At 43.5% G+C, this 48,576-nt stretch carries 50 protein-coding genes and 1 other annotated feature (1 of these 51 cut by a window edge); of the genes, 41 read left to right on the top strand and 9 right to left on the bottom strand.

Annotated features, from left to right (window positions below; translation table 11 throughout):
- Nucleotides 1-150 precede the first annotated feature (150 nt).
- Nucleotides 151-801: a DsbA family protein gene (locus tag GVJ38_RS05355; RefSeq protein WP_159722149.1), complete on the bottom strand. Its 651-nt coding sequence runs from the start codon at nucleotides 799-801 to the stop codon at nucleotides 151-153.
- Nucleotides 802-826: 25 nt separating this feature from the next.
- Entirely contained in the window at nucleotides 827-1,417 is a 591-nt protein-coding gene (locus tag GVJ38_RS05350) for a CYTH domain-containing protein (RefSeq protein ID WP_159722148.1), read from the bottom strand.
- A gap of 191 nt (nucleotides 1,418-1,608) precedes the next feature.
- On the opposite strand from GVJ38_RS05350, the gene GVJ38_RS05345 reads away from it, so the two are divergent.
- The 10 genes from GVJ38_RS05345 (at nucleotide 1,609) to GVJ38_RS05300 (ending at nucleotide 16,342) form a co-directional block, all read left to right on the top strand.
- A complete protein-coding gene (locus GVJ38_RS05345; protein ID WP_159722147.1) occupies nucleotides 1,609-2,250 on the top strand; it encodes a GTP pyrophosphokinase in 642 nt (213 codons plus the stop codon).
- Nucleotides 2,251-2,252: 2 nt separating this feature from the next.
- Nucleotides 2,253-3,050, top strand: a complete 798-nt coding sequence (locus GVJ38_RS05340; protein ID WP_159722152.1) for an NAD kinase — start codon at nucleotides 2,253-2,255, stop codon at nucleotides 3,048-3,050.
- 6 nt (nucleotides 3,051-3,056) lie between these two features.
- Nucleotides 3,057-3,950 carry an RluA family pseudouridine synthase gene (locus GVJ38_RS05335; protein WP_159722146.1) on the top strand — a complete coding sequence of 298 codons (894 nt, stop codon included), beginning with the start codon at nucleotides 3,057-3,059 and terminating at the stop codon, nucleotides 3,948-3,950.
- Nucleotides 3,951-3,960: 10 nt separating this feature from the next.
- Nucleotides 3,961-5,331, top strand: coding sequence for a magnesium transporter (gene mgtE, locus GVJ38_RS05330; RefSeq protein WP_159722145.1), 1,371 nt, complete (start codon nucleotides 3,961-3,963; stop codon nucleotides 5,329-5,331).
- 76 nt (nucleotides 5,332-5,407) lie between these two features.
- Nucleotides 5,408-5,851: an NUDIX hydrolase gene (locus GVJ38_RS05325; protein WP_159722144.1), complete on the top strand. Its 444-nt coding sequence runs from the start codon at nucleotides 5,408-5,410 to the stop codon at nucleotides 5,849-5,851.
- A 477-nt stretch (nucleotides 5,852-6,328) separates the two neighbouring features.
- Entirely contained in the window at nucleotides 6,329-7,984 is a 1,656-nt protein-coding gene (locus GVJ38_RS05320; protein WP_159722143.1) for a SpaH/EbpB family LPXTG-anchored major pilin, read from the top strand.
- A gap of 79 nt (nucleotides 7,985-8,063) precedes the next feature.
- Entirely contained in the window at nucleotides 8,064-8,888 is an 825-nt protein-coding gene (locus GVJ38_RS05315) for a class C sortase (protein WP_159722142.1), read from the top strand.
- Nucleotides 8,889-8,906: 18 nt separating this feature from the next.
- Entirely contained in the window at nucleotides 8,907-10,832 is a 1,926-nt protein-coding gene (locus GVJ38_RS05310) for a SpaH/EbpB family LPXTG-anchored major pilin (RefSeq protein WP_159722141.1), read from the top strand.
- Nucleotides 10,833-10,844: 12 nt separating this feature from the next.
- Nucleotides 10,845-11,684, top strand: coding sequence for a class C sortase (locus GVJ38_RS05305; RefSeq protein ID WP_159722140.1), 840 nt, complete (start codon nucleotides 10,845-10,847; stop codon nucleotides 11,682-11,684).
- A 41-nt stretch (nucleotides 11,685-11,725) separates the two neighbouring features.
- On the top strand, nucleotides 11,726-16,342 hold the full coding sequence (locus tag GVJ38_RS05300) for a SpaA isopeptide-forming pilin-related protein (protein ID WP_159722139.1): 4,617 nt from the start codon (nucleotides 11,726-11,728) through the stop codon (nucleotides 16,340-16,342).
- A gap of 47 nt (nucleotides 16,343-16,389) precedes the next feature.
- Here the strand turns inward: GVJ38_RS05300 and GVJ38_RS05295 are convergent, their stop codons facing one another.
- Nucleotides 16,390-17,025, bottom strand: coding sequence for a copper homeostasis protein CutC (locus tag GVJ38_RS05295; protein ID WP_159722138.1), 636 nt, complete (start codon nucleotides 17,023-17,025; stop codon nucleotides 16,390-16,392).
- 85 nt (nucleotides 17,026-17,110) lie between these two features.
- Between GVJ38_RS05295 and GVJ38_RS05290 the strand changes: the two genes are divergently transcribed.
- From GVJ38_RS05290 to GVJ38_RS05270, 5 genes are all read left to right on the top strand, one after another.
- On the top strand, nucleotides 17,111-17,935 hold the full coding sequence (locus GVJ38_RS05290; protein WP_159722137.1) for a methyltransferase domain-containing protein: 825 nt from the start codon (nucleotides 17,111-17,113) through the stop codon (nucleotides 17,933-17,935).
- A gap of 318 nt (nucleotides 17,936-18,253) precedes the next feature.
- The gene (trmL, locus tag GVJ38_RS05285; protein WP_159722136.1) at nucleotides 18,254-18,760 is read left to right on the top strand and encodes a tRNA (uridine(34)/cytosine(34)/5-carboxymethylaminomethyluridine(34)-2'-O)-methyltransferase TrmL; all 507 of its coding nucleotides are present in this window, start codon (nucleotides 18,254-18,256) and stop codon (nucleotides 18,758-18,760) included.
- A 15-nt stretch (nucleotides 18,761-18,775) separates the two neighbouring features.
- Complete coding sequence (locus tag GVJ38_RS05280; RefSeq protein ID WP_159722135.1) at nucleotides 18,776-19,432, top strand: histidine phosphatase family protein; 657 nt, start codon at nucleotides 18,776-18,778, stop codon at nucleotides 19,430-19,432.
- Between the two features lie 15 nt (nucleotides 19,433-19,447).
- Entirely contained in the window at nucleotides 19,448-21,979 is a 2,532-nt protein-coding gene (gene recD2 / locus GVJ38_RS05275) for an SF1B family DNA helicase RecD2 (protein WP_159722134.1), read from the top strand.
- A gap of 149 nt (nucleotides 21,980-22,128) precedes the next feature.
- A complete protein-coding gene (locus tag GVJ38_RS05270) occupies nucleotides 22,129-23,082 on the top strand; it encodes a zinc-binding dehydrogenase (protein WP_159722133.1) in 954 nt (317 codons plus the stop codon).
- A 47-nt stretch (nucleotides 23,083-23,129) separates the two neighbouring features.
- Here GVJ38_RS05270 and GVJ38_RS05265 read toward each other — a convergent pair whose 3' ends face one another.
- Entirely contained in the window at nucleotides 23,130-24,092 is a 963-nt protein-coding gene (locus GVJ38_RS05265; RefSeq protein ID WP_159722132.1) for a diacylglycerol/lipid kinase family protein, read from the bottom strand.
- Nucleotides 24,093-24,260: 168 nt separating this feature from the next.
- On the opposite strand from GVJ38_RS05265, the gene GVJ38_RS05260 reads away from it, so the two are divergent.
- Nucleotides 24,261-24,761 carry a QueT transporter family protein gene (locus GVJ38_RS05260; protein WP_159722131.1) on the top strand — a complete coding sequence of 167 codons (501 nt, stop codon included), beginning with the start codon at nucleotides 24,261-24,263 and terminating at the stop codon, nucleotides 24,759-24,761.
- 145 nt (nucleotides 24,762-24,906) lie between these two features.
- Here the strand turns inward: GVJ38_RS05260 and cbpA are convergent, their stop codons facing one another.
- Complete coding sequence (gene cbpA / locus GVJ38_RS05255) at nucleotides 24,907-25,545, bottom strand: cyclic di-AMP binding protein CbpA (protein ID WP_159722130.1); 639 nt, start codon at nucleotides 25,543-25,545, stop codon at nucleotides 24,907-24,909.
- A 178-nt stretch (nucleotides 25,546-25,723) separates the two neighbouring features.
- On the opposite strand from cbpA, the gene rpmG reads away from it, so the two are divergent.
- The 6 genes from rpmG to GVJ38_RS05225 all read left to right on the top strand — a co-directional run bounded on the left by rpmG (nucleotide 25,724) and on the right by GVJ38_RS05225 (nucleotide 29,415).
- Nucleotides 25,724-25,876 carry a 50S ribosomal protein L33 gene (rpmG, locus tag GVJ38_RS05250; RefSeq protein WP_159722129.1) on the top strand — a complete coding sequence of 51 codons (153 nt, stop codon included), beginning with the start codon at nucleotides 25,724-25,726 and terminating at the stop codon, nucleotides 25,874-25,876.
- 11 nt (nucleotides 25,877-25,887) lie between these two features.
- Entirely contained in the window at nucleotides 25,888-26,058 is a 171-nt protein-coding gene (secE, locus tag GVJ38_RS05245) for a preprotein translocase subunit SecE (RefSeq protein ID WP_159722128.1), read from the top strand.
- 106 nt (nucleotides 26,059-26,164) lie between these two features.
- Nucleotides 26,165-26,707, top strand: coding sequence for a transcription termination/antitermination protein NusG (nusG, locus tag GVJ38_RS05240; protein WP_159722127.1), 543 nt, complete (start codon nucleotides 26,165-26,167; stop codon nucleotides 26,705-26,707).
- Nucleotides 26,708-26,789: 82 nt separating this feature from the next.
- Complete coding sequence (locus tag GVJ38_RS05235; RefSeq protein ID WP_159722126.1) at nucleotides 26,790-27,659, top strand: alpha/beta fold hydrolase; 870 nt, start codon at nucleotides 26,790-26,792, stop codon at nucleotides 27,657-27,659.
- The gene (locus tag GVJ38_RS05230) at nucleotides 27,656-28,252 is read left to right on the top strand and encodes a hypothetical protein (RefSeq protein WP_159722125.1); all 597 of its coding nucleotides are present in this window, start codon (nucleotides 27,656-27,658) and stop codon (nucleotides 28,250-28,252) included. The genes GVJ38_RS05235 and GVJ38_RS05230 overlap by 4 nt, the downstream gene beginning before the upstream one ends.
- Before the next feature lie 65 nt (nucleotides 28,253-28,317).
- Nucleotides 28,318-29,415, top strand: a complete 1,098-nt coding sequence (locus GVJ38_RS05225) for a lactate oxidase (protein WP_159722124.1) — start codon at nucleotides 28,318-28,320, stop codon at nucleotides 29,413-29,415.
- A gap of 64 nt (nucleotides 29,416-29,479) precedes the next feature.
- On the opposite strand, the gene sdaAA is transcribed toward GVJ38_RS05225, so the two are convergent.
- Nucleotides 29,480-30,367, bottom strand: coding sequence for an L-serine ammonia-lyase, iron-sulfur-dependent, subunit alpha (gene sdaAA, locus GVJ38_RS05220; RefSeq protein ID WP_159722123.1), 888 nt, complete (start codon nucleotides 30,365-30,367; stop codon nucleotides 29,480-29,482).
- Between the two features lie 15 nt (nucleotides 30,368-30,382).
- Entirely contained in the window at nucleotides 30,383-31,057 is a 675-nt protein-coding gene (sdaAB, locus tag GVJ38_RS05215; protein ID WP_159722122.1) for an L-serine ammonia-lyase, iron-sulfur-dependent subunit beta, read from the bottom strand.
- A 301-nt stretch (nucleotides 31,058-31,358) separates the two neighbouring features.
- On the opposite strand from sdaAB, the gene rplK reads away from it, so the two are divergent.
- The 7 genes from rplK (at nucleotide 31,359) to GVJ38_RS05180 (ending at nucleotide 36,928) form a co-directional block, all read left to right on the top strand.
- A complete protein-coding gene (rplK, locus tag GVJ38_RS05210; RefSeq protein WP_159722121.1) occupies nucleotides 31,359-31,781 on the top strand; it encodes a 50S ribosomal protein L11 in 423 nt (140 codons plus the stop codon).
- Between the two features lie 96 nt (nucleotides 31,782-31,877).
- Nucleotides 31,878-32,567, top strand: coding sequence for a 50S ribosomal protein L1 (gene rplA, locus GVJ38_RS05205; protein ID WP_159722120.1), 690 nt, complete (start codon nucleotides 31,878-31,880; stop codon nucleotides 32,565-32,567).
- Nucleotides 32,568-32,788: 221 nt separating this feature from the next.
- Nucleotides 32,789-32,915, top strand: a sequence feature (ribosomal protein L10 leader region).
- A gap of 135 nt (nucleotides 32,916-33,050) precedes the next feature.
- Nucleotides 33,051-33,551 carry a 50S ribosomal protein L10 gene (gene rplJ, locus GVJ38_RS05200; protein ID WP_159722119.1) on the top strand — a complete coding sequence of 167 codons (501 nt, stop codon included), beginning with the start codon at nucleotides 33,051-33,053 and terminating at the stop codon, nucleotides 33,549-33,551.
- Between the two features lie 43 nt (nucleotides 33,552-33,594).
- Nucleotides 33,595-33,963, top strand: a complete 369-nt coding sequence (rplL, locus tag GVJ38_RS05195; protein ID WP_159722118.1) for a 50S ribosomal protein L7/L12 — start codon at nucleotides 33,595-33,597, stop codon at nucleotides 33,961-33,963.
- Between the two features lie 226 nt (nucleotides 33,964-34,189).
- Complete coding sequence (locus tag GVJ38_RS05190; RefSeq protein WP_159722117.1) at nucleotides 34,190-34,729, top strand: hypothetical protein; 540 nt, start codon at nucleotides 34,190-34,192, stop codon at nucleotides 34,727-34,729.
- Between the two features lie 320 nt (nucleotides 34,730-35,049).
- The gene (locus GVJ38_RS05185) at nucleotides 35,050-36,237 is read left to right on the top strand and encodes a class C sortase (RefSeq protein ID WP_159722116.1); all 1,188 of its coding nucleotides are present in this window, start codon (nucleotides 35,050-35,052) and stop codon (nucleotides 36,235-36,237) included.
- Nucleotides 36,238-36,682: 445 nt separating this feature from the next.
- Nucleotides 36,683-36,928: a GlsB/YeaQ/YmgE family stress response membrane protein gene (locus GVJ38_RS05180; RefSeq protein ID WP_159722115.1), complete on the top strand. Its 246-nt coding sequence runs from the start codon at nucleotides 36,683-36,685 to the stop codon at nucleotides 36,926-36,928.
- Nucleotides 36,929-37,027: 99 nt separating this feature from the next.
- Here GVJ38_RS05180 and GVJ38_RS05175 read toward each other — a convergent pair whose 3' ends face one another.
- Nucleotides 37,028-37,894 (bottom strand): GH25 family lysozyme, encoded by an 867-nt coding sequence (locus tag GVJ38_RS05175; RefSeq protein WP_235032818.1) that lies wholly within the window; start codon nucleotides 37,892-37,894, stop codon nucleotides 37,028-37,030.
- 21 nt (nucleotides 37,895-37,915) lie between these two features.
- Entirely contained in the window at nucleotides 37,916-38,668 is a 753-nt protein-coding gene (locus tag GVJ38_RS05170) for a hypothetical protein (protein ID WP_159722114.1), read from the bottom strand.
- 172 nt (nucleotides 38,669-38,840) lie between these two features.
- Between GVJ38_RS05170 and GVJ38_RS05165 the strand changes: the two genes are divergently transcribed.
- From GVJ38_RS05165 to recN, 12 genes are all read left to right on the top strand, one after another.
- Entirely contained in the window at nucleotides 38,841-39,341 is a 501-nt protein-coding gene (locus GVJ38_RS05165; RefSeq protein ID WP_159722113.1) for a hypothetical protein, read from the top strand.
- A 78-nt stretch (nucleotides 39,342-39,419) separates the two neighbouring features.
- Nucleotides 39,420-40,484 (top strand): M24 family metallopeptidase, encoded by a 1,065-nt coding sequence (locus tag GVJ38_RS05160; protein WP_159722112.1) that lies wholly within the window; start codon nucleotides 39,420-39,422, stop codon nucleotides 40,482-40,484.
- Nucleotides 40,485-40,566: 82 nt separating this feature from the next.
- Nucleotides 40,567-41,124 carry an elongation factor P gene (gene efp, locus GVJ38_RS05155; RefSeq protein ID WP_159722111.1) on the top strand — a complete coding sequence of 186 codons (558 nt, stop codon included), beginning with the start codon at nucleotides 40,567-40,569 and terminating at the stop codon, nucleotides 41,122-41,124.
- Nucleotides 41,125-41,276: 152 nt separating this feature from the next.
- Nucleotides 41,277-41,702 (top strand): Asp23/Gls24 family envelope stress response protein, encoded by a 426-nt coding sequence (locus GVJ38_RS05150; RefSeq protein ID WP_159722110.1) that lies wholly within the window; start codon nucleotides 41,277-41,279, stop codon nucleotides 41,700-41,702.
- Nucleotides 41,695-42,153 (top strand): transcription antitermination factor NusB, encoded by a 459-nt coding sequence (gene nusB / locus GVJ38_RS05145; protein WP_159722109.1) that lies wholly within the window; start codon nucleotides 41,695-41,697, stop codon nucleotides 42,151-42,153. Before GVJ38_RS05150 ends, nusB begins: the two co-directional genes overlap by 8 nt.
- Nucleotides 42,154-42,407: 254 nt before the next feature.
- A complete protein-coding gene (locus GVJ38_RS05140) occupies nucleotides 42,408-43,262 on the top strand; it encodes a bifunctional methylenetetrahydrofolate dehydrogenase/methenyltetrahydrofolate cyclohydrolase (protein ID WP_159722108.1) in 855 nt (284 codons plus the stop codon).
- Nucleotides 43,263-44,597 carry an exodeoxyribonuclease VII large subunit gene (xseA, locus tag GVJ38_RS05135; RefSeq protein WP_159722107.1) on the top strand — a complete coding sequence of 445 codons (1,335 nt, stop codon included), beginning with the start codon at nucleotides 43,263-43,265 and terminating at the stop codon, nucleotides 44,595-44,597. It begins immediately after the preceding gene.
- Nucleotides 44,598-44,831 (top strand): exodeoxyribonuclease VII small subunit, encoded by a 234-nt coding sequence (locus GVJ38_RS05130; protein ID WP_159722106.1) that lies wholly within the window; start codon nucleotides 44,598-44,600, stop codon nucleotides 44,829-44,831.
- Complete coding sequence (locus GVJ38_RS05125; protein WP_159722105.1) at nucleotides 44,821-45,684, top strand: polyprenyl synthetase family protein; 864 nt, start codon at nucleotides 44,821-44,823, stop codon at nucleotides 45,682-45,684. The genes GVJ38_RS05130 and GVJ38_RS05125 overlap by 11 nt, the downstream gene beginning before the upstream one ends.
- 56 nt (nucleotides 45,685-45,740) lie before the next feature.
- Nucleotides 45,741-46,562 carry a TlyA family RNA methyltransferase gene (locus GVJ38_RS05120; protein WP_159722104.1) on the top strand — a complete coding sequence of 274 codons (822 nt, stop codon included), beginning with the start codon at nucleotides 45,741-45,743 and terminating at the stop codon, nucleotides 46,560-46,562.
- 51 nt (nucleotides 46,563-46,613) lie between these two features.
- Nucleotides 46,614-47,063, top strand: coding sequence for an arginine repressor (locus tag GVJ38_RS05115; protein WP_159722103.1), 450 nt, complete (start codon nucleotides 46,614-46,616; stop codon nucleotides 47,061-47,063).
- A gap of 63 nt (nucleotides 47,064-47,126) precedes the next feature.
- A protein-coding gene (gene recN, locus GVJ38_RS05110; RefSeq protein WP_159722102.1) for a DNA repair protein RecN crosses the window boundary here: on the top strand, nucleotides 47,127-48,576 show its 5' portion. 233 nt of this gene lie beyond the right edge of the window; 1,450 of the gene's 1,683 nt are visible here — the first part of the coding sequence; its start codon is at nucleotides 47,127-47,129; its stop codon lies off the right edge, out of view.

Here is a 48,576-nt window from a genome sequence, read left to right as displayed (position 1 = left end):
TCTTTTAGAATCAGCGAGTAGAAGTGGTGCGGAAGGGAGACCTTTCAGAGGGCCTTTTAGGCCGTGGCCGGTAATAGAGGCTTTCAGCCGAAGAGCAAACCACCCGTTCACACGGGTGGTTTTGATTTGAAATAATGTAAGATAAGTTCATTAAACTAAATAGAGATGTCGCTTCGTCGCTTTTTGTTCATTGAGAGTTGCTTGCGCTTTATGATCATTGAAAAATTGCAACGTGGCTTCTTTTGTTTGACAAAGCTCAGCGATGTGTTCGATGGATTCGCAGCCTTCAACTAACACGCCAAAGTCAAGGTCACACGCATAATTGTAGATCACAGCGGAAGGATGGCATTTGATCTTCATCTCATGGGCGATCTGCTGGTCAGATAAAAAAGCTTCACTGACAAATTCAGATTCGCGGTCTTCAATGAACATCTCCAAATCGCCACCGACTTCTTGGATCAAGTCTTGTGCTAATTGTTTTGAATAACGCTGGCCATTCACACCGACTTCTTCTTGCAGGCGGATCAGAAAATCCCGACCACGTTTTTTACCTTGTAGTTGAGCGGCTTTAAAATCCAATGAAGCCGAGTAAATATCTTTTGATAATTGATTACGAGCTTTGATATTTTTAGTGCAAGTACCTTGGTGTTTCATCACATCTGAGATCGTGTACAGATTCATCAGCGGGATCAACCGCAGCTGAACCTTTAACTCTTGCTGCTCGATTAGATCCAATACTTTTTTTTCAACGGACAAACAACGTTCTCCAATGGGGTTAACAAACAAATAAATCTCAATCAACGGACATTCCTCCCTAAGACCCTGATCATTTATCATGAAATCGTTGCGCTTCTACTGCGCGGACGATCTTATTTTTAGTTGGTTGATAGTCAAGTGCAAAACGATCCAAAAAAGCGAAAAACTCAGCTTGGCTCGTACCGCTGTCTTGAACTTCTAATTCAAGTTCATAATCGTGACGATCCGCATACCAGTTTTCGTCTAATGCTAATTTACCTTCTGGAATCGTAAATTCTGCTCGCCGCGTTTTTAATTGGGCGATCAATTGTAATTCGTTGGCTTTGATCTGGTGTGTTGCTAAAGCTTTTAAGACATGCGTGGCACTTTGCGGAAAACGCTTAGTGGCTAAAATCTCTTTGACCGCATCAGATGAAAGTGAGTCAGTCGTCTCTAACAGACCGACTTTTGCTGGCGTCTTCAAGGTTGCTTCACCACCTGTTTCAAAATAGCGGACGCGTAACCCGAAACGTTTTGCTTTTAATTGCTCGCTTGGTGTATCAAAATAGAGATTAGTCTGAGTGATAAAATCACGAGCCGTCAAGTTGAACTGTTGGCTCAAACGCTCATATGCAGTTGCGTCTAGCAACGTTTTGTATTCAACTTCCAATGATTGGCTCATCAAAACACCTACTTACCGACTTATTCATATCTATATTGGCATATAAAATGACACAAGGCAAATGATAAGCCGTGTCATTTTTCAGCTGTAAAATGATTGTAATAATTGGTAAAACTCGTATCACAGTAGTTTCTTTAAAAAGAAAAATTATGATAAGATAAAACCGATGAAAAAGAAGTGAGGGACAATAGATGGAAAGAGATTGGGAAGCATTTTTAGCGCCGTATGATTTAGCGGTGGCAGAGTTGAAAATCAAATTACGCGGTCTGCGCAAACAGTACCGTGATCGCGATGACCATGTGCCGATCGAATTCGTGACCGGACGTGTCAAACCAGTAGAAAGTATTTTAAATAAAGCAAAATTACGCGGGATCCCGCTAGATCGGTTAGAAACTGAAATGTCGGATATGGCTGGCATGCGGATCATGTGTCAGTTTGTAGAAGATATCCATCAAGTCGTCGAGATCTTACGCAGTCGCAAAGATATGACGATTATCCAAGAGCGGGATTATATCACCAATCGCAAAGCGAGCGGGTATCGGTCGTATCATTTAGTGATCGAGTATCCGGTCCAAATGTTAGAAGGCGAAAAAAAGTTACTAGCGGAGATTCAGATCCGAACACTGGCGATGAATTTTTGGGCGACGATCGAACATTCCTTGAATTATAAATACCAAGGAGAGATTCCCGATGACATCAGCGAACGCTTGTTGCGCGCCGCAGAAGCCGCGTATCAATTAGATGGTGAGATGTCGAGTATCCGCGATGAGATCCAAGAAGCGCAACATCTCTTTTCGTATGGTCGGGGAAATAAAGGACGTGAACTCAAATGACGATGCGTGTAGCGATCATCCATAATAATGAAGAGAAGTCGCAAAATGTGACCGCTCAATTGCGGGAATTGTTGAAACAAAATTCAGGCATTGAAGTGGTCGAACGTGATCCTGAACTTGTGATCACAGTCGGTGGCGATGGGACATTGCTGTCTGCTTTTCATCGCTACAGCCACCGCTTAGATTCGGTTCGTTTCTTAGGCGTGCATACCGGTCACTTAGGTTTTTATACCGATTGGCGGGATTATGAATTGCAAGAATTAGTCGATGGGCTTTGCAGTGACCGAGATAAAAGCGTGAGCTATCCGCTGTTAGATGTGCAGCTCAGTTACGCAGATGGACGCAAGAAACATTTTTTAGCCATGAATGAATCCACGATCCGGCGGGGAAGCCGGACGATGGTGGGGGATGTTTACATTAAAGATGAATTGTTTGAAACTTTTCGTGGAGATGGCTTGTCGATCTCGACGCCGACTGGTTCGACAGCCTACAACAAAAGTGTCGGTGGTGCGGTCGTCCATCCGAGTTTCAATGCGATCCAGCTAACGGAGATCGCTTCGTTGAACAATCGCGTCTTTCGAACACTGGGCTCACCAATCATTATCGGGGCAGAAGAATGGGTAGAGATCCGTTTGCGAAGTGATGGCCATCATTTAGTGACGATCGATCAGTTGGATTTGTCAGATGAAAAGATCGCGTCAGTCAGTTATAAAGTCGCTAAAGAACGCATCCATTTTGCGTCATTGCGGCATATGCATTTTTGGCATCGCGTAAAAGATGCCTTTATTAGAGAGGATTAAACGATTTTGGAATTTAACTGGATGTATCCATATGACGAGCCGTTACTCGTCCGAACTTTTTTAAAACAGCAAGGGATCTCCAAAAAATTATTAGCGAAAATCAAGTTTCAAGGCGGTCAAATCTTTGTCAACGGGAAAGAAGAGAACGTCTTGTTTTCTTTACGTGCACATGATATGGTAACTGTTGTGATTCCTGATGAGGCAGCTCATGAGACCTTGTTAGCTGATGATGAACCGATTACGATCGTCTATGAAGATGATCATCTTTTGATCGTCAATAAGCCAGCTGGCATCGCTTCGATTCCGGCGCAATATCATCCGCGTGGGACGATGGCGAATCGTGTCAAAGGCTATTATGTGCGGCAAGACTATAAAAATCAAGTCATCCATGTAGTGACCCGACTGGATCGAGATACATCTGGTCTGATGCTTTTTGCCAAACATGGTTTTGCACACGCAAAGTTTGATCAAGAGCTGCGTAAACGGCAAGTAACAAAAAAATACCGCGCGCTGGTTTCCGGCCGGATTGAAGCATTGAAAACCCATGACTTGATCGACCTTCCTATCGGGCGGGATTATACGTCACTTTTGAAACGTCAAGTGACGCCAGATGGACAAAGCGCTCAGACAGAATACTGGCTTGAAAAAAGAAACACGGCCTTAGCGCTAGTCGATATCAAATTACATAGTGGGCGGACGCATCAGATTCGCGTTCATTTTGCTGCGCTGGGTTGCCCATTGCTAGGCGATGAACTTTATGGTGGGGCATTAGATCGTGGTATCACCCGCCAAGCACTGCACTGTTATCAGCTGGCATTTATCCATCCGTTTACCAATGAAGCGCTACATTTTGAATTACCATTAGCGGCTGATATGGAAAAAATCGCAAAAGAGATATGAGGTGAAAATGATGGATGAGACCCAAGAAGAACTAGAAGAACATTTCCAACAATTGCTGACGGAACTGCGCAACAATGATCTGCAGGAGTTTCGCGAGCATTTTTTGGAGATGCATATTTATGATCAAGGACAATTTTATCAGTCGTTAGAAAAAAAAGATCGTCAGCAGGTCTATTCTTATCTGTCACCTAAAGAGCTTGCCGATATGTTTGACGTGATTGAAGAAGACGATGAACATATGGAAGAATATCTTGCGGAGATGCGTCCTCAATACGCGGCGGCCATGCTATCTGAAATGTATACCGATAATGCGGTCGATCTTTTAAACGAACTAGACAAAAAGCAAGTCGCTAAATTTTTAGCGTTGATGAAGCCTGACCATGCCAATGAAGTCAAAGATCTACTGCATTACGAGGATGATACGGCCGGCTCTTTGATGACCACGGAATATGTTTCCATCGTAGCCAATCAAACGGTACGCTCGGCGATGTACGTCTTAAAAGGTGAAGCTCAGATCGCGGAAACGATTTATTATACGTATGTTGTCAATACCGAAAATCAATTGGTCGGAGTAATTTCACTGCGGGATCTGATCATCAATGACGATGATACGATGGTCTCTGATGTCATGAGTGAGCGGGTGATCTCGGTGCATGTCGGTGATGACCAAGAAGATGTCGCCCAAACATTTCGGGATTATGATTTCTTAGCACTGCCAGTCACTGATTACGAAGATCACTTGCTGGGGATCGTGACGGTCGATGATATCATCGACGTTATCGATGACGAAGCTGCCAGCGATTACTCCGGACTAGCCGGGGTCAATGTCGAAGAAGTCGACGAAAATCCAGTCAAAGCCGCTTCTCGGCGATTGCCGTGGTTGATCACTTTATTATTTTTAGGGATGGCAACAGCTACTTTGATCAATCATTATGAAGAACTTGTCAGTAAAGCGAGTATTCTCGCGGTATTCATCTCGCTGATCACCGGGACTGCGGGAAATGCGGGAACCCAATCACTTGCCGTAGCGGTGCGCCGACTAGCGATCAATGACGATAAAGATAATAATTTTGTGAAATTGATCATCGGTGAGATTTTGACAGGACTGGTGACGGGACTAGTCACTGGAATCACGATTTTTTTGATCGTCGGGATCTGGAAGCATAACTTTACTTTAGGGTTTGTGATCGGTTCGGCGATGATGGCGGCAATCACAGTCGCGACTTTAGCCGGCAGTCTGATTCCGATGGTGATGGAAAAAATCGGATTTGATCCAGCAGTTGCCAGCGGCCCGTTCATCACTACGCTGAGTGATCTGACCAGTGTCTTGATTTATTTTAATATCGCCAGCATGTTCATGGAACGATTTATCGGAAGCTGAGGTAGCCGCGCACTTGCAGTGAACGATATTTCCGTGTAAAGTACTCCTAAGACATAAGCCGAAAGTAGTGTGAAAAATGAAAAAAGCCTATGCCATGATCGTACGCAATGGATTGGTCTTGCTCGTTAGAAAACCAGGTGTTCCATTTTGGGATCTACCCGGCGGACCACTACGACCTGACGAGTCTGAGCGTGAAGGAATCAAACGGATCGTGCGGGAAGAATTGGGATTTGAAAGTGAGATCAAGGAATTGATCGGCATCTACACGAAAGAATTTCATGAAGATGTGACGTACATCTACCACGGTCAAGAAAAAAAATCGCAAAGCGCGATGTATGCGCCTTATTATGCGGCGTTTGATTTTTTTGATCTTGAGAATCCGCCTTTGAATCTTTTGCCAGAGCGACGCAAACAGATTAATGATTACTTATCTGGCCGTTATCCGGTTCGGATTCGTTTTAAAGAAAATAAATATAGGTTTCGCATCGAGAAATTTATCAAGCGAAAACTGAAAAAATAGCTGACTTAGCTTGTCTAAGTCAGTTTTTTTTTGCCTTTAGATCTAATCATTTTCAATAAAAAAATACAGTTGGTTATTATAAGTGGCGGAAAAAAGTGAAAGCTATTCCAAAAAAAGTAATATTATTTTTAAGGAACCTATAAGCAAAATAACATTAATTAATAGTTCGTTAAATTAAAAAACAATTTTAAATATTTTTTCAAAATAACGTAAATACGAACGTTGTGTTTGAGTTTTCAGAAAATTCATATTGATTTTTAGTGCATAAAACCTTTTAAATAGGTATTTGTAGACTTTGAAATAAATGAAGATTTCATTTGAGTTTTGTTTAAAAATATATTACAATTCTAATATATCCAATAAAATAAAATGTTTTGACAGTTTTTGAAATGAAAATGACTGTTTTTTGAGAGGAGAATGACTATGAATAACAATAGATGTTGCTACAAGGATGGAGGAAAAGAAAGGAGCAGAGCCATGAAAAAGATAATTCAATTATTCGCGATACTGTTCATGGTGGGCAGTACATTGTTGGGAGCGGCGATGGGGGCAAGTGCGGCGAATGATTCATTGGCGCCAGATAGAGGGAGCCTAACGATCCATAAGTATATGTATGATGAAAAGGGAGTTCCTGGAGGGATTGCGAATGGTAAGGAGATTACTAATCAGGATGTACTAAACGAATTAACACAGCCGATTGAGAATGTACCGTTTGATGTGTATCAAATTACGGGACCAGAAGGTAGTGCACCCGCTCAAGTTCCTGGTAACGCCGGCTTATCAAGCCTTAAGTGGATCTATTCTTTAGATAATGGAAAATTGAAAGTTACTAATGGGACGGACACTTACTATTATACTTTAGGAACAGTTAAGGAAGGTAAAACAGAGGCTGATGGTAGTTTAAAATTTGATAATTTAAATCGCGGTCAATATTTTGTAGTTGAAAACTTGAGTAAAATAACTGACTCACCTAAAGTCAATGGCGTTGAAGTATCAATCACAAAGCCAGTCAATCCTTTTGTGGTAGATGTGCCCATGACTGATCCGGAAAACTATGAAAAATGGATTACTGATGTTCATGTGTATCCAAAAAATCAATCAACAGAAGTTGTCAAAACTCCCGAAGCACCGTCATATGATGTTGGTAAAATAGTTAAATGGAAAATTGATGTTGAGCTGCCAAGTGATATTAAAGATTATAAACAGTTAACAATAACGGATAAACTCGACGAGGCGCTAACTTATATTGATTCCTCAGTAGTTATTTACAAAGCTGAAAAGGACTCAAATGGAAACTGGATAAAATCAACTCCAGAAGAGAAGTTAACAATTGGTAATTTTATAAGCAATCTAAATGGGAATACAATCAAAATTGACATTACATCCTCTGGTTTTGCAGCACTGGACGGTTGGGAAGGCATGATCGTTGAATTTGAGACGAGGATCAATGAAAAAATTTATGACAAAATAGCTGCTGGTGGTGGGAATGTTAATATCGTAGAAAACAAGGTCAATGTCGAATTTACTGATGAGAATGATGTTGTTACAGATAAAGATTCTGAGGAAACAGAAGTTAATATCGGTGAAATTGAGCCTAATAAAGTTGATGAAAAAGACGGTGGGTTAGCTGGGGCTGAATTTCAAATTGCTGATACAGAAGCCAATGCCAAAGCTAAGAATTATTTGAAGGTTGAAGTTAATAGTGAAGGGAAAATTACCCGGATTGTTCGTCCAGGTGAAGCAGGCTATGATACAGCGATTCCATGGATCGTACGTACTGGTTTGAATAGTCCAGTAGATGATGGTGGACAATGGTACTTCCCAACCTTTCGAGGGATGGTTAGTCATGCTGATGATGCAACTAAGACCCCGCTATCTTATTGGCTAGTGGAAACGAAAGCACCAAAAGACTACAACTTACTTGGTAACCCGATAAAAGTCACTTTTAAAGAATATGATGAATCAAAAACAGTTCAGCATATTCTAAAGACTGATAAAATTGTCAATAAACGTGGCTTTGAACTACCCAAAACCGGTAGCTGGCTCACGATTTTGCTTACGATTTTAGGGATCGTGATGTTAGGTCTAGGGATCATGTCTTCCATGAATAAGAAAAAAGATAAGAAAGCGTAGTTGCATACGACGGATGAGGTAGGTCTTTAGTTTTTAGGACCTGCCTTGGCGTCTTACATAGTAGCGGGGAGGGATTGGTTTGAAGCGTAAGATTTTTAGTGTGATCGCCTTATTGATTGGGCTCACCGCTTTGGCTTACCCTCACATCAGCAGTTATTTGAATGATAAAAATGGGTCTTATGTCAGTCAGGATTATCATGCGCAAGCTAAAGCGCTTGATCCGGCATTAGTCAAAAAAATGTGGCGGCAAGCTGAGATTTATAATGAGAATTTGACTGGTTCGCCGGTCCATGATCCATTTATTCCCGGTTCTGGTGTCGTGATGCCGGAAAATTATTATGACGTGTTGAATTATAAAGGGCAGATGGCAACGATCGAGATCCCGAAGATCAAAGTCGAGTTACCGATCTATCACGGGACAGGTGAAAAAGTTTTACAAAAAGCCGTGGGACATTTGGAAGGTTCGACTTTACCGATTGGCGGCAAAAGTCGTCATGCAGTCATGACTGGACATACAGGACTGTCCCATACAAAAATTTTTACCAATTTGACGGAGCTAGTCAAAGGCGATCAATTTTATTTGAAAGTTTTGGGCAAGACATTAGCTTATGAAGTCGATCAGATCTTAGTTGTGAAGCCCAGTGAGACCGATCATTTGAAAGTAGAAAAAGGACGCGACTTGGTGACGCTTTTGACGTGTACGCCTTATGGGATCAACACGCATCGCTTACTGGTCCGGGGCCATCGCATACCGTATAGCCCCGCTAAAAAAGCGAATATCAAGCCGGTCAACACGATGACAGCTGAGCAAAAACGTCTGATCATCGTTGCAATTATTACGACATTTTTGATGGTGCTGTTAAATATTGTGCTGAGAATCCGCAACAAACGGCAAGCGGTTTAAAAAAGGAGGAGGGCAAAGATGAAAAAATTGATCATAGTCTGTTTAGTACTAAGTGCGATTTTGATTGGTGGCCCTTCTGCCTTAGCCCAACAATTAACAAGTGCCAAACCGGAAAAAGGCGACCTGACGATCCATAAATATTATTTGCCTGAAGGAGTCGCAGTAGGAGAAGCCGGCGATGGCAGCTCGAATGGCCAACTGCCGGATGAAGCGATTCCGCTAGCCGGGGTCCAATTTGATCTTTATCGCATCGGCGAGTTGTTACAAGTATCAAAAGATCGAGGGCAGACGTGGAAAAAAGCAGACACACCTGTTCAGATTCCAAATGGGGAAGCAGTTCGCTATCAAGTCAACGTCAGTTCATCACAAGGAAATTGGACAGTCAATGCACAAACCGGCGCGACGATTTATCAGTATCGGCTGCAAGTCGTTTCAGGGTATGAAAAAGGTGGTCAGACTGCTCGCGAACCAGCGGGGGAATTGAAATTTAAAGAGCTCGTTGCAGGACAGTATTTAGTGTTAGAAAATTTGGCGCAATCTGATCCCCGTAAAGCAAGTGATGGGCAACCAGTGCCACTGGAATTTGCGGTAGAGCCGATCGTCGTTTCTGTTCCTTTACCGATTGGCGATAAGTGGAGCCAAGATGTGCATGTTTATCCGAAAAATAAAGGCAATGAACTGATCAAAGATTATACCGCTCAAGACCCGGCGATCGGTGAAACTGTCGAGTATCAGATCTCAACGGCGGTGCCGGAAAATATCGATCACTATCAGCGGTTTGAGCTTTGGGACGAATTGCCGATCGGACATACTTTATTAAAAGATACGATCGGTGTAGCAGAAGCGCGACTTTTGCCTGGCGAACCGACGAAAAAAGTTGAATTGGTGACCGATGTAGCCGGAAAAATCAAAACGATCCCGCAAAAAGCTACAGAGGAATTATGGCGTGTTGCTGTTGAGGGGCAAAAATTTACCGTCATCTTTACGGAAGCTGGCCGAATGTACTTAGCAAACCACAAAATCGAGCGTCTGGCGGTGACCTTCAAAGCGACGATCAATGAACAAGCGCAAACAAGTAACACTGATGCGGCTGGCAATGTGATCGAAAATACCGCGTGGGTAACGTTTACGAACAACCACGGTCAAACAAGTGAAAAACCAACGAATCAAACGCTTGTGCCGCTAGTGGAAGTGACCGTGATCAAACAAAACGAAAATGAACAACCACTGGCCGCGGCTTTTGCGATCACGACCAGTAAAAAAAATGCGACTGATAATAAATTTATCCGAGTGAAATATGGCCGCACCAACGGCAAAAAAGATTTGACGAAAGTAGTGGCGATCAAAACGCCAGAACAAGCTGGCTATGCGCAAACGCTCAACGATACAAGTTATGAAGATTATCAACTGACGACTGATGCAACGACAGGGCGAGCACGCTTTGTTGGCTTGCCAGCCACCGGGCAAAATTATTGGATCAAAGAACTTAAAGCCCCTGCTGGCTATCAGTTGCTAAGTGAGCCGCAAATGGTCCACGCCGAGCCGTTACCAGCACCGAGCGAATGGACAAAAGCTAGTTTAGCTGCATATGGGCAACAACAGATCAAAGTAGTCAATGTACCAACAGATCCCAAAGACGATGATGAACCAGAGTTGCCGGGAACAGCTGGCGATCCGCCAACGGGAACGACACCAGGCGGTCAAACTCCGAGTGGTGGAAACGACCCGTCAGCTAAACCGCTGGCGGTGTGGTCACAGGTGACAAATGTAGTCCCTGCGGCAAAACAAGCTCTTCGTCGATTACCACAAGTATGGCGAGAGTTACCGAAGACGGGGAGCTTGCCGGCGACACTTTTAACGATTGTCGGAATCATCTTGTTCGGCCTAGTAATCATTTATTATTTAAATCGGCAAGCCAAAAAGAAACGGGTAACGAAGGATTAGAGGAGTGAGACGATGGGACGGAAAATTTTTACAATCATAGCGATCTTGATCGGTCTGATCGCACTCGCTTACCCTCATCTCAGTAGTTATCTGAACGCTAAAAATGGTTCGTACGTCAGTCGTGACTATAAAGCAAAATCAAAGGAACTGACTGCTGAACAAATCGCGCAAATGTGGCAAGCTGCTGAAGACTACAACGAAAGTTTAGCTGGGACGATCCCTAGTGACCCGTTTTCTCCAGAGGGCCCGCCAGCTACAAATCAAAATTATTATCAAACGTTGAATTATAAAGGCACGATGGCGACACTAGAAATCCCTAAGATCAAAGTCGATTTGCCTGTCTACCATGGCACTGGTGAAAAAGTGCTGCAAAAAGCAGTCGGACATTTAGAAGGTTCGGCGTTACCGATCGGCGGGAAAAATCGCCATGCTGTATTGACGGGCCATTCGGGACTTTCCCATGCGAAGATCTTTACTCATTTGACAGAACTAAAAAACGGAGATCAATTTTATCTCACTGTTTTAGGTAAGATTTTGGCTTATGAGGTGGATCAGATCGTGGTGATCGAACCGCACGAGACGCAACACTTGCAAGCTGAAAGTGAGCAAGACCTCGTGACACTGTTGACGTGTACGCCTTATGGGATCAATAGTCACCGGTTACTAGTCCGCGGTCATCGCGTACCCTATGATCCAGCGAAAAAAGCGGCGATCAAACCAGTGGATACATTGACGGATGAACAAAAAAAATTACTTATGATTGCTGCCATCACGGCCGGGATCATGTTGCTATTGATCATCGCGACGATCATAAAAAATAAACTGCAAGCTCGAAACGGATCTGCGGAATAATCATTTGGACAGCAAGAAGAAATGCTGTAGGAGGTGCAAAGATGATGAGACAATTAAATGCGATTTTTAAACGGTTGAGTATCGTACTGCTCATTTTCACCTTGCTTATTACGACACTTCCTCTCACAGCGTTCTCTAAAGCAAACACGACGGAAAGCAGCACTGCTACCAGCAAACGATTGGAAACGTATTCGACTGCATTAGCGAACTTGCCTTTGCCGGAGCAGTCAAGTGAGTCAAGTCTAGCTGAAACAAAAGCAAGCCAGCAGAAAACTACCACGACGACCAGTGAGGAAGGCCAGTCAGCTGCTGCGGATGAAAAACAAGCGACTGATGAGACGATGCGGGAGAAAGAGTTGACGGACAGTTCAATCAGTACATTGACTAGCAAAAAAACAAGTGAGACTGAGTCAACAACGAGTTCTACTAAGTCAAAAGCCACAACTAAAAGTTCGAGCGAACCACAGAAAAAAACTAAAAATAGTCAGAGTACTGAGAAAACTAACCAATCAACCAAAGATTCAACTGCTGCAAATAAAGCAAAAGAAAAAACAAACGATGAAGCTACAAGCGAATTGCAAGCGCCTATTGAACATCCAGAGATCCAAACTTCTGAGTCACAGGCCAGTGAAAAGCAAACGACAGAAGAAACGAATACGGCGGTCAAGAGCGCGAGTCGTTCGTCATTGACTAAAGCTGGCGGTCGTGATTTACAACAAGTTGATGGGGTGACGATTACAGTCAATGATTGGGAGATTTTGGATAATGCCCAAAACCCATTGAGTGAAACAAATCCAGCACAATCAAATGTCGGCTACACATTTAATTTTAAGTGGACATTAGCTATTGCAGATGAAGCAACGAAACTGCAAGCAGGCGATTACTTTGCATTTGATTTAGTAAAAAATGTTAATGATACCGGTGAAGGTTGGAAGCAGGTTCCTGTGGGCTCAACTCCGTTAACGGTAACTAATAATGATGACGTTGATGTCATCATTGGGGCTTGGTTCACGGAAAATGGCCAGGTGAAATTGGTTTTTAATGAGAATGTCAAAGATTTGGATGTTACTCAATTAAATGCGGTGACCTTCCAATTCCCAGCTAATTCGTTATTTAACCGCAATCAAGCAGAAAAGGTCATGACGACTACTTTTGGCGGAATCGATAAGCAAATCAAATACGAGAAGTATCATATGAATTACAGCAACGGTTATAACTTTAAGCGGGCACGGACATTTTCAAATTTAGCAGCTGAATGGGAAATGACCGTCAACTTAGGCGCTCTTTTAGAACTGAATGGCGATGAAGTCAATTTCCGAGATAATCCTCAATGGGGTTTTTACCATGATCCTAATAATCAGAAGCATCAATGGGGAGAATACTCAACCGGTATTCGAGATGAAAATAATGACCAAGGCGCTTTACTGTATGTCGAAGATCAATTAGATCCAGGAGTGACGATTCGTAATTTGACGATTCAACCGGATATTCGTATCCCGATGAATTTGCCAAATGGTGCTCAAGCGGCTAAAAAAGGTGGGCAACCGTCTGATGTCCATGCATATGATCAGCTGATTTTAGCACATAGTAATACAGACGGACCGTTATATCGCAAAGGCGCAACGGACACGAGCAACAATCCTAGTGAAGAAGATTCACTGAAGCAATTGATCCAAAAGAACAATGAGACGAAAGAAGCTTTCCGTAAACGTGTCCGAGCAACACCAGGAACTTATGGCATCTATGTAGAAGGAACTGGGAAAGATGCTGTACGAACGGTGATGGTGAACTTCGGTCGAGTCGATCCCGGTTCGAAAAATGATGCAAAAACCTATGAAGAACTGTTAAACGGTAAAAAACAAACAAGCTCGGTTGATCGAACGATTACAGACCGTAATGGGAGTCCAGTAGCGGTCCCAGAGTTTGCTAAGCGAGCTGCCCAACGAGCGATTGGAAACGGCTACTATGAAGAAGCTGATCGCGAATTGTTAGAAGATTATTTTACTTTAGTTTATGGTGATAGCAATGTATTAGGCGGACGTATCCCAAGTTATATGATCTGGCTAGATACAGATTATCCACCGGAAACACCTTCGGGAACTAAACGAAATACTATTGATCATTATTATCGTTATTCCTTAAGTTATGATGATAGTGAGGTCCCACGTTCATTGTCTACAACTGGAACATTGACGAATCCATTAGTCTCTCTAACTGTCAATGCAACTGAGGCAGTCTTGTTCAAATGGAATGAAGAAGATAATTCAAAAGAAATGAACGGTTTCAACTTTAAACTACAAAAAAAGATAAATGGAAGTTGGACCGATGTCGCAGGGAAAGATAACTTAGTGACAAGTCCTAACACGATTGGTTCACTCAGTTACCCGGGAACGATTCGAGTCACAGGCTTAGAAGATGGAGCCACTTATCGGTTTGTGGAAACTGCCTCACCGTATGAGTATGATCCGACGTTATCCAGTGATTATGATGCGACTGAAAAGGCGGTTATCTCTAAAGAATTTACTATCCGCGTAACGAATAGTAATGGCGCGATCGTCCATGTTCGAAATAAAAAAGCTAAGATGGCAAACTATCGAGTTGAGCATTGGCTATTGGAGGATGGAAAAGACGTCAGTACAAAAGATAATTTCCGTTTAGCGAATAATGATGAATTTAGCGGAAGAGTAGGTGATACGTTAGATTCAAATGTTTATCCCCATATTAGAAGCTATACAGATTATAAATATGCTGAATCACTTCCGTATAATGTTAAAACTGCCATTGTGAAAGAAGATAGCACGACCGTTTTAAAAAGGTATTATATAAAAGATGATGGATCTGAGCCGAAATATCCTTATAAGGTGGAGCATTATTTACAGAAACGAGGTCAAGGTGGGGCAGACCCGAAGGAAAAAGATTTCTATTTAAAAGATACAGAATATAAATCAGGACTCAAAGGTGAAACGGTTTCTGCTTCAACGAAGATCTACCCAGCTTATACCCACAAAGTGATAAATGGACTGTCTAAATTAACTGGAGTCGTTACTGAAGATGGACAGCTAACATTGAAACTATATTATGTTTTTGAAAAGTCAATTGAAATGCCAGCTGTTTTTTATAAAATCGATGAAAATAAAAATATCATGCCTTCAGTAGACGAAAATGGTACTCAGTTGAAAAATGACAAAGGTGAAGATCTAAAAGTTACTTTTAGCCTAGTTGGTTGGACATGGAAAAGCGGTGCCCCACCTATTAATGACACACCTCCTACACCAGATAACATTACAGCTGGCTATTGGAAAGTTAGGGCTTCAAATCTAGCCACTGATAACGAGGGTAAAATAGACATATCACAATATTTAGATAAAGGCGTGACCAATTACTCTGGAGCGTATGCATTGATTGAAACCGCTACTTATCCAGATCATCAACTGACGAGCCCGAAAGAGACAGAAGCACCTCAAGAAGGGCAAGTTTATTACTTCTTTTGGGGAGGAGCTACTGGTGGCGTTGGTTGGACGGATGTTTTTCAGTACTCAAATGGAGTATGGGCACGAAAAACCGATTGGGCTACTTACAGCAAATATGTGGACAATGAGTTTAGAGGAGATAATTTGGCTATTAAAAACTTCGCTAAATCCGGTGATTTAAATGTCTACAAAGCTAATGAAAACAATGAATTAATGAAACCCAATGGTGTGAATAATGTAAAATTTAAACTTTATGCGTGGAACCAAGCAACCGGCGTACCGGATATCAATACGGGTCCTACGAAAGATTCTAGTAAGTGGACTCAAGTTGGTGGTGAGTATACGGTCGATAGTAATGGTCAGATCATCGGCTTAGACCGGAGTGAAATTCCTGAGATGGCTAAATATTATGCACTGGTGGAAACTGAGACTCACACTGATTATGATCTGCCTGTCAGTGATGCATATTGGCTAGTCACGACGAAGACCTCGACTGACCTGAGCCTGGGGTATCGTAAAGTGATCGATACGGTCAAATATATCGGACCGGCGGGTAGTGATCCAGGTTTGTTATTGCCAACAGATAATGAAAACCCGACCTATGATGCAAATAAAAAAAGTGGTTACTACACGATCAAAAACAAAAAGACATTTGTGCCTGAAAGCAAGATGGATTTCTACTTTGTTAAAGAAGGTAGCGAGAATGCGGACGGCGAAAACGAGCGACTGGAAAATGTCGAGTTTAAACTTTATAAGAAAAATAACGATGCAACTCCAAAACCGAATCCGTATCCGAATAACCCAGCTGGCACTTACTGGGATTTGGCAAATCCGTTGCACGTGGTCACTAGTGATAATTTTGGCCGAGTACGCTTCAATGACCTAGCAGCAGGAGAGTATCTTTTAGTAGAAACAAAAGCTGCTCCTAATTATCAACTTCCAAGTGGTTATTGGGTCGTCCAGTTAGATCCAGCTCAGGAAGGGTATCTGAACCAAGTTGAAATTACAGGTCATGGTGATCCATTACCACCTGCGTTTAGAAAATCGAGTGGGAATCTTTATTTACAAAATTTCCCTGCCTATCAAATGCCCCGCGCAGGCGGACGGCTCACTTTGTTCTTAACGGTGTTAGGCATCGTAATGATCGGGTTAGCCAGCATGGTAGATTTTAAGAAAAAAGTGAGCTAGACAAAAAATAGTGCTACGCGAATCAAACCGCGTAGCACTATTTTTGTTTAAAATTCCACCACTCGCGTCCCGTGCACTTCTTTTACTCCTAATGTTTCCGCGATGGTTTTCGCATTTTTTGCTGTGATGCCGCCGCCGGGTAAAATAATGATTCGATCTGCTGCGTAGTCGACGAGTTTTTTCAAATGATCCAAATGGTTTTCGATCGGTTCAGTCAGCGGGCCGCCGTGGGTCAAGATGCGGTCGATCCCGAGGCTTGCAAACCAGTCGATTGTTTTGAATTGTTCCACGATTGGAAGTTCGTCAAACGCCATGTGAAAAGTTGTCTGTAAGCCGCCGCTGTTGCCCAGTAAAATTTCTAAGACTTCTTCGTCAACTTCATTTTCAGGAGTCAAACAGCCGAAGACAACGCCGTCTGTGCCCGCGTTTTTAGCATGGATCAAATCGTTTTCCATGATTTTGATTTCTGTATCGTTATAGACAAAGTCACCACCGCGGGGCCGGATCATCGTCATGACCGGGATTTTTTTTTCATTTGCGTAAGCCAATGCTTCTTCTAGGACACCGAGGCTAGGGGTCGTACCACCGACGGCTAGATTGTCGCAAAGCTCGATGCGGGTAGCGCCGGCTGTGATAGCGTTGGGGATATTCGTATAATTTTCAGCACAAAATTCTTTGATCAATGGAAGGTCCTCCTCGTATTTTCTAAAATGTAGTGTATCATAGAATAGAAAAGTTATGCTATGATGCCAAAGAGGAAGTGATGAGATGTTAAAAAAAATCGACCGAGGCGCGGCTTTTTTAGCAAAGCACGCGGAATTGTTTTGGTGCCCCAACTGCCAAAGTAAGATGCATTACCAAAGCAAAAGTTTAGTTTGTCAAAATGGGCATCGATTTGATTTAGCCAAAAAAGGAACGTTATATTTTCTGACGCATCAAGTCAAAACGGAATATGACGCGGCGATGTTCGAGCCGCGGGGGCGCTTGATCAAAGCGGGGATGTACCAGCCAGTGTTAGAACAGTTAGCTGAGTGGATCGTGCCGGGAAATTTATTGGATGTCGGCTGTGGCGAGGGCAGCTTTTTAGCTGAATTGAATCGGCTGAAAAAAAATCCGGTGAATGTCGGTTTTGACATTTCAAAAGCGGGTATTTATTTAGCGACCAATCAACCGATCGACGCGTTTTGGTGTATGGCTGATTTGACGAATTTACCGTTTGCCCCAGCGAGTTTTGAGACGATCTTGAATATTTTTACGCCGTCACACTATCAAGAATTCAAGCGCGTTTTGAAACCAGGCGGCAGTGTCATCAAAGTCGTTCCGCAAAGTGGCTACTTAAAAGAGTTGCGGGAAGTGTATCATCCAGGACAAAATTATTCCAATCAAGCAGTGATCGAACGATTTAAAAGTGAACTGCACGTGCAAGCGCAAACGCGGGTCACATATGAATATGAAATTCCGGCAGAAAATCGGTTGGATCTATTGGAGATGTCACCGTTGGAATGGCAAGTTGATCCGGCAGTCAAAGCCCGGTTACAAGCCGATCCGCTGAAAAAAATTACGATAGATTTGGAAATATTAAAAGGAAATTAGAGAAAGCGCTTTCTTAAGAAAAGTTTAAGGCTAAGCATTGCAAAAGTTACTTGAGGATGATATATTACACACAAGTTGTTTTTCATTGGTTTTTATCAGGTTCCTGTTCTGATAAAAGTTAGTGAAAAGTGCTTCACTAACGTAGCGACTCGCCGTGCTGGACACCGAGTTGATACGTTTTTTTTTATGCTAAGATGCCTGACGAAAAATTTGAACGTGGGGGTCTTGAGGAAAACAGCTGCCAAAACGCGGGTTTTTAAAAATGTGGTGCGCGGACTTTGTGGTGCGGGTTTTACTCGAATTAGGAGGACAAAAATTATGACCAATCATGTTGTATTGTTTGAACCAGTGATCCCGGCTAATACGGGAAATATCGCACGGACGTGTGCGGCGACCAACACGCCGCTGCATTTGATCGAGCCACTGGGATTTTCCACCGATGATAAACATTTGAAGCGAGCAGGACTAGATTATTGGGATGCGGTGGATATCACGTATCATGAAAGTTTACCGGCGTTTTTGGACTATTTAGGTGAGCGGAAGCTGTATTTGATTTCGAAATTTGCGCATCGTGTTTATTCAGAAGTGGATTACACGACCGATGAGGATCATTTCTTTTTATTTGGAAAAGAAACGACGGGTTTGCCAGAAGATTTCATGCGAGAAAACGAAGACAAGTGTTTGCGCATCCCGATGAATGATGAGCATGTGCGGTCGTTGAATCTGTCCAACACGGTGATCATGGTAGTCTATGAAGCGTTGCGCCAACAAGGATTTCCTAATTTGGAATTAACGCACCATTATGATCATGATAAGTTGGATTAAGAAAGAGGCTATGAGATGAAATTATATTTTACGCGCCACGGCAAAACGCAGTGGAACGAAGAGAAACGTTTTCAAGGGATGCTAGGTGACTCACCGCTGTTGCCGGAAAGTTTTGCGGCGATCGAAGAGTTAGGTAAGACTTTAGCCGATGTGCCGTTTGAAAAAATTTATACCAGCAGTTTGAAGCGTGCGTATTTGACCGCAGAAGGGATCAATCATCATTTAAAACACCCGGCAGAGATCGTTCGGACGGATGATTTGCGGGAGTTAGGACTGGGTTCATTGGAAGGGCAATTGATCCCAGAAATGATCCAGCAGCATCCTCATGATTTGGAAAATTTGCGTCATCACTTAGAAAAATATGATCCCACTCCTTTTGGTGGTGAAAAAATCGAAGACATGTTAGCGCGCATTTGCAAATTAGTCGAACAAGCAGTGGCACAAGCGGAAAGTGGTCCTTTGTTGTTTGTCGGGCACGGAGCGGCATTGACGGCAGCGATCCAATATTTGACGGGAAAACCACTGGCTAAATTACGGGAGCAAGGCGGCTTGTTCAACAACAGTTTGACGATCTTGGAAACTGATCATATCGAACCGCCATATAAAATGCTAAAATGGAACGATATCAGTTTTTTAGAAAAAATCGGGCAAAAGCCAGATCCATTGCTGTAAAAAGGAGATGAGAGGATGCCGGAAGAAGCGTTAATGATCGTCGGGACGTTAAAAGCGATTTTTTTCCAAAATCCCAGCAATTTTTATAAAGTACTCTTGATCAAAGTCAAAGAGACGAACACGGATTATAATGAAGCGGAAATCGTGGTAACTGGGAGTATTGGCGATGTGCAAGAAGACGAGGCGTATCGCTTTTTCGGGCATTTTGTCGATCATCCCCGGTATGGCCGGCAGTTTGCCGTGGAGCGTTATGAACAAGCGCAGCCGACTAGTGTCAATGGCGTGGTGAATTATTTAGCCAGCGACAAGTTTCCCGGGATCGGTAAAAAAACAGCAGAAAAAATCGTCGAAGTCTTAGGCGAAGGCGCGATCGATCATATCGTGGAAGATCCTGCTGTCTTGGCACAAGTGCCAGGGCTCAACAATCAAAAACGCGAGCTGCTGATCAAGACGATTCAAGAAAATTATGGCATGGAAAAAGTGATCGTCGGGTTATCTGATTATGGTTTTGGCGCGCAGTTGTCGTTTGCGATCTATCAAAAATACCGCAACCAAAGTTTAGATGTGATCCACGAAAATCCTTACCAATTAGTGGAAGATGTGGAAGGGATCGGTTTTAAAAAAGCGGATAGTTTAGCGGAACAATTAGGGATCGCGGCGGATAGTCGTCAACGCATTCGGGCAGCGATCATCCATCAAGTAACAGAAGATGCCAATCAAAGCGGCGATACGTATGTGGAAGCGCAAGTATTGTTAGAAGAAGTGATGCAGCTATTGGAAAGTACGCGGCCGGTGGCGATCACACCAGAACAAATTGCCGATGCCATTATTGAATTGGTGGAAGAAGAAAAAATCGCGCAAGAAGAAACGAAAATTTATGAGCGGACGCTTTTTTACAGCGAGTGGGGTATTGGCACTAGCATCGCCCGACTATTGGAACGTAAAAAAGAAATCAATTATCCAGCTGAAAAAGTTGAAAAAAAATTACGCGTGATCGAAAAACGTTTAGGCATCACATATGGCGACTCACAAGATCAAGCGATCAAAGACGCCATCACCTCGCCGCTGTTCATTTTGACCGGTGGGCCTGGAACCGGGAAAACGACGGTGGTCAATGGGATCGTCCAGTTGTTTGCGGAATTAAATGATCTGTCGTTAGACCCCAGTGATTATACGCAAAAGATTTTTCCGATTTTACTAGCGGCTCCCACTGGTCGGGCAGCCAAACGCATGAATGAGACGACGGGGTTGCCGGCTAGCACGATCCATCGCTTGTTAGGTCTGAATGGACATGACAAAACGCCTGATGTTGAGGCACGGGAATTGGATGGCGGGCTGTTGATCGTCGATGAGATGTCGATGGTGGACACGTGGTTGGCGAATACGTTGTTGAAATCGATTCCCACCAATATGCAAGTCATCTTAGTGGGGGATAAAGACCAGCTGCCATCTGTCGGACCCGGGCAAGTCTTTCATGATCTGCTAGAAGTTGACGCGATCCCGCAAAGTGAGTTAACTGAGATCTATCGGCAAGGGGATGATTCTAGTATCATTCCATTAGCTCATGAGATCAAAGAAGGCCAGTTGCCAGCTGATTTTCGACAAAATAAAAAAGACCGTTCCTTTATCGCTTGTCACGCCAATCAAATGGAGACTGTCATCGCTCAAATCGTTGAAAAAGCCAAAAGCAAAGGTTTTTCCGCACAAGATGTGCAAGTCTTAGCCCCGATGTATCGGGGACCAGCAGGGATCGATGCGTTGAATAAAATGATGCAAGAGATTTTTAATCCCAATGATGGAACGAAAAAAGAAGTCAGCTGGAACGACCAAGTTTATCGGATCGGGGACAAAGTTTTACAGCTAGTCAACGATGCCGAGGACAATGTTTTTAATGGCGATATGGGAATCATCACAGGGATCATCCCAGCTAAACAATCTGATGAAAAAGTCGATGAACTCGTGATCCAGTTTGATGCGACGGAAGTGTCGTATAAACGCAGTGAATGGAATAAGATCAAACTGTCGTATTGTTGCTCGATCCATAAAGCGCAAGGCAGTGAGTTTCAGATGGTGTTGTTGCCGATGGTGCGGCAATATTCTCGCATGCTGCAACGAAATTTACTTTACACGGCGGTCACCCGCAGCAAAGACTTACTGATCTTATTAGGGGAAGAAGCGGCGTTTAGTGAATGCGTCACCCATGAAGCGGCCACGCGCCAAACGACGTTGATCGAACGGATCGCCACAGCTTGTGATCTGCCTGAGTTAGTGGTCAAAGAACCCGTGAGTGAACCATTTGCAAAAAGTCCAGATGCTGTGAGTGAACTGGAAGAAAAAGTTGACGGACTACTCGCGACAGATTCGAAAGAACAACCCATTGCGGAATCAGATGTGATCACAGAAACTGCGCCAGTGTATCAAACAACGAAACGTGGGGCTGAAAACGTGCCGACTGGGCCCCAAGTATTGACTCCACAACTAGTTTTGCAACAAACCATCGACCCCATGATCGGGATGGATGGCGTGAGCCCACAGAACTTTATGTAACAGCCAGCTGTGTGAATAGCTGGCTTTTTTGGCGTAGGCTGATTATGATGGAAGTATTAGCTAGAAACATTTAGCCGACAAGTAAAAAATTTTAGTGCAAGATAAAAAAGCAACGTTAGAGCTAACGATGACTAAACGAGGTGGAGTGAATGAAAGCATTGTATTTTAAAGAATTTGGCACGAGTGACGTCTTGCAATATGGGATCGTGGGAGATCCGGTGATCGGGAAAATGGATCTGTTAGTCGAGACGCATTATATTGGGTTGAACTTCGCAGATATCTACCGGCGGCGAGGGACGTATCATCTAGAACCTCATACACCTTATATCAATGGCTATGAAGGTGTGGGGAAGATCATCGCAGTTGGCGGGGGGATCTCAGCAGAACAGATCGGGCGGACCGTGTTGTTTGTAGACGTGCCTTTTGCCAACGCTGAACATGTGCGGGTGCCACAAGATCACGCGATCTATTTGCCACCGGAGCTGGATGAAAAATTAGCAGTAACGATCGGGTTACAAGGGTTGACTGCTGATTTTTTAGCCCATGATATAGGAAAAAATAAAGCTGGTGCCAAAGTGTTAGTCACCGGGATTAGCGGCGGCGTAGGGCAAATTTTAGCGCAAATGTTGACTGCAGATGGGATCGAAGTATTTGGAATGGCTTCATCAGCTGAAAAACGAGAATTAGCCATACAACGCGGAGCTCGTGAAGTGTTCAACAGCCGCGAAAATGATTGGGTCGAAGCTCACGCTGGAACGTTTGCTACGGTGTATGACGGCGTAGGGGTGACTCTCCCGCAAAGTCTTGAATTGATCGGACACCGCGGAAAAGTTGTCTTTTTCGGCATGGCAGGAGGCAATCCGCCAGCGATCGATCTTGTTCCGCTATTGGCCCAATCTAAAAGTATTTTGACGGGTGACTTGTGGGATTACTTAACGAGTTTTAGCGAACGAAAACATCGCAGCCAGCGTCTTTTCCGCTACTTTTTGAAGCAGCAGATCACAGTCAGCGAACCAACGATTTTTCCATTAGCTGAAGGCAAAGCCGCTCATGAGTTTTTAGAAAGCGGAAAAAATATCGGTAAAGTTTTGCTGCAACCGTAAAAAGACGAAAAACAGGAGCCAGACAATCGAGTTGTCCGACTCCTGATTTAGTACCAAATATATTGTTCGGCCGTTGAAAAATTCAAATCATAGGAGCGTTCGCCCAAAATCTCGCCATCGGCTTGACCGGGTTGTGGTACGACTGAAACGATTCGTAATTTCGAACTGGAAAAATGTTGGTAGTGCTTATTTTTCGTGTGTTTTTTGCGGATGAGTTGGAATAAAAAGTGCAAGATCGCCAATAAATTAGGTTTTTCCACGACGACGAGATCCACGACTTCTTTTTTAGGATCGGCCATCGGAGCAATCGGAATTCCACCGCCAAAATAAGGAATGTTCGTGGTCGTACATAAAAATGCCCGCTCAAACGCCAACTCTTGCCCGTTGACCTCGACTAAGATCGGAAACGTTTTTTGGGTGAACAACGCTTTTAACACATAAAAGGCATAAGATGCTGACCCGAGATGGTACTTGTTCAACATTTTTTTTGATGTTGACACATTGGTCGTTGCGACCACTAACGCATCTAAACCGATCCCGACATTGTTCAACACGATGCCCATCTCTTCTTTGATCGCTTCTTCATAGACCAAGACGTTGAGTTTTTGCGGTGCTTTTGCTTGTGTGAGCTGATTGAATGCTGTTTGCGGATCGCGGGAAAGGCCGATCCCGCGCGCAAAATCATTCCCCGAGCCGGCTGGAATATAGCTGACAGGTAAAGTGCGGCCTAACAAAAATAACTCATTGACCACGCCATGCAGTGTGCCGTCTCCACCGATCACTACTAGTAAATGAAAAACTTCAGGCGGATCAGCGGGCTCACTTTCCCAAGGAGTCAAAAGTTCTTGTAAGCGAGCGACGAGGGTTCGTTCATCACCGGCTTTTTTGGTGTAATAAGGTGTATATGTATAATCGCCGTCATCTAACAGCTGGATGATTAGCTTGGCGGTTTGCTGCGCGTTGCCAGAACCGGCTGCCGGATTGATCAGCAAATGATAATGAAAATTCATGAGTTTTTTCGTCCTTTCAGGTGACTATTATAACAGAGGAAACGCTGAATAAGAAGATTTGCGTTTCAAAATGCGTTGACTTTAGGAAATGAAACCCGTATGATTTGAACGTAACCGCGGTTCATCAACCATCCCGCGTTAACAAAACTCGGAGAAAGAAGGAAAAAAATGAATCTTACAAGAACAAAGCGCATGACGTTCGTGATCACGAACGGTGTGATCATGGCACTTTATTTAGCGTTGACGATCTTAGTCTCGCCGGTCGCATCTGGCCCGATCCAATTTCGGATCTCAGAAAGTTTGAACCATCTCGTCGTTTTCAATCGCAACTATTTATGGGGAATCTTCGGCGGCGTGGTCATCTATAATTTGATCTTTGGCATGGGCTGGTTGGATGTCGTTTTTGGCGGTAGTCAAACGTTGATCGCGTTAGCCCTGACGGCACTGTTGGAAAATAAAATCAACAATATCAAAGTCCGCATGGGCATAAATGTTTTCTTTTTTACCATCAGTATGGCACTGATTGCGTGGATGTTGCACTTGACCGCTGAATTACCCTTTTGGCCAACATATGGCTGGACAGCTGTGAGTGAAGCGATTATCATGAGCCTCTCAGCTCCCGTGATGTATTATTTGAACAAACGGCTGCACTTTGCGGAGCATATTTAAAGCTTTGGAGAGTCAGACGATACTGAAAAAGTAACCGTGAATCGTTTCTAGTTTAACTGTTCAGTCAAACTAGAAAAGCCACCGATCAGCTTGCCAAAACAAAATTGGTTTGCTAATCGGTGGTTTTTTTAACCCCTCAGACCGTTTAATAATCTGTCAACGCCTCGACTTCAGCGACTTTGAAGCCTTTGCGTTCTAAGTGATCGATGATGGTGTTGAGTTTATTTTCATCCACCCCAGCTGGCAAGGTGAACAGCGTGCGGCGGCCCTTGTGATCTTTGCCGACATCTAACGTGATACAGCTGGCGATGTTAGTCATGCGAGAAATGATTTTTGTCATCTGTGCCAATTCGCCTTTTTTACCTTCGGAACGGATCGTCAAGACGTAACTGCCTTCTTTGATGTTCCATGCTTGGGCTAACATGCTGAGCAAGGTGCTGTGAGTCAAGATCCCATAAAAGTGATTGTTCTCATCTAAAACTGCGATGTAAGGGAGTTCCTTGATCGTAAAAAAGACTTTGAAAAATGAAGTGTGGATCGAAATGAACTTGGTGGCGTTTTTTAATAAGTAAGTGACGGGCAAGTCCATCGCACCGCCGTTTGCTTTGTGACGGTAAATGTGCATTTTGTAAATATTGCCGCGGAAAATTTGTTTACTTTCATCTAAGATCGGAACACAACGAAAACCAGTTTCTTCTAACAGAGCCAATGCTTCTTGTAAAGTCGCCGATTCAGTGATAGTCGTCAGATTTTCTTTTGGATATACTAAACTCTCTAGTAACATAGTAGGCCCTCCAATAAATTCAAATAACTGCTACGAGCCTAAACAAAAAAGGTTAGGCGATCATTAATCATTATACAATAGAAATAATCCAAAAAACACCAAAGTTTTGTGGGAGGATTGACAGACCGCCCTTGAGATGATACTGTTATTTTGCGAAGTTATGTAAGGAGGATGCACTATGGCAACTAAAAAAGCTGCTCTCGCCTGTACCGTTTGCGGATCGCGAAACTATTACAAGACCGTCAGCGAAGGCAAAAAAGGCGAACGCCTCGAGATCAATAAATTTTGCAAACATTGCAATCGTTACACTCTACATAAAGAAACAAAATAGGAGGACTTGTCGTGAAGTTTTTACGTAGTGTCAGAGAAGAAATGAAATTGGTCACTTGGCCATCAAAGAAAAAATTAGCCCATGATTCATTAGTGGTCATTGAAACATCGATTATTTTTGCGGCGATGTTTTTCGTGATGGATACGGCGATCCAAGCGTTGTTCAAATTGGTAGTCCGTTAATTCGTCAGTAGCAAATTTAAAAAAAGCATGCTATACTTGGTGTGAGAAAAAGCCTTGGCGATCCTGAGGTTTTTTTATTTTACGGATAAGGAGCCGATCACAAGTAATGGAATCTTTTGAAAAACAATGGTATGTCTTACATACGTATTCCGGCTATGAAAATAAAGTCAAAGCCAATATCGAATCACGGGCACAAAGTATGGGGATGGAGGATTATATTTTCCGCGTTGTCGTCCCAGAAGAAAAAGAAACTGAAGTCAAAGGCGGCAAAGAAAAAGAGATCGTTCACAAAACATTCCCGGGCTATGTCTTAGTCGAGATGGTCATGACAGATGATTCATGGTACGTCGTGCGAAACACACCAGGCGTGACTGGATTTGTCGGCTCACACGGTGCCGGCAGCAAGCCCGCTCCATTGATGCCAGAAGAGATCAACCACATCTTGCGCTCACTTGGGATGAGTACGCGTCAACATGAGTTAGATGTCGAAGTCGGCGAGACTGTGAAGATCATCGAAGGCGCGTTTGCCGGACTTGAAGGTGTCATTACCGAGATCGACGACGAACGAGAAAAAGTCAAAGCCAATATCGACATGTTCGGTCGCGAGACGAGTACCGAATTGGATTTTGATCAAATCGATAAAATTTAATTCATTTAGCTGGGAGGTGGCTCTCAGCTTTTTTTGCGTTATAATGCAAGCAACTTATTTCATATTTAACGGAGGAACGACCATGAAAAAAATAATTTTAAGTCTGTTGACTTTAGCGACCTTGATCACGTTAACGGCGTGCGGGAACGAGCAAACAAAATCAGCGACATCGGAAAAAGCGGCCAGCTCGACTAAAGCTGAACCGGCTTTTGTTAAAAGTGCGACCCCGACAGTTTATTTTCACGGCTATAGTGGGACGATCAATTCGTTTGGCGGGATGATCCATCGCCTGCAAGCAAAAGGGCTGACGAAAAAAGAAATGATCATTACCGTTCAACCAGATGGCACACTGCAAACCCAAGGTAAATTAGAAAAGAAAAAAGATAATCCCAGCATCCAAGTGTTGTTTGCTGACAATCAAAACAATGAATGGAACCAAACCGATTGGATCTATGATGTGATGCGCTATTTGAAAAAATCAGGGATCGAACAGATCAATGTTGTTGGTCATTCGATGGGAGGTGTCAGTTCGTTGCGCTATTTAGTCACGTATGGCCAACCACAAGATGCACCGAAGATCAAAAAAATGATCACGATCGGCTCGCCCTTCAATGATTTTAATGATACTTCTGCTACTCAAACCATCAAACAAGTGTTGCAAAACGGACCGACCCCAGAGTCCAGCCGTTACCATGATTATGCGCAAAATATCGACAATGTTCCGAAAAACATTTCCATTTTGATGATGGGCGGACAATTGAATGATCAGACTTTTTCTGACGGGACCGTGCCCATCACTAGTGCGCTAGGAGCTTATGCGCTGTTAAAAGAGCACGGAAATCCCATCAGTTATCGGATCATCAAAGGCGAAGACGCCCATCACAGCCAGTTGCATGAAAATCCGACAGTCGATCGGGATGTCGCTAACTTCTTGTGGGAGGCTAAGCCATGAGTTTGCTCGTGATCATGGGTCCTCCGGCTGTGGGGAAGATGACCGTGGGGCGCGAAGTTGAAAAGCGCATCACAGGCAAGCTGTTGTACAATCATCAAACGCTCGATCTATTCGCTGATTTTTTAGGCTATCGACCCGTAGCGTTCAAATTATCGGATCAAACTCGGATTGGGCTATTTAAAGCTTTTGTCAAAGCGCCCGCCCAAAATGCGACGCAGACATTGATCTTTACTGTTCAAATCGATTTTTCAAGTCGTGGAGACTGGCGCTTTCTCAAAAAAATCGCGCACATTTTTATGCGTAAAGGGCAAGCCGTTTATTTTGTCGAATTAGTTAGTTCGCTGGAGACCCGTTTGAAACGTAATCAAGGTGCGGATCGATTAGCCGCTAAACCAGCTAAGCGCGATTTGAGCGCTTCAGAAAAATTATTAGTGACCAGCCATGAAGCAGAACGCCAAACATCTGAGCTTTCAGAATTTGCCCGTCACTTGCCGCGGGTTCCCTATTTGAGACTAGTCACTGACCAATTGAGTGCCAGTGAGACAGCTGAAAAAATCTGTACTGCTTTTTTTGAAAAACACGAGTGTAAATAGTTGCTTACTTTTTGTAAGGGTGATAAGGTAATAACCGTAAAGCAAACGAAAGAGGGAATTTGGTTATGACTTATCAAGCAAGTAATGAAGAACACGAATTAGAAATTGTTAACATCGCCTCATTGGAAGCACAAGTGAAAGACCGGATGGAAAAAGGGGCGTTCGGTTATATTCGCGGCGGTTCTGAAGACGAATGGACGATGAAAGAAAATACAGTTTCATTTAATAAAAAAGCGATCATGCCACGCGTGTTACGCGGAATCGATGCAGCGGACCTCAGCACTAAACTATGGGACATCGATTTGAAGACACCGATCATCCAAGCACCATCTGCCGCTCAAGGTTTAGCTCATGAAAAAGGCGAAACCGATACGGCAAAGGGAATGGCGGAAGCTGGTTCGATCTTCTCGATTTCAACCTATGCTAACACTACGATTGAAGATGCGGCGGCCGCAGCTCCAAACGCGCCCCAATTTTTCCAATTGTATATGAGTAAAGATGACGGCTTCAACGAATTTATTTTGGATAAAGCAGTCAAAGCTGGTGCTAAAGCGATCATCTTAACAGTTGATTCAACATTAGGCGGTTACCGTGAAGAAGACGTCGTCAACCATTTCCAATTTCCACTACCAATGCCAAACTTAGCGGCTTACAGTGAACGAAGTGCGAGCGGTAATGGTGAAGGCAAAGGGATCGCCGAAATTTATGCGGCAGCTAAACAAGGTCTATTGCCAGCCGACATCAAAAAAATCAAAGACTTGACCAACTTACCAGTCTTTGTCAAAGGGATCCAATCACCAGAAGACGCAGAAGTTGCGATTGCAGCTGGTGCTGACGGGATTTGGGTTTCGAATCACGGCGGTCGTCAATTAGATGGCGGACCTGCTTCATTTGATGTTTTACCAATGATCGCAAACGTCGTCAACAAACGCGTGCCAGTCGTCTTTGATAGCGGTGTTCGTCGTGGCGAACATGTCTTTAAAGCATTAGCGAGCGGTGCAGATCTCGTTGCAGTCGGTCGTCCGATCATTTACGGGTTGAACCTTGGCGGGGCAGCTGGGGTGAAATCAGTGATGGATCACTTGAACAAAGAATTATCGATCACGATGCAACTTGCCGGTACCAAAACGATCGAAGAAGTTAAAAATACGAAATTACTATAAACCGTAATTTAAAACAAAAAACCAGTCTGCAAGTTTTTGCAAACTGGTTTTTTCTATTTAAATGTTACGCATTCACCGTTTCTTCTTTGGTTCCATAGATCTCGTCTTTGATGCGCAAACCAGTTGGCGTCGTTGCCACGCCGCCTTCTGCTGTTTCTTTGAAGATCTGCGGCATTGCGCGCCCAACTTTATACATTGCTTCCACGACTTCATCTGGTGGGATCACACTGCGAATGCCGGCTAAGGCCATGTCAGCTGAGATGAACGCTTGCGAGGCGCCCATCGCATTTCGTTTGACACACGGCACTTCAACGAGGCCGGCGACTGGGTCACAGATCAAGCCCATCACATTTTTTAGCGTGATAGCTAAAGCTTGTGAAGCCATATCAGGAGTACCGCCATTTGCTGCAACTAGTGCGGCTGCAGACATCGCACTGGCTGAACCGACTTCAGCTTGACAGCCGCCTTCAGCTCCAGAGATCGAGGCGTTGTTTGCCATTACAAGTCCAAAAGCACCAGCTGTGAATAAGAAATCTAATTGTTCTTCATGCGTCAGATTTAATTTTTCTCGTGCGGCCATCAAGACGCCAGGTAAGACTCCGGCTGAACCTGCTGTCGGCGTGGCGCAGACTAAGCCCATCTTCGCATTGACCTCATTAACGGCAATCCCGTTCCGGACAGCAGTCAAAATCGTTTCGCCACTTAAAAATTTTCCACTGTTGATGTAATCATCTAAACGTTTAGCATCTCCGCCTGTTAAGCCGGTCACGGATTTCACTCCTGCGACACCCTCTTCGATCGAGCCAGCCATCACTTCTAAATTACGTTCCATCAACGCGATGATCTCTTCTCGAGTCCGATCTGTTAATTCCATTTCTGTAGCGATCATCAATTCGCCGATCGTCGGATAAGCTTGCGCTTGTTCCACCAGTTGTTCGATTGAATAAAACATGCTATTTTCCCCTTTCTATTTGAAGTAAGTTACGCTCAAGACATCGTGAAGACTCTTGATCTCGCGGCGTAATTCATCTGCATCTTCTGGTTTATCATCGATCTCAGCTAAAATGATGCCGTTGTCGCCTTTTGTTTGCCGGGTCATCGTGACTTTTCCGATGTTCAAGCCTTTTTCAGCAAACTTGGTTGAGATCTTCGAAAGCAAGCCCGGTACATCTTGGTGAATGATGATGTAAGTCGGTACGCCCATCGAAAGGGACATGCTGTAGCCGTTCAATTCGGTGATCTGGATATTCCCGCCACCAATGGAAACTCCGGTGACAGACATTTTGAAATCGTCTTTTTTCAAATGCATCGTTACCGTGTTGGGGTGATCGGCGATTTCTTTTTTTGGAACGAATAAAACTTCCATTCCTTCTTCGTAAGCGATTTTCAACGAATCAGACAATCGAGGATCATCGGGGTCCATTCCTAAGATTCCGCCCACTAAGGCCACATCGGTTCCGTGACCGCGGTAGGTTTTAGCAAATGATTCATACAAGTCGAACTCGATTGAATCAGGCCGCTCACCAAAAATCATCCGACACACTTTCCCGATCCGAGCGGCGCCGGCGGTATGGGAACTACTCGGCCCAACCATGACCGGTCCGATGATATCAAACACACTTCGATATTTTAAAACTTCCATTATTTTAACCCTCCTTAATTGCTGCGATGAAAATCACTCAGCCATACGATTTTAGTGTAACATAATCGCTTTCACAAACAAGAGCTATTAAATTTTTATTTTGTTATTCTAAATGCTGTATCAAGACTTTCCCATAGAATTATTATTGTGGGAAAATTTGTGAAGTAGTTAAAAGGGTTTGCAATGCCGCAAAATATTTGCTAGAATGTCCTAGTGTGTTTTCAAATGAAAGCGACACAAAAGTGGGAGGAGAAATCTTGATCTCCATTAACCACATCACGGACTCAAGGAGGTATGTCTCGTGGCAAAAAAAGTAGAAAAACTCGTTAAATTGCAAATCCCTGCAGGTAAAGCAACTCCAGCTCCCCCAGTAGGTCCTGCACTAGGTCAAGCCGGTATCAACATCATGGGCTTCACAAAAGAATTTAACGCTCGTACCGCGGATCAAGCAGGTTTGATCATTCCAGTCGTGATCTCTGTATATGAAGATCGTTCATTTACATTCATCACAAAAACACCGCCAGCCGCTGTCTTACTTAAAAAAGCAGCCAAAGTTGAAAAAGGCTCTGGCGAACCAAACAAAACAAAAGTAGCGAAAGTTACAAAAGATCAAGTTAAAGAAATCGCTGAAACTAAAATGGCCGACCTAAACGCAGCTGACGTTGAAGCAGCAATGCGCATGGTTGAAGGAACTGCACGAAGCATGGGGATTACTGTCGAATAATTCCTGAACCACCAAAGCTTCTCAGTTGGCTCTTGATTGAAAAATCAGAACACGTGGGAGGTTTAACCCGTTATAACCACATAAGGAGGAAACAAAATGGCTAAAAAAAGCAAAAAAATGCAAGAAGCATTGAAAAAAGTTGATAGCTCAAAAGCATATTCTGTTGAAGAAGCAATTGCTTTAGCTAAAGAAACAAACGCAGCAAAATTTGACGCAACTGTTGAAGTTGCTTATCGATTAAGTGTTGACCCTAAAAAAGCGGATCAACAAATCCGTGGGGCCGTTGTATTACCAAACGGAACTGGGAAAACACAAACCGTTTTAGTTTTTGCAAAAGGCGAAAAAGCCAAAGAAGCAGAAGCTGCTGGTGCTGATTTCGTTGGTGACGACGATTTAGTTCAAAAAATCCAAGGTGGCTGGTTTGACTTTGACGTTGTTGTTGCAACACCAGACATGATGGCTACAGTTGGTCGTCTAGGCCGGGTCTTAGGTCCTAAAGGTTTAATGCCTAACCCTAAAACTGGTACGGTTACAATGGATGTAACGAAAGCAATCGAAGAAGTTAAAGCTGGTAAAGTAACGTACCGTGTTGATAAAGCCGGTAACGTACATGTGCCAATCGGTAAAGTATCATTTGATGATGCAAAACTAGTTGAAAACTTCAAAACGATCAATGATACATTAGTCAAAGCAAAACCTGCAACGGCTAAAGGTCAATACATCAAAAATATCTCAGTAACGACAACATTCGGACCTGGGATCCACGTTGAACAAGGTTCATTTTAATCAGAATCATGCTGAGAAACACAGCGCTTGTTTTTTGAGTAAGAGCTGATGTTGAACAGTATTAGACGACTGGAAGGAGCTTAGCCACCATAGTTGGTGCGCGTAAACCTGACAGAACTGATGATGATTATTACTGGGCGAACAACGTGAGCGGAGTCTCTATACGTAAATTATCAATTTATTCTTGACTCAACTATCTTGTCTATGATAAGGTAGTTGAGGTTAAGAATTTAACTGTACCGAAGACAGTAGGTGACGCAAGTCTTAATTTCCTACCGAGGACAATTATTGAGAACATTCAATAGTCCCTCTATGTCTACGGTGGCATGGAGTTTTTTTGTGTGTTTGTCACTTTTTTATTTATAAAAGAGCTGGCAAATAGCACGGGGCGATTAATGGGAGCGGAGTTTCTTTTAAAAGAAACAAGCTATTATTAGTTTGTCAAAAAAACTCTTCCATCAAAATCAGGAGGTGAAATATACAATGAGTGAAGTAGCAATCGCTAAAAAAGCTGCAATCGTTGATGACGTTACGAAAAAATTCGAAGCAGCTACTTCAGCTGTCATCGTTGACTACCGCGGTTTAACTGTAGAAGAAGTCACTGAACTTCGGAAACAATTACGTGAAGCTGACGTTGAAATGAAAGTTATCAAAAATTCGATCTTATCTCGGGCGGCTAAACAAGCTGGCTTAGATGGTTTGGATGAAGTCTTCACTGGTCCGACTGCGATCGCATTTTCAAATGAAGATGTTGTTGCACCAGCAAAAATCATTGCTGAATTTGCAAAAAATGCAGAAGAACTAGAAATCAAAGGCGGGATCATCGAAGGAAAAGTGGCTTCAATCGAAGAAATCACTGCTCTTGCGAAATTACCAAACCGCGAAGGTCTTTTATCTATGCTTTTATCTGTTTTACAAGCACCAGTCCGCAACGTGGCTTATGCTGTCAAAGCAGTCGCAGAAAAAGAAGACGAAGTAGCTTAATCGCTGCATAAAAAAATTATTTATAAAACGGAGGAAACTTAAAATGGCATTGAACATTGAAAACATTGTCGAAGAACTTAAAGGCGCGACAATCTTAGAATTAAACGACTTAGTAAAAGCTATCGAAGACGAATTTGGCGTAACGGCTGCTGCTCCTGTAGCTGCTGGTCCTGCTGCTGCTGAAGGTGGCGCTGCTGAACAAACAGAATTCACTGTTGAATTGACTTCTGTCGGCGACCAAAAAGTTAAAGTTATCAAAGCAGTTCGTGAAGCAACTGGCTTAGGCTTGAAAGAAGCTAAAGCTGTAGTTGATGGCGCTCCTGCACCAGTTAAAGAAGGCGTTTCTAAAGAAGAAGCAGAAGAATTAAAAGCTGCTTTAGAAGAAGTTGGCGCTGGCGTTACCTTAAAATAATCACTTTTGATTGTTTAAAAGTCAGTCATCTCAAGTTGAGGTGGCTGGCTTTTTTTGTTGCACTAAAACGTATGGAAAAAATTTTGTGATCCTTGAATATGAGCCGCTAGTCTAAAAGATAGTAACAAATAAAAAAATTAGTCGAAACTGTTCAGCAAAAAAATTTGCTGAGCAGTTTCTTTTTTGCGAAAAGTTTCGTTTATAACAATGAGAGGACGTGGCAAAAATGAAAAATACGAATGAACCATTTACGTTGTATCAACTATTCAATTTGAAAATGATAACGTTAGAACGCCGTTTTAAAAAAGTTTACGCAGAAAAAGGTGATCCTGACATGATGGTGCAGCTGGTTTATATTTTACAAATTCGTCAACGTCTAGTCGCTCATCCAGTGGAGTGTCCTTGTCGACAATTGATTCGTGACATTTTTCAGACTCAACGCATTCGTCGCAAATTAAAACGCTATCTTTATTTCTTTCAGACTTACTTCACGACCGAAGAATGGAAAAAACTCCTAGCTAAAACCGTTGTGAGCGTTCATCAGTTAGTGCGAGTGATCGAGCAATGGGTGAACCATTTTTTGCGCTGCATTCAAACACCGATCCAAGTGTTAAACAACTATTTACGGCAGAAACCGCGAATAGCAGTGGGGACTGTGACAGTTAAAAAAAGTAAAAAATTGAGGGAATCAAATTGGAAACAATTCTTGATCAAAATAATAATTTTAGCTTATGCTATTACCGACATAGCGGCTGTTTATTTTTGAATTAATTCAAGAAGTGTTCAGTATTTTTGACTATGGTTAGTATTATTTGTGCTGGAAAAATTTGTTTTCAGAATTTAATGCGGGAGAAGTTACTAATTTCAAATCTGAGATAATCGCTCACTTGTATAACCAATTCAACGTAGATTTCTATCAGTAGGTGAGTTGAGTTGGGGATCAGGCTTAGATTTAAAAAAATCACACCAAGCAACAGCCGAGGTGTAACCCAATTTCATTTTAAAATCAAAAAAATTAGAGAAACTTCAAAATGAAGTTTCTTTTTTTTCGGTGGATATGAGAAAATAACGGTGGGGAGGTGCCTTATGCAAACTAAACCAACACGCGATGATAAAATAAATTTAGGTTTACGCTTGTTGATGGCGCTGTTGTTCATGATGGGCTTTTTGATATTCATGTATCCGTTTGTTGTGGATTCGATCAATAATTTTATCGACCAGTACAGGTTAGCGCAAGTCCAGCAAGCGATGGATAAGAACCATCATGAGCAAGCAAAAAAACGAGTCGCTCAATTAAAAAAAGAAAATGAAAAAAATAAAACACAGATCCCCGGAGTAGGACAGTTTGATGATCCGTTTGATGAGACGCAGCATAAGATGCAGAGCCCGCAAAAAGAGTATTTCCTGGATCGAACGATTGGTGCGCTGTTTATTCCGAAGATCAATGTCAGTTTGCCAGTGTTTGATCGAACGAGTGATGTGTTGTTGGATAAAGGTGCGACGGTTTTGCAAGGGACTTCATATCCAGTGGGCGGGCGCGATACACATGCGGTTATCACAGGTCATACTGGTTTGCCGGATAAAAAATTATTTACTGATCTAGATCAATTGGGAATGCGGGACCAGTTTTTTTTGCATATCGGCGATCAGAAATTAGCGTATGCAGTCGATCAGATCAGGGTTGTGAAGCCTGATGACTTGGAGTCTTTGAAGATCCAAGCAGGAAGAGACATCGTGACGCTTTTGACATGTACGCCTTATGGGATCAATAGCCATCGCTTGCTCGTGACGGGAAAACGAATTCCGTATCCGAAATCAGCGACTAAAAAAATCGAACAGACAAAGAACTATCATCTGTATCGGTTAGTAGGATTGCTGATCGGTTGTGGGGTCTTTTTACTGCTCTTCTTTTATTTTGTTTGGCGCAAGATCATTCTTTACCAAAGCCGCAAACGGAATTTTGATCTAGTTTTTTATTTACAAAAAGCTGGTAAGCCACAAGCTGGTGTAACCTTTGACTTAATGATGCGACGTGGAAAGCAACCGGTAAAAGTAGCGGATCAAATCGTTCAAGCAGTCAGTGACGCAAATGGGAAAGTGGAATTGAAGCAGCTGCCAGGGGACATTTATTATTTGAATAGTAAATTTGATCTGCCGCAGATCAAAGCAAAAGTGTGGCGCTTGAAAGATCGGCAGTTCAAAGTGATCGCAAGACGAAAATTTTTGCGTAAAGCAAAAAGTGCTCACAAAAAACGCTACTTCATAGAGCTTTGATTCGTGCCAAGAAGCAACTGTCAGCTGGCAGTTGCTTCTTTTGTTTCATTCACTTGGTAAAAGTTTTTTATTTTCAAATTCATTTGAGGAGCTGCGTGATTGGTTGAGTGGATAGCCGCGTTGATAAAATTCAAGATTCAAAATAAAAAGCGTGAGAAATGAGCATTTTGTTAAAATGTGCTATCCTTAAGTAGAAGCTGTTCTTTAAAGTTTGTTAATTTCAACGAGGCCAGTTCGCCTTTGCGCTTTAGCGGATAAAGTTGAATGGTATACGGCTTGAGGAACTGCAAAAATTTTTAGCTAAAAATTTTAACCTTAATACGAAAAAGGATGCCAGTTCGCCTTTGCGCTTTAGCGGATGAAGTCGAATGGTATACGGCTTGAGGAACTGCAAAAATTTTTGGCTAAAAATTTTAACCTTAATACGAAAAAGGAGGAGAGACCCATGCATTTTATTTGGATGTTGATCGTTGGTGCAATTATTGGTGCGATTGGTGGCGCGATCTCCGGAAAAGGCGAGAAGATGGGCTGTTTGTACAATATTATCGCTGGCCTAGTCGGTTCGTTTGTCGGTCAAGGGATCTTAGGTGACTGGGGCCCGCATTTAGCTGGAATGGCTTTGATTCCGTCAATCATCGGAGCGGTTGTCGTCGTGGCTGTCGTATCTTATTTTGTCGGTCGGAACCGTTAAAAAATGGTTCGTTACATTTGGCAAAATCAGTTAGTGTTCAAATGAATTTACGTACTCAAAAAAGCTCGCAGTCAACTTAACGACTGCGAGCTTTTTGCGTTAACTAAAGGTTCCCCAAGCTGGTCCAGTACGGGTGGTGCCGTCTGATGTTCCCGAAGCTAAATAGCCAAAAGTTCCATCACTTCTTTTTTGTTGAAGCCAGACATGACCATTTTGATGGTTGAAGGCGAGATACTCCAACACTTCACCTGCGGGCAAAAGCGCGATGATCGGGGCGTCACTTGCCGGTGCTTGTCGTAAATGAATCGCCGTCTGTAAGGTGAACTGACCATTTTCGGCATGTCCCCATGGTGCAGGGATTTCTTGTGACTGCGTGAAAAAGTCCAATTTTTTGCGACCGCTTAATCGATTGAGATCGAGCGGACCTTGGTAACCAGTCAGCCAGCCGTTTGAAGTGTATTGATGCAAGTCGAACTGGTCCGTAGCGGTTGGATCGGTTTCATAGTAGCCGGAGTCAGTCCCATAAGTCGGCAGCCAAAGCGCGTCAAAATTTTCCGTCAGAAGATTAAACTTATGGTATAAGTGGTTGGCGATGTAGACACCGACTTTTTGCTCGGTGAGGGATTTTAATTTAAAACGGAAAGCTTCCACGCCACCGCGCATGTCGGTCATCGATTGTTCTTCAACATCCAACCAGTAAAAAGTCGGGTCAAATGATTTTGCTCGTTCATAAAAAATACAAGCTTCAGCTTCCATATCAACGTGATCGGTCCCGCGCACCCAAGCGTAAACGGCCACGGGAATCCCCAAAGCTTTGAAACGTTGCAAGTGAGTAGCGTAATGGCGGTCACAATAAGCTGAGCCGTATTGGACGCGAACGATGACGTGACTGATCTGTTGGGCGATCGCGGTGTAATCAAAATTTGTGGGGACTTGCCATTCACTGATATCTAAAATTGGTTTCATCTGGATTCCTACTTTCTAAGATTATTCTGGTTCATAGCCGTAAAGTTCGCAATAGTCAGCGACTGCTGCTTGTCGCCTTACTTCGACAAACGCGGTAAACAGATCGCCATGTGTGCAGTGCCAAATGTGTAAATTTTTTTTGCGGCTGAGCTTACTAGTGAACGGGGTGTGAGTCAACTGCAAAAATTCTAACGGCGAGCGCAAGACGGCGGGGCCCCACTCGACTTGAAAATCACGTTTGAAACAAGCGTGCAAAGCAAGTCCGTTGATGGCAGCTTTTTCTAATGAATGGATTTGGATCGGGGAGACGACGCGCAAGCCATTCGTCATCTCGACGATCGTTCGTTGTTCTGAAAGCGTTATTTGGTAGATCATGGCGGGATTGAGCCAGATGCCGTGGGTCGCTTTTTCCAGCGGGACTAACACAAAGCGTGAGTTTGTGACGGGGGTTTTGTATTGTGCAAAAGGGAAAACGGTTTTGATCGCGGCTTGGATCTGTTTGGGGTCAGCTAAGTGTAAGGTATGAGCAAAAGTCGTGAGTAGCTGTTGGGTTTGCTGAGTGGCGATCGCATAGTGGTCAGCGTAAATGACTACCGTTAGATTTTTCCCGGGAAAAGGGAGTAGTGCAATGAATTCATTGCGTTCATTGTGGTCGAAGACGGTCCCGGATTCAAGCAGTAAATTCCAAGCGGCGCTAGCAATTTTAGTGTCTAGCAGGGGGAAGGTTTTAGCAAAATAATTTTGGTTGTTTTGGGGAATTTTTAGCGTAGCCATCAAATGATTCGCTCCTTAGATCAAATTTATTAAGCGCTTACATTAAACCTTTTTTTACGTCATCAAATAGCAAAATCGGAGGAAATTAATGAAAAATTAATTTTGTGAGTCGTGATTGGAAAAGTTATTTTTAAGTCGCTAGTCAGCAAATAAAAATTTGGAGGCGACCGAGATGACCGATCAAGTGTATGAACGTTTATTACGACAGTATCAACCTTTGATGATGAAAGTAATGTGTCGATGCCAAGTGAAAAAAAGCCAGCCAGACTATGAAGACTATGTCCAGATTTTGCGTTTAGCGTTGTTTCAAAAAAGCCAAGTGCGTGACTTGTCGATTCCTAATCGTAGGACGGTCACCTTGCTGTACAATTTTTTTCTGTGGCAAGTACGCGATACGCAGCGGCGACAAAAACGCTTTGAAGAGCTGGTCGAAAAAGTGCTGCAAACTCCGCCAGCCCAACAGACAGCGTTTGAGACGACACTGGAGTTGCACGACCAATTGACGCGCAGTTTTCCCGCTTTGACTTTTGGCGAACAGCGTTATTTAGCTGGCAGTTTGTGTTACAAACTTTCACCGATGGAGATGAGCCGCTATTACGCGGTCAGTCATACAGCCGTTTTGAAATGGCGGAAACGTTTGAAAAAACGGTGGTGCGCGTTAGATTTTTTTTAACGGCGCAACAGGCAGTTTCAGCCAACGTTTTCTCAAAAATTTTGTTATACTGGAATTGACTGGATTGGGGGAGATGGAATGTTAAACAGAATTGAAAAATTACGACAAGGAATGCAAGCGCAAGTCATGGATGCGTTTTTTGTCACGAGCTCAGAAAATTTACGCTATTTGACTGGTTTCACTGGTACAGCAGGATATGCGCTCATCACGTTGGATCACGCGTATTTCATTACGGATTTTCGTTATGTAGAGCAAGCCCAAGAACAGACAGAAGGTTTCCAGATCATTCAGCAACAAGGTCCGGCAGCAGATGCGATCGTGAAGTTGATCGAGCAAGATCAGTTGTCTGTCGTGGGCTTTGAAGATGACTTTGTGACGTATGCTGAGTATTCGGTCTTTGAAGAAAATTTCGACGTGGAACTTGCACCTGCTAGTGGCATGATCGAATTTTTACGGGAGCAAAAAGATGATGCTGAAGTCGCGTTGATTCAAAAAGCGTGTGAGATCGCCGACGCGGGCTTCGATTATATTTTAAAAACGATCCGCCCTGGGATGACCGAGATCGAAGTCGCGAATCAATTAGATTTTTATATGCGTTCGCTGGGAGCCAGCGGGGTGTCGTTTGATACGATCGTAGCAAGCGGTTATCGTTCTGCGCTACCTCATGGGGTGGCAAGTGAGAAAAAAATCGCGCAAGGCGACTTGATCACCTTAGATTTCGGCTGTGTTTATCAAGGGTATGTTTCTGATATCACACGGACTTTTGCGATCGGTGATCCAGGCGAAGGGTTGAAAGAGATCTACCAGATCGTCTTGCATGCCCAAGAAGCGGTGATCAAAGCGTGTAAGCCGGGCGTTTCTGGTAGCCAACTAGATCAAGTGGCACGCCAGATCATCACGGATGCGGGCTTTGGCAAAGAGTTTGGGCACTCCACTGGTCACGGGATCGGACTAGCGATCCATGAAGGTCCAAATCTAGCTGCCTCAAATGATCGGCTGTTGAAAGTCGGAAATGTTGTTACAGATGAACCGGGGATCTATGTGCCTGGCTTAGGCGGTGTTCGGATCGAAGACGACTTGCTGGTGATTCCAGACGGGAACCGGCGCTTGACGAATGCGACAAAAGAATTGATCATTCTCTAGTAAAGGGTTCGCATCTGGCGATAATTAATGATAAACTAAAGGCAAATTGATTTTTAGAGGAATGTCAAGGAGGAATTTTTTCATGATTTCAGTAAATGATTTTAAAACTGGCTTAACGATCGAATTTGATGGCGGGATTTGGCGGGTCGTAGATTTCCAACACGTGAAGCCAGGTAAAGGTGCAGCATTCGTTCGTTCTAAATTAAAAAATCTGCGGACTGGTGCCGTGCAAGAAAAAACGTTCCGAGCGGGTGAAAAAGTCGCCAAAGCACAAATCGACAATCGCAAAATGCAATACTTGTATGACGATGGCGAAAATTATGTGTTTATGGATGTCAATAACTATGAACAAATCGAGATCCCGCAAGCGCGGATCAAAGACGAGATGATGTATGTCTTAGAAAATACCGAGATCAATGTGATCATGTACGGCTCGGAGATCTTAGGGGTAGATTTACCTAATACGGTTGTGTTAGCAGTAGCAGAGACCGAACCAAATATCAAAGGCGATACTTCTTCTGGGGGCGGGAAACCTGCGACGATGGAGACTGGCTTAGTGGTCAACGTGCCGTTTTTCATCAACCAAGGCGACAAACTCGTGATCAACACAACTGACAACAGCTACGTGTCACGTGCGTAATCGTGAGCAAGACTAGTTTCTTCTATTATATAGAAGAAGCGATATACTGCTTCAATTGAGAACTAGTAGAATGGTATACGGCCTGAGAATCAGTAGAAGTTTAACTAAAACTTCTTACTTTAATACGAAGATACGAAGAAGGAGAATTTCACATGGCAGAAGAAAAAGATTTAGTTTTAAGTGAAAACCAAGACTTAGGCGAGATCATCATCGCGCCGGAAGTCATTGAGATCATCATTGGGATCGCAGCTGCCAAAGTGCCGGGCGTTTACGGCATGCGGGGTTCTTTAGCCAGCAACGTGACGGAATTGTTCGGCAAGGCGTCCCACGGCAAAGGTGTTTATTTGACCAATGACGAGAATGGTCTGAAAGTTGATATTTACACGTATTTAGATTATGGGATCTCTGTTCCTAAAGTGGCGATGGAAATGCAAGAAAAAGTGAAACAGCAAGTTTTATTTATGACCGACGTCGAGTTATTGGAAGTTAATATCCATGTCGTTGGAGTGGTTGCGGAAAAAATGGAACAACCGACATTAGAAGAATTATTCAATGATGAAGAGGAAAAAAATGAGTAAAGAATTATCACGGCACGAGATTCGGGAAAAAGCCTTACAAGCTTTGTTCCCGCTAGATTTCAATCAAGAATTGACTAAAAATGATGCGATCGAAAACGCGTTGGCTTTAGATCACTCAGCGTTTATTTCAGAAGATGAAGACGCCTTTGTTCCTGCTTATTTGGACCAGCTGGTAGGTGGCGTGTTAGAACACAAAGCTGAACTTGACCAGATCATCCAAAAACATTTGCGCAAAAACTGGTCCATCACTCGGATCGCAAAAATGGATCTGATCATTTTACGTTTAGGGATCTACGAGATGCTTTACACATCCGAAGTGCCCAATAAAGTTGTTTTAAATGAAGCTATCGAACTAGCCAAGACGTTCAGTGATGACCAATCACGAAAATTCGTAAATGGGATCTTATCAAACGTCATGAAAGACATCGACGAAGCTGGGGAAAATATCTAATCAGATATTTTTCCCAGCTTTCGAGCTTTTTATTGCTCGTTACACAAAACGGGTTAATTTTTTTTATTTATTTTTCCTGAAAGGCTAGCCAAGCGGAAAAGAAATCCATAAAATGAAGACTAGATGCATGTAGTTCGCTCAACTTAGAAAAAATAAATCAGCAACGTTTGACTAAGCAACGTGACTATCAGGCTCCGTTTTAGCAACAGCTGAGCGGACAAAAGTTAATCAAATCAAAATTGGAAGTGAGTCAGATGGGAACTATCATCAACGGAAAAGAATTAGCGGAAAAATTACAACAGCAGACTGCTTCAGAGGTCAAGGCGCTCGAAGCACAAGGGATTCGTCCCGGACTAGTCGTGTTATTAGTCGGCGAGGAAGGACCTAGCCAGATCTATGTGAAGAATAAACAATTGGCTGCCGAAAGGATCGGCTTACGCTCCAAGGTCATGCGCTACCCAGCGGATGTGTCTGAATTGGAATTGTTAGAAGCCATCGAGACATTTAATGACGATCCTGCTTACCATGGGATCTTAGTTCAATTGCCGTTGCCTAAGCACATTGATGAAGAAAAAGTCCTACTTGCCATTGATCCTCATAAAGATGTCGATGGGTTCCATCCGCTGAATTTAGGACGCTTATTTGCTGGGGTCCCAGAGACGATTCCTTGCACGCCCTATGGGATCATGAAAATGTTTGAAGCGTATGAGATTGAATTAGCTGGTAAACGAGCGTTGATCATCGGGCGGAGCAATATCGTCGGTAAACCGATGGCGCATTTGTTGTTAGCAGCAGATGCTACGGTGACGATCGCCCATTCTAAAACGAAAAATCTAGCGGCATTAGCACGGGAAGCCGATATTTTAGTCGTAGCGATCGGTCAAGGTAATTTTGTCACGCAAGAATTCATCAAACCTGGGGCCGTCGTGATCGATGTCGGAATGAACCGGGATGCAAATGGCAAACTGCAAGGTGATGTGAATTTTGCTGAGGTCGAACCACTGGCAAGCTTTATCACGCCAGTACCCCGCGGAGTGGGTCCGATGACGATCACGATGTTGATGCAGCAAACAGTCGAAGCGTGTCGGCGGCAGGAACTAGGTGAATAGATGAGCCAAGATTATTTAACCGTCAGTGCGTTGACGAAATATATCAAGCGCAAATTTGATGTTGATCCATACTTGGAACGCGTTTATTTGACGGGTGAGATCTCAAATTTTCGTTTACGGCCAAACCATCAATATTTTAGTTTAAAAGACGACCGTGCCAAGATCAGTGCGGTGATGTTCAAAGGAGCGTTCCAAAAATTAAAATTCACGCCAAAAGAAGGCATGAAAGTGCTCGTGGTGGGCCGGATCACACTGTATGAAGCCAGTGGGAATTACCAGATCGCCATTGAACACATGGAACCAGATGGTGTTGGGGCTTTGTACCAGGCACTAGCTGAATTGAAAGACAAATTGAATCGGGAAGGCTTATTCAACTTACCGAAAAAAAACTTACCACGATTTCCGAAAAAAATCGCTGTCTTGACTAGTCCGTCAGGCGCGGTGATTCGTGACATTATGACGACAGTGCAGCGACGTTATCCGATCGTCCAGCTAGTGTTGTTTCCAACGGTCGTCCAAGGTGAAAATTCCGCGCCTAGTATTATCAAAAATATTCAGCGCGCAGAAGCCATTGGGGATTTTGACACGTTGATCATCGGGCGCGGTGGCGGTTCGATTGAAGATCTGTGGTCATTTAATGAAGAAAAAGTCGCGCGTGCGATCGTGGATTGTCCAATTCCGGTGATTTCATCAGTCGGGCATGAGACAGACACGACGATCGCTGATCTAGTGGCAGATGTGCGGGCGGCCACGCCTACCGCGGCGGCAGAATTAGCGGTACCGGTCTTATCAGAAGAAGTGTTGCGGATCAAGGAAAAACAAAGTCGACTAGAACAAGCTTTTTTAAATCAAATGGAACGAAAAAAAGCTCGTTTTGCCCATGTGAAAGAATCCTATATTTTTCGGCAGCCGCAACGTTTGTATGAAGCGCAAACTGTGCAGCTGGACACATTGAAACAACGGTTGCAGCAAAGTTTGACATTACAAGTTCATCAAAAAGAAAAAGAATTACTGCAACAGACAGCCCGGTTAGAGCAAGTCACCCCTAAAAATCAAGTCGCGCAAGCTCTTCAGACGGTGACTTATTTAGATCAGCGATTGCAAGAACAAATGAACAATTACGTAGAACAAAAAAATCAACGGCTAAAACAAGCCATCAATGCGTTAGATTTATTGAGCCCGCTCAAGATCATGGGACGCGGCTATACGTATACGGTGCAAGAAAAACAAGTCATCCATTCGGTGGCTCAATTGAAAAAAGAACCTGTTACGATCCACTTTGCCGATGGGACGGCGCAAGCCCAAATCACAGCGATAAAAAAGGAAGAAGACTAAATGGAAAAACAAAGCTTTGAAGAATCATTAGCGCAATTAGAACAGATCGTCACACAATTAGAACGGGGCGATGTTCCGTTAGAAGAAGCGTTGAGCGCGTTTCAAAAAGGTATGGTTTTAAGTAAACAGTGCCAAGATACGTTGACGAAAGCGGAAAAAACTTTGACGAAAATGATGACTGAAACCGATGAAGAAGTGCCGTTTGATTCAGAGGAGGCAGGAGATGCTACCTGAGCTGACGTTAGTTGAACAAGAGATGACGCGCTTTATCACTGCAAACACGACTGATGAACGGTTGAAAGAAAGCATGTTGTATTCAGTTGAAGCAGGTGGCAAACGATTGCGGCCTCGGCTCGTCCTCGCGACGGTGACAGCATTTGATAAACCGATCACGACTGGCGCGGTCCAAGTTGCGGCGGCTTTAGAAATGATCCACACTTATTCGTTGATTCATGACGATCTACCGGCAATGGATAATGATGACTTGCGCCGCGGCTTGCCGACGAATCATAAAAAATTTGGGGAAGCGCTGGCGATCTTAGCGGGTGATGGGTTGCTGACTGCGGCATTTCAATTAATTAGTGAAGCAGAACTTCCAAGCGATAAAACGGTTTTATTACTGCAAAAATTAGCTCAAGCTGCCGGAACTGCTGGCATGGTGGCCGGTCAAGCCGGAGACATTCAAGCTGAAGATCACCCAATCCCTCTCAGTCAATTGCAAAAGATCCACCAAGGTAAAACGGGGGCATTGTTAACTTATGGCTTATTGGCTGGCGGAATTTTAGCGGATCAGACGGATTACGTGTTGGAAAGATTAGCTGAACTAGGACACCATCTTGGTTTAGCTTTTCAGATTCGCGATGATCTGTTGGATGTGCTAGCTACGACAGAAGAATTAGGTAAAACGGCCGGCAAAGATGCAGCAGCTGCTAAAAGTACGTACCCGGCTTTGTTAGGATTGGCGGAAGCGAAAAAAGCGTTGGCGACTGAACTAGCTCAAGCTGGAACGTTACTGACTGATTTAGCCCAGACCGCAACTTTCAACCCGCAAGCGTTACAAGAAGTGGTAACAGCTTTAGCGTTGTAGCACGTATGAAAGTTTTGAACGGAGCGCTTTGTTTGACAAGATAGGAGCAAAAGACGATGAAAAAAGAACGCGTAGATGTTTTGGCGTTTGACCAAGGTTTGTTTGAAACACGAGAAAAAGCCAAACGAGCGGTGATGGCGGGTCAAGTTTACAATCAAAAAAATAATGAGCGGTTCGATAAGCCAGGAGAAAAAATCGCCAGCGACACTCGATTGACTGTCAAAGGTCAAAGTTTGCGCTATGTATCCCGCGGCGGCTTGAAATTGGAGAAGGCGTTACATGATTTTGATATCACAGTCAAAGATAAGATCATCTTGGATATCGGCTCGTCTACCGGTGGCTTTACCGATGCGGCGTTACAAAATGGCGCGCGTTTGAGTTATGCGCTAGATGTCGGCCAAAATCAGTTAGCGTGGAAATTACGCCAAGATCCACGCGTGATCGTGATGGAACGCACGAACTTTCGCTACAGTCAGCCAGCCGATTTCACAGCGGGTCAGCCGCAGTTTGCAACGATTGATGTCTCCTTTATCTCGTTGAAATTGATCTTGCCGCCGCTCCACGCTATTTTAGTGGAAGGCGGCGATGTGATCGCGCTGATCAAACCGCAATTTGAAGCGGGCAAAGAATTCGTCGGCAAAAAAGGAATCGTGCGTGATCCGAAAACCCACGTCAAAGTGCTGACAGAAGTGACAGAATTTGCGCAGGCGGCAGGGTTTGATATTCCGGAATTAACCTATTCACCGATCACTGGCGGCGAGGGGAACATCGAATTTTTGGCTCATTTGCGTTCCGTCGATGGAACTGGACAACTAGAGCCCAAAATCTCACTGACTGAAGTGGTAAAAGCAGCCCATGAACAGTTAGAACGGGCTTAGAATTACTAGCAGGCTACAAAAGAAAACCGCATTACATTAGGAGTGGGAAATGTGCGTAAATTAGAACGCCAACAATTGATCACACAATTATTAGCTGAATATGATATCAAAAAGCAAGAAGACTTCGTGGAGATTTTGAAAAAACGCGGAATCACAGTGACACAAGCTACGATCTCACGAGACATCAAAGAGATGAAATTGATCAAAGTTCCAGCGCGAAACGGTGGCTACCGCTACAGTTTACCAGCGCAAACAGAAGAAAATTTAGCGGATAAACTGACGAGTCTGCTAAAAGAAGCCTTTGTAGCAGTCGACCAAATGGAAAAATTTGTCAGCTTAAAAACATTGCCCGGCAATGCTTCAGCGGCCGCTAATTTGTTAGAACGCTATTTTGAACTATTCGCGATCTTAAATGATGACGACAGCGTCTTGATGATCGCTAAAACCGAAGCAGCCGCTGAAACTGTGGCGGAAAAAATCCGTGCAAGCCAAGAAGCTTAAAGCGAAAAAAGCGCTAGCCGTTTTTTATGGTAAGCGAGTCTACTTTATAAAAGAGGAGAAGCCATGTTACAAGAATTGACGATCAAAAACTTTGCTATCATCTCGACCTTGCAATTGTCATTTACTGGCGGCATGACCGCTTTGACAGGAGAAACTGGTGCAGGGAAATCCATCATCATCGACGCTGTCAGTTTGTTGGCCGGTGCGCGTTCATCGGTGGATTATATTCGGCAAGGTAGTGAAAGTTGTGTGTTGGAAGGTTTATTTGATCTGCCGAAACAAACTGAGTTTTTGGAACTGGCCGCTGAGTTGGGGATCGAGACCGATGAAGGCCAGTTGATTGTGCAACGCGATTTGAATCTTTCGGGTAAAAGTGTCAGCCGAGTCAATGGACGGATCGTGACGCTGGCCAACTTGCGCCGGATTGGTCGTTTCTTAGTGGATATCCAAGGTCAAAACGATCATCAAGAATTGATGCGGCCGGAACATCATTTAGGTTTGCTGGATGCTTTTGGCGATAAAAAATTTCAACAGCAACTCCAAAGTTATCAGCAAGCATTTGCTGCCTACAATGAGTTGCGTAAAAAGGTCAGCCGTTTTCAAAAAAATGAGCAATCTTTTGCACAACGCGTGGATATGTTGACTTTTCAACAAGATGAGATCGCGACTGCTGAACTTGAAGTAGGAGAAGAAGAAAGACTAAAAGATGAACGCGAGAAGCTGGTGAATTATCAAAAGATCGTCGACGCGCTGTCTTATAGCTATCAGGCGTTGACAAGTGAAGAAGCCAGTGCATTAGATGCGATCGGCTCTGCCAGTCAAGAGCTCCAAACGATCGCCGGTTTAGATGCTGATTTTCAAACGATCTCAGATGATGTCCATTCGGCTTATTATTTATTGCAAGATGCGGCTAGTCAGATCGGCCGGCAATTGGATCTATTAGAACTAGACGAACAACAACTGGAATTTGTCGCGGAACGTTTAGATCTGATCCATCAGCTAAAACGTAAATACGGTGATTCCATTGAAGCGATTTTGAGCTACTATGACAAAATCAGCCAAGAGTTGTTAGAATCAGATTTTTCTGGTGATAAGTTAGAAAAAATGGAAGTGGAATTACACGAGCAGGCGCAACAGTTGCAAGTCCAAGCCAAAACGATTCACGACGCGCGGCTGACGTTAGCACAACAATTAGAAAAAGCGGTGCAGCATGAATTAAAAGAGTTGTATATGGAAAATGCGCGTTTCAAAGTGGAATTCAAAGCGATCGAGTTTAGTGGAAACGGTTGTGATGAAGTGGAGTTTTACATCACTACCAACCCGGGGGAACCTTTGAAACCGTTAGTGAAGGTAGCGTCAGGTGGAGAGATCTCGCGGGTGATGCTAGCCCTTAAAACGATTTTTTCAAAAACGCAAGAATTGACGAGTATCGTCTTTGATGAGGTAGACACAGGCGTCAGCGGTCGGGTCGCACAAGCGATCGCCGATAAGATCTACCAGATCGGGCAAAATT

Origin of the sequence: Enterococcus sp. CSURQ0835 (assembly GCF_902706605.1) — a bacterium.
Lineage (GTDB): Bacteria > Bacillota > Bacilli > Lactobacillales > Enterococcaceae > Enterococcus_A.
The sequence above is the reverse complement of the archived record's forward strand: the minus strand, read 5'-3'. Positions and strand labels throughout refer to the sequence as shown.

Bases quoted from the DNA above. Each gene is read 5' to 3' on its own strand.
- GVJ38_RS05165 (WP_159722113.1), top strand. From the start codon at position 38,841: ATGACCGATCAAGTGTATGAACGTTTATTACGACAGTATCAACCTTTG.
- rpmG (WP_159722129.1), top strand. From the start codon at position 25,724: ATGGCAACTAAAAAAGCTGCTCTCGCCTGTACCGTTTGCGGATCGCGA.
- cbpA (WP_159722130.1), bottom strand. From the start codon at position 25,545: ATGTTACTAGAGAGTTTAGTATATCCAAAAGAAAATCTGACGACTATC.
- GVJ38_RS05130 (WP_159722106.1), top strand. From the start codon at position 44,598: ATGGAAAAACAAAGCTTTGAAGAATCATTAGCGCAATTAGAACAGATC.
- GVJ38_RS05260 (WP_159722131.1), top strand. From the start codon at position 24,261: ATGAATCTTACAAGAACAAAGCGCATGACGTTCGTGATCACGAACGGT.
- GVJ38_RS05180 (WP_159722115.1), top strand. From the start codon at position 36,683: ATGCATTTTATTTGGATGTTGATCGTTGGTGCAATTATTGGTGCGATT.
- GVJ38_RS05235 (WP_159722126.1), top strand. From the start codon at position 26,790: ATGAAAAAAATAATTTTAAGTCTGTTGACTTTAGCGACCTTGATCACG.
- GVJ38_RS05125 (WP_159722105.1), top strand. From the start codon at position 44,821: ATGCTACCTGAGCTGACGTTAGTTGAACAAGAGATGACGCGCTTTATC.
- nusG (WP_159722127.1), top strand. From the start codon at position 26,165: ATGGAATCTTTTGAAAAACAATGGTATGTCTTACATACGTATTCCGGC.
- GVJ38_RS05170 (WP_159722114.1), bottom strand. From the start codon at position 38,668: ATGGCTACGCTAAAAATTCCCCAAAACAACCAAAATTATTTTGCTAAA.
- rplL (WP_159722118.1), top strand. From the start codon at position 33,595: ATGGCATTGAACATTGAAAACATTGTCGAAGAACTTAAAGGCGCGACA.
- GVJ38_RS05160 (WP_159722112.1), top strand. From the start codon at position 39,420: ATGTTAAACAGAATTGAAAAATTACGACAAGGAATGCAAGCGCAAGTC.
- GVJ38_RS05120 (WP_159722104.1), top strand. From the start codon at position 45,741: ATGAAAAAAGAACGCGTAGATGTTTTGGCGTTTGACCAAGGTTTGTTT.
- recD2 (WP_159722134.1), top strand. From the start codon at position 19,448: ATGCCGGAAGAAGCGTTAATGATCGTCGGGACGTTAAAAGCGATTTTT.
- trmL (WP_159722136.1), top strand. From the start codon at position 18,254: ATGACCAATCATGTTGTATTGTTTGAACCAGTGATCCCGGCTAATACG.
- GVJ38_RS05140 (WP_159722108.1), top strand. From the start codon at position 42,408: ATGGGAACTATCATCAACGGAAAAGAATTAGCGGAAAAATTACAACAG.
- GVJ38_RS05175 (WP_235032818.1), bottom strand. From the start codon at position 37,894: ATGAAACCAATTTTAGATATCAGTGAATGGCAAGTCCCCACAAATTTT.
- GVJ38_RS05190 (WP_159722117.1), top strand. From the start codon at position 34,190: ATGAAAAATACGAATGAACCATTTACGTTGTATCAACTATTCAATTTG.
- nusB (WP_159722109.1), top strand. From the start codon at position 41,695: ATGAGTAAAGAATTATCACGGCACGAGATTCGGGAAAAAGCCTTACAA.
- sdaAA (WP_159722123.1), bottom strand. From the start codon at position 30,367: ATGTTTTATTCAATCGAACAACTGGTGGAACAAGCGCAAGCTTATCCG.
- sdaAB (WP_159722122.1), bottom strand. From the start codon at position 31,057: ATGGAAGTTTTAAAATATCGAAGTGTGTTTGATATCATCGGACCGGTC.
- GVJ38_RS05350 (WP_159722148.1), bottom strand. From the start codon at position 1,417: ATGAGCCAATCATTGGAAGTTGAATACAAAACGTTGCTAGACGCAACT.
- GVJ38_RS05325 (WP_159722144.1), top strand. From the start codon at position 5,408: ATGAAAAAAGCCTATGCCATGATCGTACGCAATGGATTGGTCTTGCTC.
- efp (WP_159722111.1), top strand. From the start codon at position 40,567: ATGATTTCAGTAAATGATTTTAAAACTGGCTTAACGATCGAATTTGAT.
- GVJ38_RS05345 (WP_159722147.1), top strand. From the start codon at position 1,609: ATGGAAAGAGATTGGGAAGCATTTTTAGCGCCGTATGATTTAGCGGTG.
- GVJ38_RS05265 (WP_159722132.1), bottom strand. From the start codon at position 24,092: ATGAATTTTCATTATCATTTGCTGATCAATCCGGCAGCCGGTTCTGGC.
- GVJ38_RS05280 (WP_159722135.1), top strand. From the start codon at position 18,776: ATGAAATTATATTTTACGCGCCACGGCAAAACGCAGTGGAACGAAGAG.
- GVJ38_RS05225 (WP_159722124.1), top strand. From the start codon at position 28,318: ATGACTTATCAAGCAAGTAATGAAGAACACGAATTAGAAATTGTTAAC.
- GVJ38_RS05320 (WP_159722143.1), top strand. From the start codon at position 6,329: ATGAAAAAGATAATTCAATTATTCGCGATACTGTTCATGGTGGGCAGT.
- xseA (WP_159722107.1), top strand. From the start codon at position 43,263: ATGAGCCAAGATTATTTAACCGTCAGTGCGTTGACGAAATATATCAAG.
- mgtE (WP_159722145.1), top strand. From the start codon at position 3,961: ATGGATGAGACCCAAGAAGAACTAGAAGAACATTTCCAACAATTGCTG.
- rplA (WP_159722120.1), top strand. From the start codon at position 31,878: ATGGCTAAAAAAAGCAAAAAAATGCAAGAAGCATTGAAAAAAGTTGAT.
- rplJ (WP_159722119.1), top strand. From the start codon at position 33,051: ATGAGTGAAGTAGCAATCGCTAAAAAAGCTGCAATCGTTGATGACGTT.
- GVJ38_RS05270 (WP_159722133.1), top strand. From the start codon at position 22,129: ATGAAAGCATTGTATTTTAAAGAATTTGGCACGAGTGACGTCTTGCAA.
- GVJ38_RS05185 (WP_159722116.1), top strand. From the start codon at position 35,050: ATGCAAACTAAACCAACACGCGATGATAAAATAAATTTAGGTTTACGC.
- GVJ38_RS05300 (WP_159722139.1), top strand. From the start codon at position 11,726: ATGATGAGACAATTAAATGCGATTTTTAAACGGTTGAGTATCGTACTG.
- GVJ38_RS05340 (WP_159722152.1), top strand. From the start codon at position 2,253: ATGCGTGTAGCGATCATCCATAATAATGAAGAGAAGTCGCAAAATGTG.
- GVJ38_RS05305 (WP_159722140.1), top strand. From the start codon at position 10,845: ATGGGACGGAAAATTTTTACAATCATAGCGATCTTGATCGGTCTGATC.
- GVJ38_RS05310 (WP_159722141.1), top strand. From the start codon at position 8,907: ATGAAAAAATTGATCATAGTCTGTTTAGTACTAAGTGCGATTTTGATT.
- GVJ38_RS05150 (WP_159722110.1), top strand. From the start codon at position 41,277: ATGGCAGAAGAAAAAGATTTAGTTTTAAGTGAAAACCAAGACTTAGGC.
- GVJ38_RS05230 (WP_159722125.1), top strand. From the start codon at position 27,656: ATGAGTTTGCTCGTGATCATGGGTCCTCCGGCTGTGGGGAAGATGACC.
- GVJ38_RS05290 (WP_159722137.1), top strand. From the start codon at position 17,111: ATGTTAAAAAAAATCGACCGAGGCGCGGCTTTTTTAGCAAAGCACGCG.